We start from the raw sequence: 57,671 nt of genomic DNA, 5'->3' as shown, positions 1-57,671 counted from the left end.
CGGTCCCGAGGCCAGCTTCTTTCCCATCGAGTTCCGGGGCGAAACGCTGCTTGGGTTCATCGGCCATGGGCACGTGGGCTGGCGGATCAATGGCGACTGGCTGGTGTCGGCATGGCGCCTGAAGGGTGCCGCGCTGGAACCGGTGGCGTCGGTTTACGTGCAGGTGAAGCGCGGTCCGCTGCTGCTTGCGTCGCCCGTGGCGGGCACGTCGAGTTCGTCTCGCTGATTCTTAGGTGGCGAGGCGGCCGACTGCATCGACGGCCGCCTTGGCCTCCGGAGGGGCCCGGGTGTCGCTAGCACTATCGTTGGCGAACCGTCCAGCCAAGGGACGTTTTTCGTCTTCACCTTGGTGAAATCTGTGAGGCCCGTCACAAATTGCCGCTGCGCGTCAGGCCGGTCCGCGCCGCCGGAGCGGGCCAAGTCTCTGTAATACAGGCTTCACATTAGCTGGCATGGGCCTTGCTGATGGGTCATTGCTCTCACGGCACCTGTCATCCACGGCAGGGGGTCGCAGGGGAGGGCACCGACCTCAGCGACAGGACCGACACCTCTAATGAATAGAATTTTCCGCATCGTCTGGAACCGGGCGATCAGCCAGCTCGTCGTTACGTCCGAACTCGGCCGCCGTACTTCCGGCGGATGCGTAGCGAAGCACACGCCGCGCACCACCGTCCTGTCGCTGGCGGCCCTTGCCGCGGCGCTTTCGTTTGCGACACCGGCCTTCGCCGACGCCGGATACCTCTCGATGCCTGGCGGCGCGCTGCTGGACATCAACAACGGTACCGCTCCGAACAGCGCGTCGAACGTTGCGAATCAGTTCCAGAATTACACCGTCACCTTCACGCCTACCCAAACGGGCAACAACTACATCCTGTTCGCCTTCCGCCAGGATCCGGCTTACTGGACCTTCGGAAACGTCGGCCTGTATGCGGCCGGCGACACGAACACGAACCTGTTCACGAACCCCCTCTTCACGCAGGGCGGTCAGGTTCCCGACAAGGACGTTCAGGCCCCCGCGGGCTGGGGCGTCGTGTACCAGGCCGGCACCACGCCGGAAGCCGCCGGTACCTGGAATGCGCCGGGTTCGGGTGACCAGACCACGACCAATGTGAATACCGCTACCGCGGGCTCTTGGTACGACGGCGCCGTCGGCAGCTTCGACGGCATCTACCAGGGTGTGAGCCTGGTGGCAGGCACCGTCTACACCATAAGCTTCACTGCGCTTTCGAACGACGCCGCCAATACCGCCGGTTCGGCTGACGGCGGTGTAGAGATGGGCGTCTATGCCGGCCAGTGCATCTCGCTGCTCGGCCCTGTCGCAAATTGCGTACCCGACAACCCGGATTTCATCCAGTTGGCGACGCCCGGCGACGCCGCCAACGCCGGCGGCCCGTCCGTCGTGACGATCGACCCGGCCAATCCCACGACGACCACGGGCCTCGGTACGACCGACGGCGCCTTCGACGGCGGCACGCTCACGGTCGACCAGAACAACGTCCACATGGATCAGGACCTCACGCTTTCCGGCAACGGCGGCACGATTGACCAGAACGATCGCGATTCGACGTTCACGGGCGTGATTTCCGATGCCACCCCGGGCATTCCCGGCGACCTCAATATCGTCAACAGCACGGGCGGCGGTTCCGTGACGCTGACCGGCGAGAACACCTACACCGGCGGCACCACCATCGGTAACGGTGCGACGCTCGTGCTCGCGGGGGACGGCAGCATCGCGACGTCCAGCGGCGTGACCAACAACGGCACGCTCGACATCGGCCAGGCCAACGGCAACGAGAACATTGCCTCGCTCGGCGGCAACGGCACCGTGACGCTCGGCGCGAACGACCTCACCATCACGGACGGGCACGACACCTACACCGGTACCATCGCCGGCACCGGCGGCGTGAACGTCATCGGCGGCACGCAGGGCTTCACCGGCACGAACACCTACACCGGCGGCACCACCGTCGCTGACGCCACGGTGTCGATCGACAACGGCAACGCGCTGGGCACGGGCACCGTGTCGCTCGCCAACGGCACGCTCGATACCACGGAGTCGATGGTCCTGGCGAACGCCATCGACGTGCAGGGCACCGGCACCGTCGACACCGCCACCGGCACCACGCTGACGCACACCGGCGCGGTGACCGGCGAGGGCGACTTCGTCAAGGACGGCGCCGGTACCCTCGAAGAGAACGGCAACCTCTCGCAGGACGGCGCCACCGTCGTCAACGAAGGCACGCTGGTGCTCAACGGCAACAACACCTACACCGGCGGCACGGTCGTGCACGAAGGCGGCACCGTGCAGGTGTCGAGCGACGAGAACCTCGGCGTACCGGGCGGCAACCTCACGCTCGACGGCGGTACGCTGCACAGCACGGGCGATGTGGATTCCTCGCGCAACATCCTTGTCTCCCCGAACGCAGGCTATTTCGATATCGATGCGCAGACCACGTTCGCCACCACGGGCAGCGTGTCCGGCGACGGCAGTGTCGACAAGGTGGGCCTGGGCACGCTGCGCATCGATGGCGACGCCGACCAGAACGGCGGCTTCAATGTCGGGCAAGGCACGCTCATCCTGAATGGCAACAACCATTATCTTGGCGCTACCACCGTGGCCCAGGACGCCACGCTGCAAGTGAACGGCGCGGCGGCTCTCGGCTCCGCTCTGGGAGGACCGGTCGTACTCAGCCAGGGCACGTTGGCCACCACGGGCGACGTCGACACCGCCAAGCAGATCCTGATCTTCGGTAATGGCACGCTCGACATCGGTGCCGACACGACCATGGCCACGACGGGCATGATCGCGGGCAGTGGCACGCTCGTGAAATCGGGCGACGGTACGCTGGTGCTCTCGAATGCGCAGAACCTCCTTTCGGGCGACACGCAGATCGACGAAGGCACGCTGGAAATCGCGGACGACGCGAACCTCGGTGTCGGCACCAATGTCATCTTCAACGGCGGCTCCCTGCACACCACGGGCAACGTGGATTCGTCGCGCAACCTGCTACTGAATACGCAGGGTTCGATCGACACCGATGCGGGCACCGCCATGACCACCTCCGGCACCGTTTCCGGCGCAGGCGGCCTCGTGAAGGACGGCGACGGCGTGCTGGAGATCGATGGTGTGGCCTCGCACACGGGCGGCACCACCGTGAACGGCGGCACGCTCGTTCTCAAGGGCAGCAACACCTACACCGGCGGCACCGTCGTCAACGCCGACGGCACGCTGGAAGTGTCCAACGATGCGAACCTGGGCGACGCCTCGGGCAACCTCACCCTCAATGGCGGCACGTTGCACGCCACGGGCACGGTGGTGACGGCGCGCGAGCTGAGCCTCGACGGCGGCGGCACGCTGGCCATCGACGACGGCAAAGCGGTGGTCATCGACGGCACGGTTTCCGGCAACGGTGGTCTGGCGCAGTCGGGCGGTCAGCTGGTTCTCGGCAACGCGAACACATACACGGGCGGTACCACGGTCGAAAACGGCACGCTCACGATCTACCAGGATGCCGCGCTGGGCACGGGTGACCTGTCGCTCGACCACGGCACGCTGTACGCCGCGGGCAGCATGACCTCGTCGCGCGATATCGACGTCACCGGCACGGGTACCGTGATCACCGGCGGCGGCGACGTTTATGTCCACACCGGCAAAGTCACCGGCACCGGCGACTTCGTGGCCTATGGCCATGGACGTATCGAGCAGAGCGGCAACCTGACCCAGGATGGCGCCACGATTTCCGACGGCGGCACGCTCGTGCTCTCGGGCGACAACACCTATACCGGCGGCACTTTCGTCGGCCCGAACTCGGTGGTCGCCATATCGAACGACGGCAACCTCGGCGACGCGAGCGGCGGCGTGTTCCTCGACGGCGGCGAACTGCTGACCACAGGTAACGTGAATTCGGCGCGCGACATCGTCACCTCCGCCTACGGCGGCATGGTGGCCACCGGTGCCAATACCACCTTCGCCACCAGCGGCGACGTGTCGGGCAACGGCACGTTCTACACCGCCGGACAGGGCACCGTTCGCATCGACGGCACCGTGAACCAGGCCGGCGGCGTCCATGTCATGGGCGGCACGCTGGTGCTGAATGGCAACAATGGCTACGTGGGCCCGACGACCATCGACCTGGGTTCGACGTTGCAGGTGTCCAGCGACGACAACCTCGGTGCCGGCGGCGACGTCGTGTTCCAGGGCGGCACGCTGCATACCACCGACACGATCAACTCCGACCGCAACGTGATCCTGGACGGCGACGCGCACTTCGACGTCGACGCTGGCACGACCATGGCGACGGGCGGCACGGCCTCGGGTACGGGCGCGCTGGTGAAGAACGGTGACGGTCGCCTGGTGATTGGCGGCGTGGCTTCCCACACCGGCGGCACCGTGGTGAACGACGGCATCCTGGTCCTCACGGCCCACAACACGTATACCGGCGGCAACACGATCAGCGGCGGTACGCTGCAGGTGCAGACGGATGCCAACCTCGGTGATGCATCGAACGGCATCGACTTCGAGGGCGGTTCGCTGCATACCACCGGCAGCTTCACCACGGCGCGCAACCTGTCGCTCGACGGCAGCGGCACGATCGACACCAACGTCGGCACCACGCTCACCGCCACGGGTAACGTGTCGGGCGCGGCCGGACTCGTGAAGAACGGCAAGGGCACGCTCGACCTTTCGGGCGCCGTCTCGCACACGGGTGGCACCACCGTGAACGCCGGCACGCTGATCCTTGGTGGCAACAACACCTATAAGGGCGGCACCACGATCAACGGCGGCACGCTGCAGGTGTCTTCCGACGCCAACCTCGGTGACGCGTCCGGCAACATCGCCATCAACGGCGGCAACCTCACCGTCACCCAGACGATGAGCACCGATCGCGACATCCTGATCGGCAGCCATGGCGCGCAGATCACCACGTTGGACGGCGTTGTCCTGAACCAGCATGGCGACATCGGCGGCAACGGCGGGCTGGTGAAGCTCGGCGGCGGCACCCTGGTGGTGTACGGCAACAACACCTTCGCCGGCGGCACCCTGATCCAGGGCGGCGTCATCCGCATCAACTCCGGTTCCTCGCTGGGCACGGGCCAGATCCTTCTCCAGGGCGGCACGCTGCAGTCCGACACCACGCTCGGTACCGGCCAGGAAGTGATCATCAGCGGCGACTCCGGCGTGAACGTCGCGGCCGGTACCACCACCGTGCTTTCGGGCAACCTGATGGCGGGCGAGGGCAACGGTTGCTTCGTGAAGTCGGGCAAGGGCTACCTCAGCCTCACAGGCCAATCCAGCCTTGCGAGCGGTACCTGCGTGGAAGATGGCGTGCTTAGCGCGAACGGCGTTCTCGCCAGCAGCTTCGTGCAGGTGGACCAGGGCGCCATGCTGCGCGGTACCGGCGTCATCAGCGGTCCGGTCAATGTCGACGGCCGCCTGGCCGCCGGCAACTCGCCCGGCACGCTCACCGTGGCCGGCACGGTCACGATGCAGGCCGGCAGCTCGCTGCAGGTCGACATCGACGGCCTCGGCACGGGTAACGGCGCGGGCAACTACTCGCGCGTGCTGGTAGTGGGCGAAGGCAACCGCTTCATTGCCGACGGCACGCTGGTGCCGACGCTGCGCGGCATCACCGGCAACGCATCCAACACGTACACCCCGGCGCTGGGCAGCACGTATCGCATCGTGACGGCGGACGGTGGCGTGGAAGGCCGTTTCGCCTCGATCGAGCAGCCGACGGATGGCTTGCCTGCGAACGCGCGCTTCCTCGCGTTCTACGGCGCGAACGACGGTCACAGCATCGACCTGCGCGTAGCTCCCGTGTCGTATGCGGCGCTGCTTGGCTCCAGTGCGAAGCGCAATGGCCTCGCGGCCGCCGGCGCGCTCGACGGCGCGGTGCAGGCGATGGATGCCGACGCCGCCACGGCGACGCAGAACGACCTGCTGTATGCGGTGTCGTCGCTCGGTGCCGATCGCGTGGCATCGATGGTGGGCAACCTGTCCGGTGAAGTGCACGCCGACCAGGCGGCTGCCGCGCGCAATGCGGGCCTCGGCATGCAGCGCGACGTGAGCGACCATCTCGCCACCGACCGTTCGGCCGACATGGCGCACAACGTCTGGGCCAATGTCACCCGCGACGGCAACCGTTCCGTCGCCGACGGGCAGGGCAGCGGATTCGAGACCGGTACCGACCGCACCACGGGCGGCATCGACCTCTACGCCGAAGGCGGCACGGTGCTCGGCGTGGCGGCAACGCACCACGACACCAACGTAATCTCGCATGGCGGCTCGGGTTCCATCCGCGGCACGTCGGGCATGGTCTATGCGCAGCAGGCGCTCGGCAGCTTCGTGCTGGATGGTGTGGCGGCTTACGGCAATACCGACTGGACGACGCGTCGTCCGGACCCGATGGGCGGTTCGCAGCTGGAAACCCGCACCTCGGGCAAGGACAGCATGGCCAGCGCCACTTTGCGCATGCCGATGCAGACGGCCGGCGGTTCGCGTATCGAACCGTATGCCAGCGTCGTGTGGCAGAAGGTGGAACGTGACGCGGTGAACGAGCGCGCCTCCGTCGCCGCCCTCTCGGTGGACAAACTGTCGGAGAACGGCACCCGCGTGCTCGCCGGCGTGACCATGGGTTCGAAGGCGGCCGATCCGCTGGCGTCCACGCTCACCTGGCACGCGGGTATCGCGGTGGGTGCCGATACCGGCGACCTGCTCGATCCGACCGTGCACGACACGCTGGCGGGCCAGCGCTTCGACACCGCCGCTCCGGGCGTCGGCCGTGGCTTCGTCCAGGTGAACGCGAACGGCACGATGCGCCTCGGCAAGAGCACCTACCTCTACGGTGGCCTCACCGCCGAGGAAGGCAAGCGCCGCTCGGCGTACGGCGTCACCGCCGGTGTGCGCGTGGCCTTCTAAGGCCGCTCGCTTTTGCGAAAGCGAAGGGCCCGCTCGAAAGAGCGGGCCCTTCTTTTTGAAGGCTACTTGTAGGAACCGCCACGGCAGCCATGCGAGCTTTGTGTGGGAGCCGCTTCAGCGGCGATGGGTGCTCGCGACAAGATTGCCCGCTGCCGCGGGATCGCCGGCACAGCCGGCTCCCACAAGAATCGCAAGCGGTTCGCGGTTCAGGCCTTCTTGCGACGCAGTGCGTAGCCGATGCCGAGTATCGCGAACCACACCGGGCTGGCGATCAAGGCCTGGCGCGTATCGCTTTCCAACGCCAGAAGCACCAGCACGAACGCGAAGAACACGAGGCACGCCCAGCACATCGCCACGCCGCCGGGCATCTTGTAACCCGATACCGCGTGCAACTCGGGGCGCTTCTTCCGGTAGGCCATGTACGCCACCAGGATCAGCGACCACACGAACATGAAGAGGATGGCGGCCAGCGTCGTCACCAGCGTGAAGGCGGTGACGAGGTTGGGAATGACGTAGACGAGCATCGCGCCGCCGAGCAGGCACAGGCACGAGAAGAAGAGGCCACGCGAGGGCACCGCGGCCTTGGAGAGCTGGTGGAACGCCTTCGGCGCGTGGTCTTCCTCGGCCAGGCCGAACAGCATGCGGCTGGTGGAGAAGATGCCGCTGTTGGCCGACGAGGTGGCCGACGTGAGCACCACGAAGTTGATCAGGCTGGCGGCGGCCGGGATGCCTGCGAGCACGAACAGTTCCACGAAGGGGCTCTTGCCCGGCATCACCTGGCGCCATGGCGTCACCGACATGATCACCACGAGCGACAGCACGTAGAACAGGATGATGCGCACGGGGATCGAATTGATCGCCTTGGGCAGGTTGCGCTCCGGGTCGGCGGTTTCGGCGGCCGTGGTGCCCACCAGCTCGATGCCCACGAAGGCGAACACGGCGATCTGGAAGCCGGCGAAGAAGCCACCGATGCCCATGGGGAACATGCCGCCGTCGTTCCAGAGGTTCGACAGCGACGCTACGTGCCCGTCCGGCGAATGGAACGCCCAGGCCACCATGCCGAAGCCGGTGACGATGAGGGCGCAGATGGCCACGATCTTGATGAGGGCGAACCAGAATTCCATCTCGCCGAAGAGGCGCACCGTGGTGAGGTTCAGCGCCAGCAGCAGGAGTACGCACAGCAGCGCCGGTATCCATGGGGCGAGCCCGGGAAACCAGAACTGAGCATAGGAGGCGATGGCGATCACGTCGGCGATCGCCGTGATGATCCAGCAGAACCAGTATGTCCAGCCGCAGAAGAAACCGGCCCACGGACCCAGCAGGTCGGTGGAGAAATCGATGAACGACTTGTAGTTGAGGTTGGAGAGCAGCAGCTCGCCCATGGCCCGCATCACGAAGAACAGCATCACGCCGATGATGAGGTACACCAGCAGGATGGACGGCCCGGCGAGGCTGATGGTCTTGCCCGAACCCATGAAGAGGCCGGTTCCGATGGCGCCGCCGATGGCGATCAGTTGCAGGTGGCGGTTCGACAGGCTGCGCCTGAGGTGCTCGGGGGACTGCTCCTGCGGATGCGACATCGGAGTACTCGGTTCGGGACGGAAGCCGGAACCATACGGGGCGCGCGGGGTGGCGGCAAGGCACAAAAACACCGAATAGCTGGTATTCGGCCCCTAGGGACGAGCGGCGCTTCCCGGCTGGCACGACGGTTTCGCGAACACATGCTGTACCTGCCAGCCGGACCAGTCGGCGACCGTGCCGATGGTAAAGCAGGGGCCAAGTGCGTCGGGGGGAAGTTGCAGCAGGTCGCCGTCGACGATGTAGCGGTGATAGGGCGGGCCGATGTCGCCCGCGTCGATGCCTGCCACCGCATCGACCAGTGCGGGTCCGGGATCGCCGGTCGTGTTCATGTGCGCCAGGGCATCTGCCAGGGTTTTCGTGCCCCCTGTGGCGGCACGGATGCGCGCATCGAGGAACACGGCGAACAGCAAACCGCGGTTGGCGGGCAGTTCGCGCATGTCGCGCGAACTCGCGAAGGCCTCTTCGACCTGGGCTTGCGGCGCGCGGCGGAAAGGAGAGTTGCCGTAGCTCGTCGTCGCCTGGTCGACGATGCGGGCGAATGCGGCGGGCGGCAGGTAACCCTTCGAAAAAAGGTCGCTCACGATCCGGTAGTTGGCAAAACCCTCGTCGTACCAAGCCGTGGCGGGCTCGCCCTCCGTGGGCTCGGGCGACGCGGCCGCCACGACGACCCAGGGCAGCCATTCATCGTCCGGGACATGGCCCGTGAGGTAAGCCGTGCCGCCGGAGGGAGCGGTGGTCACCGCTCTTCCCGGTGAGGTGTCGTCGAAGTCGACGATGTTGAACGTGTAGTCGTGGCGGGTGTGGGGAGGCGTGGCTTCGGTAACGGCACGGGCCACCACATCCGCGATGCGCTCCACGTCGCGTGCGCCGGCGAGCGCGGCGATCGCGATGGTGGCAGCGCCCGCGCGGCGTTTCGCGGTTCGTGCACTGCGCGCAGCGAGGAACGTCCCGCCCCGGAGCCGCGCGACGGTTTGCGTCCCCTGGGCAAGCGAGGTCGAGACCACCCATCCGGGAGGAGCCGACCAGCGCACCTCGACGGCCCGACTATCCGGCCCCTCGGGAATGGCGAAGAGTACGCCGGTCGAAGCCACGACGGCATCGGGCCGCACGAGCACCGATTGCCATGTGTCCCATCCGAAGTTCCGTGACGGCGACGCCGGCTGGGTTTGCCACGAAAGCACGACTTCGCTTCCCGGCTGTCCGGACAGTCTCCAGCGCCCCGGTGTCGATGTGTCGAGCGATCCTTCCTCGGCGTGCACGCCGGTCGCTTCCCATGTCGGCACGGCGAACTCGATCGCACCGTCCCTGCCGACATGGGCCGTCGCCCGGACTTCGACGGTATCGAGCGCCGCGCCTTGCATGTGGAAAGCGAGGTCGTAGCGAACGGGCTCCGCGTCGCCGGCTCTTGCGAGGGTAGTGAAGAGCATCGCCGCCAGCGCCGCGAAGCGAATCGAAGTGTCTGCCATGGCCATTCCCTGTGGATGGCCGTGGGTAGCAATTCGCGGGCCATCCGGTTCGCCCGCGCCATACCGCGCACTGACGTGCTGCGGCGACCGTCCACGGACAGGGGGGCGGACACAGCGGACACTCGCGTGCCTATGTTCTGTTTGACAGGGGCTGAGGCGGCCTCAGGCTGCCGCGCGTTCCAGGGCGGCCAGCAACGTCCTGCGGTCGTATGGCTTGGGCAGGTAATCCATGTCTTTCGGCAGCCAGTGGTGCTGTTCGCGGGCTTCGCCGGAGGTCACCAGCACGCGCATGTCCTTATGTCGCAGGGCCAGTACGTCGCCCGTTACCTTGCCCGGCATGCGCACGTCGGTGAAGAGCACATCGGCTTTTCCGGTTTCCAGCCACTTCTCGGCCGCGTCGCCGTTGGGCATGGCATGAACTTCATGGCCTGCGCCTTCGAGGATCATGGAGGTGATCTCGCGAATGGCATCATCATCCTCGACGAGGAGTACGACGAGGGGACGTTCGGTGGCCATGGAATCCGCTCTGGGAGGGTTGATGGGCGACGCAGATACAGCGTATTGCGTGAAGGGATCGTCAACATCGACAGGTACCGCGGCACTATTCCATTGTGCCGACGGCCCCCTCATCATAACGATTTTCCGGGGATGCCCATGACTGCACTGACTCAGCGAACTATCGAAGTGATTCGCAAGAACGAGGCCAGCCTGCTCGCCAGTTGGACGGCCAGCCTCGACGCGTCCGGCGTGTCGCGCGATTCCCGCGTTTCCGCGGGCGAAATCGAAACGCAGACCCGTGAGTTCATCCGCCTGCTGGCGAACAACGCGCGCGCCGGCGATGCGTCCATCACCGGGAACGACTGGAGCGAAACACGCACGTTCCTCGAACGCCTGTCGCGCGGCCGCGCCCTCCAGGGCCTGGATTCGCAGAGCACCGCCAGCTTCATCTTTTCGCTCAAGCGTCCGCTGTTCGACCTGCTCCAGGCGGAATACGCCAGCGAGCCGGGGGAACTCGCGGCGCAGGTGTGGTCGGTGTCGGAACTGCTCGACGCGCTGGGCATGCACACCATCCGCACGTTCCAGAAATCGCGCGAGGAAGTCATCGCGCGCCAGCAGGAAGAACTGCTGGAACTGTCCACACCCGTGGTGAAGCTGTGGGACGGAGTGCTGGCGCTCCCGATGATCGGTACCCTCGATTCGCAGCGCACCCAGGTAGTCATGGAATCGCTGCTGCAGCGTATCGTCGACACGGGCGCCGAGATCGCCATCATCGACATCACCGGTGTGCCCACCGTGGACACCCTGGTGGCACAGCATCTGCTGAAGACAGTGACGGCCATCCGCCTCATGGGCGCGGACGCCATCATCAGCGGCGTGCGCCCGCAGATCGCCCAAACCATTGTCCACCTGGGCCTCGACCTGCAGGGCATCGTCACGAAGGCCAACCTCGCCGACGCGCTGGCGCTGGCGCTCAAACGCACCGGCTTCACGGTCAGTAAGGTCTGATGGCGCCATGGACCGCATCCCTATCCTGCGCATGGGCGAGTTCCTGCTCGTCACCATCCAGGTCGACATGCACGATCAGCTTGCGCTGACCCTGCAGGACGATCTCTCCGAACGCATCAGTCAGCACGGGTCCAAGGGCGTCCTCATCGACATCTCGGCGCTCGATATCGTCGATTCCTTCATCGGCCGCATGATCGGCACCATCTCCGGGCTGTCCAAGATCATGGACGCCGAGACCGTGCTGGTGGGCATGCAGCCGGCCGTGGCCATCACCCTGGTGGAACTCGGCCTGACCCTCCCCGGAGTGAGCACCGCGTTGAACGTCGAACGCGGCATGCGCCTGTTGCGCGAACGCGTGCACGCGCAATGAGCGCGGTCATGGACGGCACGCAAGCCATACGCATCGAACAGGACGTGGTGTTCGCCCGCCAGACGGCGCGCCGTCTGGCCATCGAATGCGGCCTGCGTCTGGTCGACCAGACCAAGTTGATCACGGCCGCGAGCGAGCTTGCCCGCAACGCCGTGATCTACGGTGGCGGCGGTCACATGGACTGGGAGATCGTGGAGGACGGTTTCCGCCGCGGGCTGCGCCTCGTCTTCCGCGACGAAGGCCCCGGCATCCCGGACGTGAAGCTGGCCATGACCGACGGTTGGACCTCGGGCAACGGCCTGGGCCTCGGTCTTACCGGTGCCAAGCGACTGGTGGACGAATTCTCGCTCGAGAGCGTCCCCGGTGCGGGTACCCGCGTCACCATCTGCAAATGGACCTGAGCTTCATCGGGTCCCCCAGCCGAATCGTCGCCGTCGAGGAGCCCACGCAGGTCGGGCAGGCGCGCCGGGTGGCACAGCACGCTGCCGCCGACGCGGGCTTCGACGACACCGACAGTGGCCGCGTCGCGCTGGTCGCCACCGAACTCGCCACGAACGTGCTGAAACACGCGACGTCGGGTGCGGTGCACGTGGCGTTGGTGCCGGGCATCGGAACGACGGGTGTCGAAGTGGTGGCCGTCGATCGCGGTCCCGGCTTCAACCTGGCCGAATGCCTCGCGGACGGCTTCTCCACGGGTGGCACGCGGGGCGAGGGCCTCGGTGCGGTGTCGCGCCAGGCGGATGTGATGGACATGTATGCCGATGCCCGCGGATCGGTTGTCATGGCACGCATCTACCCCAAGGGTTTCAGCCGGGCGGACCTTCGTTTCGGGGCCACGCAGCAGAGGATGGAGGGCGAGCCGGTCTCTGGCGACGCGTGGGCGATGGCGTTGCGCGACGGGCAACGCGCCTTCCTGGTCGTCGATGGCCTGGGTCACGGCCTGCCCGCGCATGAAGCGGCGCAGGCGGGCGCGACGGCGTTCGTCCAGCAGCCCTTCGACGAGCCGATCGGCCTCATGAACTCACTGCATGCGGCGATGACCGGCACGCGTGGCGGCGCGGTTGCCATCGCCCGGTATGACACGGCGGCGGGAAGCCTGCGCTACGCGGGCATCGGTAATATCTCGGGAAGCCTGGTCACGTTGGAGGACTCGCGCGGCCTCGCATCCCATCCCGGTATCGTGGGCGTGCAGGCGCGTCGCGCGCAGCCTTTCGATTTCCCAGGTGTACAGGGCAAACTGATGGTGATGTACAGCGACGGCCTGATCTCGCGGTGGAACTTGCGGAACTATCCCGGCCTGGCATCGCGTCACCCAGCGGTGGTCACGGCCTTGCTGCACCGCGACTTCAACCGGGGCCGCGACGACGTCACTATCCTGGCCGCGCATCTTGGAGCGGATCCATGAGCGAAAACAACGAATTGGAACGGTTGCAGGCGGAGAACGCCGGACTCCGGGCGGAACTGGAGGAAACCAACCAGGGCGTGCTCGCGCTTTACGCGGAACTCGACAAGCAGGCCGAACAGCTTCGCCAGGCCTCGGAGCTGAAGAGCCGGTTCCTTTCCTACATGAGCCATGAGTTCCGCACGCCGCTGGGCTCGATCCTCAGCATCGCCCGCCTGCTCACCGACGAGATGGACGGCACGCTCGGCGCGGAACAGCACAAGCAGGTCGCCTTCGTCGCAAGCGCCGCCCGCGAGCTCAGCGACATGGTGGACGACCTGCTGGACCTGGCGAAGGTCGAGGCGGGCCGCATCACCATCTCGCCCGCATGGTTCGAGTTGATGGACCTGTTCGCGGCATTGCGCGGCATGTTCCGCCCGATCATGGACGCGACCGAGGCCGACCTGATCTTCGAAGAGCCGGAGAACATGCCCCGGCTGTACACCGACGACAAGAAGCTTGCCCAGATACTGCGCAACTTCATTTCCAACGCGCTCAAGTTCACGCCGCGGGGCGAGATTCGCGTGTCCGCGCACCTGGAGGAGGGTGAGCGTGTCCGCTTCGCCGTGAGCGATACGGGCATCGGCATCCCGCTCGAGTTGCAGGATTCACTGTTCGAGGACTTCACCCAGGTCGATTCGCCGCTGCAGAAACGCCTGCGCGGCACCGGCCTTGGCTTGTCGTTGTGCCGCCAGTTCGCCCATTTGCTTGGGGGCGAGGTGGGCGTCACCAGCACGCCGGGCACGGGATCCGTCTTCCACGTGGTGTTGCCCCTGGAGCTGCCGATGGAGGCGAGCGATGCCACGGAATAGCCGTCTCCTGATCGTCGACGACAACGCCGCCACGCGCTATGCCATGCGGCGCACGGTGGAACGCCACGGATACGAAGCGGTGGAAGCGGGCACGGGAACCGACGGCCTTGTCGAACTCGCCCAGAAGGAATTCGCGGCGCTCATCCTCGACGTGAACCTGCCCGACATGAGCGGCTTCGACGTCGTGCGGCGCCTGCGCGAATCGCCGGAGACCATGCTGCTGCCGGTGGTGCATGTGTCCGCGGCGTCCATCGACACGGGCGACCTGATCACCGGCCTGGAGAACGGTGCCGACGCGTACCTGATCCATCCCGTGGATCCGGACGTGCTGCTCGCGACACTGCGCACGCTTATTCGCGTGCGCAATACGGAAGACGCACTGCGCGCGGCGGAAGCCCGTTTCCGCGAGATATTCACGAACATCGCGGCGCCCATCGCGGTGGTCGACGGTGAGCTGCGGATACTGGACAGCAACCAGGCGTTCGACCGCCTGCTGGAAGATGCAGGCTGCGAGGGCGCGCTCGTGCAATGTTTCGAGCCGGGTCAGGAGGGGGAACTCGAGCAGATGCGTTGCAACCTCGCCACGAAGCAGCGGTGGCGTGGCGTCCTGTGCATGCGCGCCCGCGCAGGCACGCGGGAAACGGAATGGCGCGTCACGCCGTACCGCGACGAAGCGGGCCTCGTCTTCGTGGAAGACGTCACCGAACAACGGCGGCGCGAGCGCGACCAGCTGCAGAAGATCGACAGCGCGCACAGCCAGCTGGCCATCGAGATCGCGGAGCGCGAACGCACCGAATCGCAACTGCTCCAGGCCCAGAAGATGGACGCCCTGGGCAAGCTCACCGGCGGCATCGCGCACGACTTCAACAACCTGCTCACCAGCATCATCACCGGCATCGACCTCATCAATCGCCAGCTCGAGACCGGGCATACGGCCAAGCTGCAGCGCTTCGCAGATGCCGCTCTCGGTTCCGCCCGCCGCGCCGCGTCGCTGACCCATCGCCTGCTCGCCTTCGCGCGCCAGCAGCCCCTTGATGCGAAGGCCACGGACGTGAACCAGAGTGTGCGTTCCCTCGACGACATGCTGCGCCGCACGCTCGGCGAGCGCATCGTGCTGGAACTCGACCTGGCAGAGACGCCGGTCGTGGCGGACGTCGATGCGAACCAACTGGAAAACGCGGTGATCAACCTCGTGATCAACGCGCGCGATGCCATGCCGGACGGCGGCATCATCCGCTTGAGGACGCGGCGGCTGCACGTCGAACGCGACCCGGCCCTGGCCGACGGCGATTACGTGAAGCTGACCGTGTCCGATAACGGCTCGGGCATCGACGGGCCGCTCCTCGAGAAAGTATTCGAGCCGTTCTTCACCACGAAACCGCTGGGGCAGGGGACCGGGCTGGGGCTTTCCATGATCTACGGCTTTGCCAAGCAGTCGGGCGGCGAAGCGCGCATTCGCAGTACGGTGGGGCGGGGCACCGATGTGTCCATCCTGCTGCCGGCCAGCGAACGCGAGGTCGAGACCGGCCTGCTGTCGCAAGGTCCGATAGCCGGCGGCCAGGGGGAACGTATCCTGCTGGTGGAGGACACCGACGCCTTGCGCCAACTGGCCGCCGAGGTGCTTACCGAGGCCGGGTACGTCTGCATAGCCACCGGCGACACGCAACAGGCGCTGCGCATCCTGCGTGGCGACGAGTCGGTGGACCTCCTGCTGACCGACATCGGCATGCCCGGCATGGATGGCCGCGAACTGGCCGACGCCGCGCGCGCATGGCGCCCCACGCTCCCCATACTCTTCATGACCGGCTATGCGGAGAACGCGATGGAACGGTCGCGTTTCCTCAGCCGGGGCACGGACATGATCGCCAAGCCGTTCGAGATCGACGTGCTGCTGGGGCGGGTGCGGGCCATGTTGGACTGAGGGCCGCCCTCAGAACCCTTCGAGCACGATCTTACCCTTCGCCTTGTGGCTCTCGACGAGTTGGTGCGCGCGGCGCAGGTTCGTGGCCGTGATGGCACCGAAATGCTCGCCCAGCGTCGTGCGGATCGTGCCCTCGTCGACGAGGCTGGCCACGCGGTCGAGGATCTCGTGCTGCCTGATCATGTCCGGCGTCTGGTAGGTAGAGCGCGTGAACATCGACTCCCAGTGCAGGGAGATCGACTTGCGCTTCAGCTTCGTCACATCGAGCGACTTCGGGTCGTCGATGAGGCCGAACTGCCCCTGCGGCTTCACGATCTCCACGATCTGGTCGAAGTAATCGTCGCTATGCGTGAGCCCGATGGCGTGGTCGACCTGCCCGATGCCGAGTGCTTCGAGTTGCGGGCCCAGCGGCTTGCCGTGGTCGATGACGTGGTGCGCACCCAGTTCGCCGATCCACTCGGCCGTTTCCTTGCGCGAGGCCGTACCCACGACGACCAGCTTCGTCAGCTTGCGGGCCAGCTGCACCAGGATGGAACCCACGCCACCGCCGGCACCGATCACGAGCAGCGTCTCGCCCTCGTTGCCGCCCTCGGCGATCTTCAGGCGGTCGAACAGCATCTCCCACGCCGTCAGCGTCGTGAGTGGGAGCGCAGCGGCGTGGGCATCGTCGAGCGTGCGCGGCTTGTGGCCCACGATGCGCTCGTCCACCAGCTGGAACTGCGCGTTGCTGCCCGCGCGGGTCAGGGAGCCGGCGTAGTACACCTCGTCGCCCTCCTTGAAGAGCGTGACCTCGCGGCCGACCGCCGCGACCGTGCCGACGGCGTCGAAGCCGAGCACGCGAGGCTCGGTGGTGGGCATGCCGTTCCGCACCTTGGTGTCCACGGGATTGACCGACACCGCCTTCACGGCGACGAGCAGGTCGCGGCCGCCCGGTTCCGGCTTGGGCAGGTCCATGTCGACGAGCGACTCGGGGCTGTCGATGGGCAGGCCGTTCTGGGTGTAGACGATGGCTTTCATTGGATGGGTCTCCGATGGCAATGCAGGCATCGTCCTCCGTTCGTCCGGGGCGCGAAACCGCCCGCCGGCGGGATCAGTTTCCGTGTTTCGTTGAAGATCGCACGACGTTGGGGCTTCGGGGACCGCCGCCGCGGCGGGGGTACCTGTCCAAAAAGCCGATATCTTCCGCGCCCGCTTACCCCTATGATCCGGCCCCACGAACGGCAGGCCTTCGCAGGGGAATGGGATGTCGCAGGTGAGATCGGGCGCGCTCGGCGATCATCGTTTCGTCGCCGAGATGGACGCCTTGCAGAAATTCGGCCGCCTGGAGAAGGCGGCCCAGCTAGGGGACGTGCGCGCACAGTTCCAGGTAGCGCACATGTACGCCGAGGGAGAGCATGTGGCGCAGGATCGTGTGCGCGCCGCGCAGTGGTTCCGTCGTGCGGCGGAGCAGGGCCACCTCGAGAGCCAGTGCCGCCTCGCCGCGCACCACGCGGAAGGGTTGGGCGTACCACGCGACCCGTTCGAAGCCGCCGGATGGTATCGCCGTGCCGCCGAGGCGGGGTCGGCCGAGGCGCAGTGCGCGCTGGGCACCCTGCACGCACGAGGCCAGGGCATGGCCGCGGACAGGAAGGAAGCCCTGCGCTGGTGGACGTTGGCCGCCGACCAGGGGCATGTGCAGGCCTGCGTGAACCTTGGCGTGTCGCATTACTTCGGACGCGGCGTGCCGCGCGATGCGGAACTCGCCTTTACCTACTACAGCCGCGCCGTCGAACGTGGGCAACCCGACGCGCCCGGTTACGCCGATGCGCTGTGCAGCCTTGCCCACATGTATTGCGACGGCATCGGTGTGCCGCGCGACACCGTGGCGGGAGAGCACCATTACCGCCGCGCGGCGGAACTCGGCAATGGCACGGCGCAGTTCGCCTTGGGCAAGCTGCACCTCGAAGCCAGCGCGCTGCCGGAAGACCGGGAGCAGGCTCGGTACTGGTTCGGCCTGGCGGCCGAGCAAGGGGACAGCGAGGCGCGCCGGCACCTGGCCGAGCTTTCCGCGCCGGCCGATGGCAGCGACACCCCACAGGACAAGCCGAGCCGTCTTGGGCCGCAGGACGCAGCCGGGCAGTTCCTCCTGGGCCAGCGCCTCGCCTCCGGCGATGGCCTGGCCCGCAACGACCGCGAGGCCGTGCGCTGGCTGGCGCTGGCTGCGGAGCGCGCCCACCCGTCGGCCCAGTACGCCCTGGCCCGGATGCTGGACGAGGGCCGCGGCCAGCCGCGCAACGTGTCCGAGGTAGTGCGCCTCCTGCGGCATGCGGCGAGCGCCGGCCATGCCGATGCGCAGTTCGAGCTGGGCCTGTTCCACGAGCGCGGCGAGGGCGTGCCGCGCAATGCCTCCATCGCCCGCGCATGGTTCCGCAAGGCGTCGGCACGCGGTCACCTGAAGGCACTGCGCAAGCTGGAGAAGCGCCGCTGGTGGCGAGTCTGGTAGAACGACTTTGTGGGAGCCGCTTCAGCGGCGATGGGTGCTCGCGGCACGCTTGCCCGCTGCCGCGGGATCGCCGGCAAAGCCGGCTCCCACAGAGATGCAAAGCCGGCCCCACAGAGATGCAAAGCCGGCCCCACAGTGATGCCGCGAATTCTTGCGGGCGTGACTTCCGGCGCTTCCGTTGCGCGGCGGCGACCGCGACCATCGGCGGATCGACCGCCGCCGGATGTCCGGCGGGGTGCGAACCCAAGGGTCTTCCAATGCGTACACCTCTCGTCAGTGCGATCGCCTTCGCGCTAGCCGGCCTCTCCGCAGTCACCGTCGCCGCACCTGCCGCCGACACCAGCCAGCTCGCCACCACCCAGTTGCCGCGCACTGTGCGTCCGACGCACTACGACGTGTCCGTGGTGCCCCACGCTGACAAGCTCGCCTTCGACGGCAAGGTGTCGATCGCCGTGGACGTGCTCGAACCTACCGCGTCCATCACCCTCAATGCCATCGACATGACCTTCGCCGATGTGTCCCTCGCTCCGGCGAAGGGCAAGGCGAAGTTCGCGGCACCGAAGGTCGACGTCGACGCGAAGGCGCAGACCACCACCTTCACGTTCGACCACGCGATTCCCGCGGGCTCGTACACGCTGTCGATGAAGTACACCGGCAAGATCGGCACGCAGGCGAACGGCCTCTTCGCCATCGACTACGACACGAAGGCCGACGGCAAGAAGCGCGCCCTGTACACGCAGTTCGAGAACTCCGACGCCCGCCGCTTCATTCCTTCCTGGGACGAGCCGGCCTACAAGGCCACGTTCACCCTGAAGGCCACGGTGCCCAGCAACGAGATGGCCGTGAGCAACATGCCGGCCGCCTCGAAGAAGGACCTCGGCAACGGTCTCACCGAGGTGACCTTCCAGCCTTCGCCGAAGATGTCCACCTACCTCCTGTTCTTCGGCCTGGGCGAGTTCGACCGCGCCACGACGAAGAGCGACGGCGTGGAAATCGGCGTGATCACGCAGAAGGGCCTCACCTCGCAGGCGCAGTTCACCCTCGACTCCGGCAAGGCCGTGCTGCAGGAGTACAACGCGTACTTCGGCGTGCCGTATCCGCTGCCGAAGCTCGACAACATCGCGTCCCCGGGCCAGAGCCAGTTCTTCTCCGCCATGGAGAACTGGGGCGCGATCTACACCTTCGAATACGCCCTGCTGCTCGATCCGTCGATCTCCACGCAGTCCGACAAGCAGGAAGTCTTCAACACCGCCGCGCACGAAATGGCGCACCAGTGGTTCGGCGACCTGGTGACCATGCGCTGGTGGGACGATCTGTGGCTCAACGAGGGCTTCGCTTCCTGGCTTGCCTCGCGTACCACCGAGCGCCTGCATCCGGAATGGCATACCAACCTGGAAGCCGTGCTGATCCGCGAAAGCGCGATGTCGCGCGACGCCGTCGCCACCACGCATCCGGTGGTGCAGCATGTGGAAACGGTGGAGCAGGCCAGCCAGGCTTTCGACTCGATCACGTACTCCAAGGGTGAGTCGGTGATCCGCATGCTCGAGGCCTACGTCGGTGCCGACACCTGGCAGAAGGGCGTGCAGGCGTACATCAAGGCGCACAAATACTCGAACACGGTGTCCGACGATCTGTGGAAGGAGATCGACGCGGCCGCCGGCAAGCCGGTGAGCACGGTTGCCCACGACTTCACGCTGCAGCCGGGCATTCCGCTCGTGCGCGTGGAATCGGTGTCGTGCGCCAACGGTTCGACCACACTGAAGCTCTCGCAGGGCGAGTTCACCCGCGACCGTCCGGACAAGAAGGCACTGGCTTGGCACGTGCCGGTGCTTGCGAAGACCCTGGGCGGCAAGCCGTCGTCCACGCTGCTCGACGGCTCGGGCACGCTCACCGTCGACGGCTGCGCGCCGGTGCTGGTGAACGCGGGCCAGACCGGTTACTACCGCACGCTCTACGCCCCGGCCCAGGTCAAGGCGCTGCAGGGTGCGTTCGCGAAGCTCGATCCGATCGACCAGCTCGGTCTCACCGCCGACGTGTGGGCGCTCGGCATGGCAGGCCTGCAGCCATCGTCGGATGTGCTCGACCTGATCAAGGTCGTGCCGCTGGATGCCTCGCCGCTGCTGTGGGAAGACGTGGCCGGCGACATGTCCGCGCTGGACGACTATTACCGGGGCGACGCGAAGCGCCAGGCAGCGCTGCGCAAGTACGCCATCTCCCGCCTCGAACCGAAGTTCGCCCAGGTGGGCTGGGAAGCGAAGCCGGGCGAGGAAGCGCCGGTGGCCATCCTGCGCGCGCACCTGATCGGCACGCTGGCGCACCTGGACGACGCGAAAGTCATCGCCGAGGCCCGCCACCGCTACGAGACGAACACGATGCCGCCGGAGCTGCGCAAGTCCATCCTTGCCGTGGTGGCGGCGCACGCGGATGCCGCGACCTGGGACAAGCTGCACGCGGAAGCCAAGGCGGAGAAGACCCCGCTGGTGAAGGACCGCCTGTATGCCCTGCTGGCCACGCCGGAAGACGAAGCCCTCGCCAAGCGTGCGCTCGAACTCGCCCTCACCGACGAGCCGGGCGCGACGAACAGCGCGGCGATGATCTCCGCCGCATCGCGCGCGCATCCGGAGCTGGCTTTCGACTTCGCCGTGGCGAACAAGGACAAGGTCGACCGTTTCGTCGATTCGACCTCCACCTCGCGTTACTACCCGAGGCTGGCAAGCGGATCGATGAACATCGCCATGATCGACAAGATCAAGGCGTTCGCCGACAAGTACATCGCCGCCACCTCGCGTCGCGACGCGGAAACCAGCATGGCCAACATCAAGTACCGCGTGATGGTACGCAATGAGCGTCTGCCGGCCGTGGACGCCTGGTTGAAGAAGAACGGATGATGATCGCGATGCCGGCGCCGGTGGACGTCCCCACGTCCACCGTGCGCATCGTGCACACCTATCCGCATGACCGCCGGGCCTTCACCGAAGGCCTGTACTACGAGGATGGTTATCTCTTCGAGAGTACCGGCGGTTATGTGGATGCCGGTCTGCGGAAGGTGCGCCTGGAAACGGGCGAGGTGGTGCAGCGGCGCGACGTGCCCCGCCAGGTCTTCGGCGAGGGCATCGTCGCCAGCGGATCGAAAATCCTCCAGCTTTCGTGGCGCGAGGGCGTAGGCTTCGTCTACGACCGCACGACTTTCGCGTTGCTGGGCGAGATTCATTATCCCGGCGAAGGCTGGGCGATGACGCGAAACGTCGCGCACATCTTCATGAGCGACGGCACGCCGCGCATTCGCATCCTCGATCCGCAGACCTTCGCGCAGACGGGCTCGATCGACGTGACCGTCGACGGCAAGCCGTTGGAGCAGATCAACGAACTGGAATGGGTGAAGGGCGAGATCTATGCCAACGTGTGGCAGACCTCGCGCATCGCCCGCATCGATCCGTCGAACGGCCACGTGGTCGGATGGATCGACCTGGGTAACCTGACCGCCATGCAGCACGTGGAAGACCCGGCCGACGACGTGCTCAACGGTATCGCGTACGACGCGGCGCACGACCGGCTGTTCGTGACAGGCAAGCGCTGGGATGCCGTATACCAGATCAAGCTCGAGCCCTGAGCGCCGGCATGCGAGGAATTGTGGGAGCCGCTTCAGCGGCGATCCCGCGGCAGCGGGCAAGCCTGTCGCGAGCTCCATCGCCGCTGAAGCGGCTCCCACACAAAGCGCGGGTCAGCCAGACGCCGAACAGGCGGCCAGCAACGCATCGCGGAAGCAGGCCGCATCCACCAGTCGCGCCGCGAGCGTGCCCTTGAACACGTCCCCCGCGCCACAGGTAGGCACGCGGTAGAGATCGGCCGCGTCGCCATGGCGGTCGCTGCCATGCGAGACGAGGCAGCTGCGATCGAGGGAGCCCGCCACTGTGCCGTCGTACAACCAGTCCGAACGTGCTGCCATGGTTGCAATTAGTTGAATGGCATAAGAAATGCGCGATCGTGTAAGGGAAATCCTACAGAGATGTCAGGTTGCGCCCTACGGGTGGCGGGGCGTATCGTCAAACGAGGGGTGCCGCTCATAGCGGCAAACATATCCAACCTACGTAGCACACCGCATTTCACAGAAGTAAGTCCATACGGGCTTCTATGCCCGCACCAGTCACTTGAGGAAGGGCATGGGCATCCGTTCACCGAAGAGGGCCGTTTCTGGGCGCATCAGTCTGGAGTTGGAAGGCATGGGACCCCACCCTGGCGGATCTTGGTCTAGGGCATGCCGCAGCATGACTCACATGGCGAGGCCGCTTTGGGCTGCCACGGCGACTTGCTTGTTCGTGATCTCAGCGGCAGCGGCATCGGAACGTTTGGCTTTGGACGAGAATTCGTCGCTTTGTGCGGACTTTGCAAACGTCGTGAAGGCTGCCAATCTGGCGAAGCTTCGACCTGACGAACTATGTGAGTTCCGGTTTGCGTCCTTTGCCAAGTCGGGCAACTTTGGCTTTTCATTTCCGACCTGGGTGTCACTCCAAGTGGCTGACGCAGGCGCCGAACAGCAACGGATGTATGCGGGAAACTATCTTGAGCGAGATAAGGAGAGGGCCTTGCTCCGACGGGACCTGCGAGAAAGCTTCGCGCGTAATGCAGCAAAGAAAGGCAATCTTAGGTTCTCGACCACGTCCATTCGCCTCGACGAAAAGTCGGCTTTTACCGTGGAAAAGGCCGACGTGGGTAAGTGCGTGAATTTTAGGAATGGTCAAGATGTCGGCCAACTGCTATATCCGTTTACTACTTTATATAAAGACGCCGAACGCACGCATCCTGTACCCATTCGGTCAATGCCTTATTCGGGGCAGCTTGCACTTTGGCGGCAAAAGACCTGGGTCCTATTGGATGTGAATCCATTTTGGATAAACGTCGGCGACGGCGATGAGCTAGTTGTGCATGCCAAGCAGCTAAGACATATGCCCGAGTCGTCTACCCCTAACGGAGAGTTCCACGAACAGGTCATGTCGTACTTCGTATGCGAAATCGTGATAACTCGCTAACCACGACCTGGAGCGGTGAACATGGATCTTGTAGAAATTACGTCGGGATCACTGCGCGATGTGCTCGAAAAATTTCTTAGCTTGGACGGCGTAGAGGGTGCGGTTTCCACTCCGTACGTGGATAGCAAGGGAATACCAACCGTAGGCATCGGCATCAATCTGTCCGTCCGCGGTTTCGGGGCAGAGTATATGGATATGCTATCTATCAGCGAAGCACATCAGGATGACGTCCAAGCTGCTCTGACCAAAACGTACGCGTCGACTGAACAGTTGACAGCAGCCCTCACTGCCGCAAACGGTGGCGAAACCCTTCGGTCGCTTAATGCCGGCGAAATTTCCTCCCTGTATAGCGATATCACAATTGGCGCGTCTCCGCTTCCCGATGGCGATCCGACAACCTATCTGTCACCCGACGGGAAGCCAAGCATCTATGCCAAATTCGCGACATATCTTGCGAGAAACCACCTCGATACTTCCATTCTCTCTTCCAGAGAAGGTGTTGCACTGCTCTCGTTATATTTTAATGCACCCGGAACTTTGGCTTCGAGCATTACCAATGCCCTCAAGCGAGGCAATGATGGGCGCGCTGACGCATGGTTTGAGATCAGATATGGCACCAATAAGGGAGCGCTGACTAGCGATCCGGCTAGCGGGCCAAATGGTGTGGCCAGTCGGCGTGACATGGAGAGCGCGATCTTCGGTCTTTATGACCCGGTCAGCGCCGGCGGTCCCGATCTCGCTGAGGCCATGAATATCTTCGCGAGCTTCTCAGAAACCCTGACCGACGCACAGCAGGCGACTCACTCGCATCGAGACTGGGCTTTCGAATATGAAAGTATCTATTCCTCGCGGGTGGCGGTTGGCGACGCCAAAATGGATGATCCATCGTTGGCGGGAACGCCGATCGAGGGGGTACCGGTAGAGTCTCTTGAGGACTCCCTTCGCCCCGCCGCGAATGCGTTAGTTCAGCATTACGTGCTGGATCGAAGTCTTAATCCATTCCTTGGCGAATCAGCTTTTTCTCTGTCCGACTTCTCTCCCTTGGATGTGCAAATTGCAGGGCTCGGGGGCGGCATGACGCTGACGGCGTCACATCGCGATGGATATTTTCTTGTTGACGCGAGCGGGCACGATTACAAGAACGTACTGCACGGTAACGCAAAGTACTATGACTCCCTGTTGGTTGCACAAGGGGGCAATGTCACCCTCGACGGCTCCGGGAGCGGTGATAACGTTCTAATTGGCGGTTCCGGAAATGATGTAATCAAGAGTGGTTCAGGCAATGACTACATCGTGGCGGGGACAGGGAGTGCGCAGATCACTCTGGGAGGCGGCGACGACACCGTTGTTCTCGGTGTCTCCGGGACGACGGTTGGCGTCGGTCGGGATACGGTAGACGCCACGCACAGTGCCGGACACGTTTCGTATTATGTGGGTGCAGGTTCGGATGTCACCATTCGCCTTGGCTCCACTTCGCCGGCGTCGATCAACATAGTGGATTCCGTCAGCGCTGGCTCGCTCGGCCAGACCGCACTTGCCATCACTGCCATGTGGATTAGTGATGGCGTTTGGTACGACTTCAGCAAGCACGCGATGATAAGCGAATCGCTTGTCTATAACCCCGCAACCGGGGCCTTAGAGAAATCGATCCGGCTAATTTATCAGTCAAAGCCAACGTTGGCACCCGCAATGCAGGCGGCGTCCGGTGTTGGAGAAAGCAGCATACTTTCATCAGTTCTGAACTTCTTTGTATCACCGGCAGCCGCGGATGATCTGTCGAAGAGTGAAGTGAAATCTCTTTTTGCCGGAACCACCTCTGGCGGTGGCACCACCACGGTTATCACATTGGAAAATGTGGGCGACAGCGGCGTCGACGGCGTGGTCTTAGGGGAGGCCCCGGCTACAAGTGGACCGAGCACTGGGCTCCAGGTCAATGCAAGCAATTCCTTTACGCCCGGCATCCTAGCCGCAACGGAATTCGACAATAGCGTCGGCGCCAGTGTGCTGATCGGTCCCGCTGTAGCTTTTAATGGAGTGTGGGCTGTTAATGGACTGGGTCGCGCCGCATCAATCTATGGCGGCATCGGCAAGGAGTTATTAGTCGCAGATAGCCGGGCGCTCGGACCAGGCGGCAATGAGGATTTGTCCCCGGTCTACATCCAGGCTGGTTCAGGCGCCCAGACTATTATCGGAGGCCAAGGCGACGATACGCTCATAGGCGGCGAAACAACCGTATCTTCCATCACCGTAGAATTTGAGGCAGGAAGTGGGCCGCTTGGTGCGACGACGCCTGGCAGCTACAGCATGACCGGAAAGTCTGGGTTCGATTGGATCACCGCAGGTGGCGGCGATGCCCTGATCAAGGCCGGCTCAGGTGACACTCTTATCGAGGGTGGGGCGGGGGCCGATACCATCATCGGTGGTTCAGGTAATGACACCATCTACGCAGGTCTTAGCAATTATGCTGAAGGCCTTGGCGACGCGGCGATTATCAATCTCTACGACGCTTACGGAGTGATTTCCGATACCTGGCTGACAGGCATCGGCGGCTCCGAACTTCCTGGCGGCTCTGAGCAGCAGCCCAAGGCAAACCTGATCATTGCGGGGTCGGGAAACACGCTGATCTTCGGGGGATTGGGCGATGACACAATCTATGGAGGTAGTGGCGACGACACGATCGTCGGCAATGCAGGAAACAAGACGATCTACGGCGGCACCGGGCATACCGTCATCTACGCTAACGAAAACTCGGCGCTCGAACGTGCCAATGGGGTCCCGTGGATGGATGCCGGCGCTGCATATTCGGATACCATCTATGGCGGCGGTGGGGACGGCACCATCTTTGGTTCGGGTGGCCATAACGAAATCCACGTCGGCGGCGGAGACATGGTCGTCAACATCGGCAATGGCGATAGCTACGTCGATGCGAGTACCGGAAACGTCACGGTGGTCGGGGGTAACGGTCATTCAGTTATCGACGCCGGTACAGGTAACGATCTGATCGAACTCGGTGACGGAAACACCTTCGTCTATGCAGGACTCGGTGAGACAACGATCCTCGGTGGCGCTGGAAACGACACCATCGAAGCGGGCGGCGGCAACACGACATTGATCGGTGGCTCGGGCCAGACGACTTATGTCATCGGATCCTCAACCGGAACCTCGACCATCCAGGCTCCTACCGGCGGCCTCAATGTGCAGCTGGTCGGTGGCCTGGATATCGACGCCCTGGTGGTGAGGCGCGTAAACGACGACCTTATCCTGACCGATCAGTACAGTGACACGAAATTGTCCATCAGGGGCTACTTTGGCTCCGCGGCAGGCACGGCGTTGACCTTCCAGGATGGGACGATATGGGGCGCAGCCGAAATCAGCCTTGCGTTGATGAAAGCCAGTAACGGCGGTAATGACACGCTTGTCGGTACGTCAGGCAACGATAGTATCGTTGCCGGCACCGGTACCACCTATATCGTCGGGTCGTCTGGAAACAATACTCTCGTAGGTGGAATGGGCGATGGCACGATCGAGGGTGGCAACGGCGCCGACACGATCGTAGCTGGTACCGGAACGACATATGTTGTCGGAGGCTCAGGTGCAGAGACGTTTATCTTTGAAGCAGACTCCGGTTCCGAGACCATCGTTGGTAGCACCAGCGGAGCGGGCGGCGACATCTTGCGTTTCGGAACAAGTATCTCTGCATCAGACCTTGTAGTGCACCACTCGGCCGGAAGCGACGACATCGTCATCTCCTTTGGCGGAGCGACCGATTCGACGCTCGCGCTGCTCGGGTTTATGTCCACGTCACCGAATCGCCATCAGATCTCATTATTTGAATTCGCAGACGGAACCGCATTTACCAGGGAGCAGATGCTTCAAAAGGCTGTTGCGATATATGGGACGACTGGAGCGGAGCGAATTAATGGGACAACTGGGTCTGACTATATTGACGGCCACGGCGGGGGGGATTCACTTTATGGTGGTTCGGGCAGCGATACGTTCTTCTATGAAAGCGGCTACGGACGATTGACGATCGGCGAGTCCATCTCCGGAAGCAATCCTGTTCTTCAGCTTGGTGCCGGGATTACGCTCGCTTCGCTGGACGCTTCCATCTCTGCCGGCGGCGACCTAGTCATAACCGACGGGGTAGCAGGGGAAGTCATCACTCTGACCGGTATGGGGTCTTCGAGCACCAGTGGTGTTTCGATCGTTCGACTCGCCGACGGCACAGAGCTTACTCGAAACGACTTGTTCCGCCTCCAGATGATCGGAACATCCGGTAGCGAGAATATTAAGGACACATCCGGCGACGACCTGATCGATGGCAAAGGTGGCGGCGACGTCATAAATGCCACAGGCGGTAATGACACATTCGTATATGGCCTAGGTTACGGAAGCTTGTCGATCTACAAAAGTTCCGCGCAAAATTCCGTGCTTCAACTAGGCTCGGGAATCTCGTTGAGCGATCTCAAGGTTGCAACGAATGGGACAGACATTACAGTTGCGGACGGACGTGCAGGTGACAGCGTCATCCTGAAGAATATGTGGGGTCAGGCCAGTGGTGTCGGATTGGTCAGGCTCGACGACGGCACCACCCTGACGCGTGATCAGATCATAGCGTTGGAAATGCAAGGAACCACAGGAGAGGACTCAATTCGCGGTACGTCCGGAGCAAACCTCTTGGACGGTAAGGGAGGCGGCGACTCCGTCGTCGGAGGGGGCGGGAACGATACGTTTGTCTTCAAGGTCGGATATGGTGAGCTCGATATTTCGAACACATTTTCGACCGGTCAATCGCCTGTCTTGAATTTTGGCGAGGGTATAGCGGCGTCCGATCTCGTCGTCAGGTACCTCAATTCGTCGGATCTTCAGATTATGGATGGGACTGCTGGCGACGTCGTGATCGTTAGAAGCATGTCGCCAAGTTCAGGATCACTCAAAGGTGTGTCTACTGTTAGCCTTGCCGACGGAACGACGCTTACGCGTGCGCAGCTCGTCCAAATGGCTACGGTGGGTACGACAGGAAACGACACCATCAAGGGAACGACGGGAGCCGAACTCTTCGACGGAAAGGGCGGAAACGACACACTTACGGGTTTGGGTGGCAATGACACGTTCCTATTCAATCCAGGGTACGGATCGCTCTACATCGATGAGTCCGGCACGGGGACGTTGAAACTCGGGGAGGGCATCGTTCGGTCGGATCTTCACGTGTCCGTGAATGGCGGCGATCTTTGGATCACTGACGGCAGAGCTGATGACGTCGTAATTCTTACGGGCATGTGGCAGTCGTCAAGTCGGGGAGTTTCCTCGGTAGGGCTGCGCGATGGCAGCGTCCTCACTCGAAACGATCTGCTCGAAATGGAGACCGTCGGTACCACCGGGGACGACCGCATCTATGGCCTCAATAGTGCCCGAGTGCTCGACGGGAAGGGCGGTAATGACACCATAAGCAGTTTCGGAGCCTCCGACACGATCGTCTTCAGTCAAGGGTACGGTCAGCTTTCTCTAAGTGCGAGTCATGGATCCACCACGCCTGTCTTGTCCCTTGGAACAGGAATTTCCAGATCGTCGTTACGAGTCAGGACTGACGATCGCGACCTGGTTATCACGGATGGCGAGGCAGGTGACCAAATTAGAATGGTCGACGCACTTCTAAGTTCCACTGCGGGTGTGGGCAAGGTGACGCTTGCAGACGGCACGACTTGGACGTCCGATGAGCTGATCCAGATCGCGTTGGCTGGTACGACGGGGGACGACATTATTTTTGGGACTTGGGGAGCTGACCTGCTCGATGGCAAAGGCGGGAGTGACCGAATCGTGGGGCACGGAGGTGCAGATACCATCGTCTATAACCAAGGTTATGGAAACCTGGAAATCGATGAGAATGGGCCTCATGCGATTCTCAAACTAGGTGCAGGGATTACGACATCGAACATACGATTGGCAACTTCGGACTCCAGCTTCGTCATTACGGACGGCGTAGTGGGGGACAAGATCATCATGCCGGGTGGCGGCAATTCCTTCATCGACCTTGTATTTGCCGACGGTACGGTTTGGGCCGCGCAGGATCTGGCGGCTAAGGCCTTTCATCTCGTAACTGGGAGCAGCGGATACAACAACCTCATCGGTACCGCCGGCAACGATTACATGGACGGAAAGGGTGGCAATGACTATGTATATGGCTTAGGTGGCGATGACACTGTCGTCATTAACCAAGGATACGGGAACACCTGGATTCACAATGCCACGGTTTCGAAAACTACTCTACTGGAGCTTGGTGAGGGCATTCGAGTTTCCGATCTGCATCCGTCGACCGATGGCTCCAATATCTATCTCGGAACCGGCGTAGCTGGTGAGCAAATCAAGATCGATACGCTCGACATAAACGGGAGTTCCGCGCTAAACCTAGTAAAAGTTGCCGATGGAACTACGCTGACCGTAGGCCAGATCTGGAAGTCGCTATGGATCTCGAGTGGTGCCATTGACGGAGTGGAGACCGGTGATTCTGACGCCAACGTCATCAACTGTGAATTCACGTCGACCAAGGTGGTAGGCGGGGGTGGAAACGACACGTTCGTGCACACCATCGGTAACAGAGACAAGGAGCTAGATAACGTCTACAGTGCCGGCGAGATACCGGTCCTGGAGATTGATCGCGGACTTGCGGCGAGCGATCTATCGTTCACCACCGACGGAACCGATATCTTCATGGACGACGGCCACGGAGACCTCTTCACTATCGATGGAATGTACGCTGATCAGCACCGGGGTGTCGCAAAGTTGGCGTTTGCTGATGGTTCGGTCCTGTCGGCCGACGATGTCAGGAATGCCGCTGCACAGGCCAATGCACTTATCCATGTCATGGCCGCCGATTCTGCCGGTGCCTCCGCGTCTGTGCCGGGGCACTGGATTTCGGACCAGGCACATATGCAATTTCTGGCACCGGTGCATGGTTGATGCCGCGAGCCAGATCGATGCGAAGAAAGGTTCTGTTTGTCCATCAAAATGCTCCCGGTCAATTTATCCATTTGATTCGGGAGCTCTGTGAGGATGCGCGCTATTCGGTCGCGGTCGTCGGAGAAGGCCGGCGTCTGGTCGCGAATGCTGGGAGGCTACCGAAAAATATCCTCGTGAACGGTTACGACATCGAGCAAGTCGACGATCGAGCTTTGCCGATTGAGTTGCGCTCAACCTTTGGTGCCATGCGGAGAGGGAGAGCCGCAGCACTCTGCTTCGACGCCTTGCGGAAGGATGGATATGTACCAGACTTGATATACGGTCACCCGGGCTGGGGTGAAATGCTCCACGCGCGAGATATTTTCCCGGCCAGCCGTATCGTAAATTACGCCGAGTTTTATTTTAACCCGACGGATCAGGACCTCGGTTTTGACACCGAATTTCAGAATGAACCGATAGATCCGCTGAGGGTACGTACAGACAATATGCCCCAGCTGGCCTCGCTGGTTTCGGCCGACACGTTCATTGCACCTACCCGTTGGCAGAAGTCACGCTACCCGGCTCATCTGCACAGTCGCATGCATGTGATTCACGACGGCATCCCCGACCATCTGGGTCCTGATGGTGCCGCAAACGTGATGTCGATGGGGGCAAGTTAGTCTTAGACCGTCGAACGCCCATTGTAACTTACGTCAGCAGGAACTTGGAGCCGTATAGAGGCTTTCATACCTTCATGCGGTCATTGCCGATGATTCTCTCGAGGGTGCCGGACGCGCAGGTCCTTGTCGTCGGTGGAGACGAGGTTTCATATAGTAGGCCGCTGTCAAACGGCGAGAGCTATCGTCAGCACATGCTGAAGGAGTTGCAGGGTCGTTTCGATTCCTCGAGAGTCCGCTTCCTCGGCCGAGTCCCTTACGCTCTTTACGTGAAAATACTGCAGATATCGCGGGCGCACGTCTACCTGACTTATCCATTTGTAGCTTCTTGGTCGCTGCTTGAGGCGATGGCCGTGGGAGCTAATATCATCGCGTCTCGTACCGCCCCGGTCGAGGAGATCATCGAGGATGGAAAGAACGGACATCTGGTGAATTTCTTCTCTCCATCGGAGATCGCTGACTCCGTGTGCGATGCGCTCGCTGATTACACTGGCAGGCTAGGGGCCGCCGCCGTCACGTCGATATCTGCGGCTTACAGGTTATCGGAGTGCCTGCCTAAGCAGATGGATATCCTGTTGGCGGGATGACAGATCCTGTCAAATTCTTTTGGTGGCAACTCTGTGCAACTTCTATTCATTCATCAGAACCTTCCCGGTCAGTACAAGCATCTGCTCGCTTACTACGGGGCGAGAAGAGACTGTGACGTTGTGGGGATCGGCGAATTACGCCGGCTGGCTGAAAATTTTCGGGGGCCTATTCCGGGTGTGCGCCTTCTTGGATATTCGCTCGATGGAATGAGCGGGTCCGAGGTAACTCCCATGCTTCGAGTCACCGAGGCGGCAGTTCGCAGGGGACGTGCCGTTCTAGATGTCCTGGTCAGACTGAAGCGAGCTGGATTCGTTCCCGATGTGGTCTATGCCCATCCGGGGTGGGGCGAGACGCTGTTCCTAAAGGATGTGTTTCCAAAGGCCAGACTTATTCATTTCTGCGAATTCTACTACAACACGGTAGGGCAGGATTTCAGTTTCGATCCCGAGTATCCGAATACAGCAGAAGACGTACTTAGACTCCGGGTACGAAACCTTCATCACCTAATGAGTCTCGAAAATGCCGATATCGGCGTTGCGCCGATGCACTGGCAAAGGTCGGTCTTTCCGGAGAGTTACAAGGCCAAGATTGACGTGGTTCATGACGGCGTCGACACCGACTTGCTGCGCCCCGATCCCGAGGCATTCATCGAGTTCCCGAACAAGGGAATAAGGCTAACTGCGAACGATGAGGTGGTCACCTACGTTAGTCGCAACTTGGAGCCGTATCGGGGATTTCACACGTTCACTCGGGCGCTTCCAGACCTTCTAGATGGAAGGCCTGATCTGCATGTCGTGATCGTGGGTGGCGACGGTGTCTCTTACGGACGCAGACCGGCTAAGGGCACATGGCGTGAAGTGATGCTCGCCGAAGTGGGTAGCCGCATCGATCTGAGTAGGGTGCATTTCGTAGGGAAGGTTCCCTATCCGACGTTTCTGAAGATTCTCCAGATATCCACGGCGCACATCTATTTAACCTATCCGTTCGTTCTCTCGTGGTCGATGCTTGAGGCGATGTCGGTTGGTTGCCTAGTCATTGGTTCTCGCACGCAACCAGTAGAGGAAGTGATTAATGATGGCGACAACGGGTTGCTCGTCGATTTTTTCTCTATAGAAGAGATTGTAGAAGCGGTCGATCGTGCTTGTGAGAATCGCGAGCAAATGGAAGTACTCCGTAAAAATGCACGGAATACCGTACTTCGGAAATACGATCTGAGATCGGTCTGCTTGCCAAGGCAGCGACAGCTAATCGAAGACGCCACCGCTACATCTTGACGGGTGAGTCAAGGGGCGAGGGAAGAGCAATGGTGAAGGGGGCAGAGTGACTGTCGATGTGGGCACGGTAGATATCAACGATAACCATCCGGGTGAAGAGACGACCCGTCCTCCGGAAGATGGAGCGATCGGGCGGGATCTTGTGCTGGAGGGGTTGGTTGTTCTGGCGCACTATCATGGAATTGCAGCCGATCCATTCCAGCTCAGGCATTCCCTTGGCTTGGCAAGCTTTCGCATTGACGAAGTTAGCCTCTTGCGAGCGGCGAAAGGGCTCGGTCTGAAGGCGAAGATTGTTGATGCGGCTCCTAAGCGTGTGGCACGCTCCGCTTTGCCGGCGATGGCGATGCGGAGGGATGGTGAAGCGTTCCTCATAGCCAGGATCGAAAGCGATGGAGCGACCCTCATTCACGATATTCGTGAAAGGCGACAGATGAAGTTGCCTGCTGAGGAGTTTGCCTCGCGATACGAGGGACGGCTTTTCCTAGTGGCATCACGTGCATCCGCAAGAAGCGAGCTTCAGAGATTCGACTTCACGTGGTTCGTGCCCTCGATTGTAAAGTACAGGAAGGTCCTTGCCGAAACTGTCCTCGTCTCAATTGTGCTTCAACTTCTCGGCCTTGGAAGTCCCCTGTTCTTTCAAGTGATCATGGACAAGGTCCTAACAAGCCATGCAATGTCAACGCTTAACGTAATAACGTTCGCTCTATCGTCGTTACCGTTTTCAGCGTGAGCCTGGCTTGGCTTCGGACGTTTGTGTTCTCGCATACAACCAGCAGAATCGACGTTGAACTTGGCGCCCAGCTGTTTCGGCATATGATGGCCTTGCCGGTTGCTTGGTTCGACGCGAGGAGAGTGGGCGATACAACGTCTAGAGTTCGAGAACTGGATAATGTGAGGAATTTCCTGACGGGGCAGACCCTGACATCCGTTCTTGATTTGTCGTTCACCTTCGTTTTCTTGTTTGTGATGGCGATTTATAGCGGATGGCTGACCCTGCTGGTCGCCGCATCGCTGCCTGCTTACGGGATATGGTCGGCAATGATTAGTCCTTTGCTTCGTAGGCGACTGAATGAGAAGTTCGCGAGGGGGGCAGATGCCCAGGCTTTCCTCATCGAGAGCATCTCGGGTATTGGCACGATCAAATCACTCGCCCTGGAACCAAGAGTTACGAGGACATGGGACAACCAGCTGGCGGCGAGCGTTTCCTCAGGATTTAAGGTCGCTAGGTTGGTTAATGTTGGCCAGCAGGGTGTGCAGTTCCTTCAGAAGGCAGTAAGTGTAGCGATCGTGTACTTTGGCGCGCGATTGGTGGTATCGGGCGAACTGAGCGTCGGCCAGCTTGTAGCTTTTAACATGCTGGCAGGGCAGGTCGCAGGGCCTATCGTCCGCATTGCGCAGCTATGGCAGGATTTCCAGCAGGTTGGAATCTCAGTGACGCGCCTGGGAGACGTTCTGAATGCGAAGGTGGAGTTGGTTCGAAGTCATGCATCGATGCCTCCGATCATCGGTGGCATATCGTTGGAGGGCATTTCGTTCCGCTACCGACCTGATGCCAAGCTTGCCATCGAAGACTTCGATTTGAGTATTAGACCCGGCGAGATCGTCGGCATTGTCGGACGATCTGGGTCCGGAAAAAGTACCTTGACGCGGCTGATCCAGAGACTCTATGTCCCGGAGAAGGGGCGAATACTTGTCGATGGCTTCGATTTATCGGTAACCGACCCTGCTTGGCTCAGGCGACAACTCGGCGTGGTGTTGCAGGAAAACTTTCTTTTCAACAGGACGATCAGGGAGAACATTGCTGTCTCAGACCCTGGCCTTCCAATGGACCGCGTTGTCCAGGCAGCGAAGCTGGCCGGAGCTCACGATTTCATCGTCGACTTTCCCGAGGGCTACGACACTTTGGTCAGTGAGAACGGCGCAAGTCTTTCCGGAGGGCAGCGTCAGCGCATAGCCATCGCCCGTGCCCTCATCACGAACCCCAGGATATTGATTTTCGATGAAGCAACGAGCGCATTGGATTACGAGTCGGAGCGAGTCATCACGGACAACATGAGGGCGATCTGCCGAGGTCGAACGGTTCTGATCATTGCCCATCGGCTTTCAACCGTGAGGCACGCTGACCGCATAGTCGTCCTAGAGAAGGGTAGGGTTGCTGAATCGGGTACGTCAGAGGAACTATTGTCGAATCCCCAAGGCGCTTTCTCGCGGCTTCACAGTCTTCAACAGGGCTAAAGGATGAGGCTTGAAGCACTCGCCATCGTAGATATTATCCGTAGGTATATTCTTGCATTTCGGATTTCTTGGACTCAGCGGGCTTCCATGGAGCCTCTGCGTAGAGATGCTGACGAATTAGCTTTTCAGCCCGCCGTCGTGGAACTCGTCGAGAGCCCGGTATCCCCCGCTCCGCAGGTGGCGTTGTATCTGATTTCGATATTGACAGTGGTTGCTATCGCCTGGGCTTACTTTGGTGATCTCGACATCGTGGCGACTGCGTCTGGCAAGGTCGTGCCGGGCGGGAGAACGAAGGTTATACAGTCTGTCGAGACCGCTATCGTGCGGGAGATTCTAGTCACGGATGGACAGCGTGTAACGACGGGTCAGGCACTGGTGGAGCTTGATGGTGTTGGAGTTGCATCAGACGCTGAGAAGGCTCGGCGGGCGCTGTTGGCACAAGAGCTCAATGCAGTTCGGGCTTCGGCTACCGCCGACGCGTTGGATGGTGATATTCCCCCACAATTTGCGGCTCCGGACGGGGTGTCGCAAAAGGAATTGATGGGCGCGCTTGATCTTGCCGCCAGCCAGTTCGAGGCGTTTCATCGCAAGGTTGCCGGTTTGCGTGCAACGGTCGCACAGAAAGAGGCCGAGCTTAGGACGACTCAGGAGGGCATAGCGCCGACCCGGGAATACGCTAGGATCGCAGTAGCTAGGGTAGCCGACTATCGCCGTTTGCTGGATAAGAACTACGTCTCGCGTCAGGATTACCTTACGAGGGAGCAAGAACGGATAAGTGCCCAACGCGATTTGCGGTCGCTTGAAGATAAGGCTCACGAGTTTGTTTCAGGGGCCGAGGTCGCGCGCCAAGCTTTGGTGACCGCGGTCAGCGATACTCGGGAGCAGCTGCTTGATGAGAGACGGCAAGCGCTTGAGCAGGTGAGCCAGCTACGTGCGGAGGTTGCGAGAGCTGCAGAGAGAGGTTCTGCCATGCACCTGGTGTCGCCTGTCGATGGCACGGTGCAGCAGCTAGCCGTTCATACCGCTGGCGGTGTGGTTAAGTCCGCCGACCCGATCATGTCCATAGTCCCAGAGAGCGATTCGCTCGAAGTAGAGGCAACGGTTCTTAACCAAGATATCGGTTTTGTCCGTCCAGGACAGCTTGTAGTCGTCAAGGTGCAGAGTTATCCATACACGCGATACGGGCATCTGAATGGACGTGTCTTGTCTGTGTCTCATGATGCGGTTTCCGATGAGAAACAAGGGCTGGTTTTTCCTGCGCGAATAAAACTAGATCAGTCAACCATGAACATCGATGGAGATAGCGTCGCGCTAAGCCCCGGTATGGCGGTAACTCTCGATATAAAGACTGGCAAGCGGACGGCACTCGAGTACCTATTGGATCCCTTGCGGGCAGAGGTCAGTGAAAGCTTTCATGAGCGTTAGGTAATGGCGGATCTACGCGAACATGTGGCAAACCTCGCGCATCGCCCGCATCGATCCGTCGAACGGCCACGTGGTCGGATGGATCGACCTGGGCAACCTGGCCGCCATGCAGCACGTGGAGGACCCGGCCGACGACGTGCTCAACGGCATCGCGTACGACGCGGCGCACGACCGGTTGTTCGTGACGGGCAAGCGCTGGGATGCCGTATACCAGATCAAGCTCGAGCCCTGAGCGCCGGCATGCGAGGAATTGTGGGAGCCGCTTCAGCGGCGATCCCGCGGCAGCGGGCAAGCCTGTCGCGAGCTCCATCGCCGCTGAAGCGGCTCCCACACAAAGCGCGGGTCAGCCAGACGCCGAACAGGCGGCCAGTAACGCGTCGCGGAAGCAGGCCGCATCCACCAGTCGCGCCGCGAGCGTGCCCTTGAACACATCGCCCGCGCCACAGGTGGGTACGCGGTAGAGATCGGCCGCGTCGCCGTGGCGGTCGCTGCCATGCGAGACGAGGCAGCTGCGATCGAGCGACACGACGACGGTGCCGGCGCATAACCGCCGGGCGAGCGCGTTGATTGTCGTATCGTCCATGCCGGTCACAGCCTGCGCGGTGATGTCGATGGAGAGGAAGCGGCCGCACACGCGCGCGAACTCGTGCACGTCGAGCAACAGCACGTCGGTGCTGGTGAATTCGCGCACGGAAAGATCCGGCGGCAGCGGGCCGGGGTCGAGCACACGGAGCAGGCGCTTCGTGCCCGCCAGTTCCAGTGTGGCCGCCACGGCGTCGATGTTCGCCTCGGTGGATGCGAGGAGCACCTTCGCGCTGTCGAACAAGTCGGACTGGGCAGCGATGAAGTCGGCATCCAGGTGCGCGTTGGCACCGGAAGAGAGCACCGAAAGCGTCTGCCCCTTCGCGTCCACCACGAGGGCCGTGCGGCCCGTGCGCACACCGGAAACGACCTGCCACCGCGCGGCGACGTTGGCCGGCAGACCGGAGGGGTCGATGGTGTCGTCGCCAATCGCGGCGACGAGCCCCGTCGCCACGCCCGCATGGGCGGCGGCCACCGCCTGATGGAAGGCCTTCCCACCCGGCATCCGTTCGAAATCGTCGGCGTAGGCGGGCTCGCCTGCCTTCGGAAGGCGCGGCGTGCGCCAACGCTCTTCCTCGCTATAGCCGCCGACGACCAGCAGGCGGACGCCGGCCATGCCTCAGAACTGCTCGAGCACGCCGGCGATGGTCGCCGTCATGAACGTGGCGATGGAACCGCCCAGCACGGCGCGCAGGCCGAGACGGGCAAGGTCGCCGCGACGGTTCGGCGCAAGGCCGCCGATGCCGCCGATCTGGATGGCGATGGACGAGAAGTTGGCGAAGCCGCACAAGGCGTACGTAGCGATGAGGCGGCTCTGCGGCAGCAGGTCGTCGAGGTGGCGGGCGAGGTCGGCATACGCCACGAACTCGTTGATCACCACCTTCTGGCCGATGAAGCTGCCCACGAGGGTGGCGTCCTGCCAGGGCACGCCGATGAGCCAGGCCACGGGGGCCAGGACCCAGCCGAAGATGGTCTCGAGGCTTAACGCCACCGGGTGACCTGTGCTGGCCGAAAGCCATGCATTGAGGCTGTGCTCGCCGCCGATCGTGCCGGCCCACTGCACCGGACCGTTGATGAGGGCGATGAGCGCGATGAAGGCCAGCAGCATCGCGCCGACGTTCATGGCCAGCTTCAGGCCGTCGCCCGCGCCGGTGGCGGCGGCGTCGATCACGTTGGCCGTGGTCTTCTCCACCTCGATCTTCACGGTGCCGCGGGTGAGCGGTTCCTGCGTTTCCGGTACGAGGATCTTGGCCAGCACCATCGTAGCCGGCGCGGCCATGACGCTCGCCGTGAGCAGGTGCTTCGCGTAGAACATGCGCTGCACCGGATCGTCGCCACCGAGCATGGCCACGTAGGCGGCCATCACCGAACCGGCGATATGCGCCATGCCGCCGATCATCACGGTCATGAGCTCGGCCTGGGTCATGCGCTCGATGTAGGGCTTGATGGTGAGCGGCGCCTCGGTCTGGCCGATGAACACGCTGGCGCACACGCTGGTGGTTTCGGCGCCCGACACGCGCATCACCTTGGTGATCACCCAGGCCATGCCCTTCACGATCTGCTGCATCACGCCGAGGTGGTAGAGCACCCCCGTGAGCGCGGCGAAGAAGACGATGGTGGGCAGCACCTTCACGGCGAAGATCACGCCGAACTTTTCGCTGTCGAGCAGGCTGCCGAAGATGAAGCGCGAGCCGACGTCCACGTAGTCGAGCAGACGCACGAAGCCGGTGGCGATGGCGTCGAACACATCGCGGCCCAGCGGCACCTTCAGCACGATGGCGGCAAAGACGATCTGCAGGGCCACGCCGGTGGCGACCAGCTTCCAGTCGACCACGCGCTTGTTGTTGGAGAAACAGAAGGCGATGGCGACAAGCACCACCAAACCGAACAGGCCAAAGAGAACGTGGCCCAGCAGACCCAGCATCGTGACTTACCCCTTGGAAGGTCGGGGGCAGCCCCGTGACCACTTTTAAAAACGCGAGGTTACGGGAGGAGTGCGCCGTGGGCAAGGCGCGTTGCGGAATAGGTGTTCCGGATTGGGCAGGGGCTGGCGACTTCCGCCGCCACGTCCCAGGTACTACGCTCGCCCAATGAACCTCTTCCTCACCATCGCCATCGTCCAGATCGTCGCGCTGGTCACGCCCGGCCCCGATTTCTTCTTCGTTTCCCAGCTCGCCGCCAGCCGCTCGCGGCGTGAGGCCTTCGCGGGGGTGGTCGGCATCGCCCTGGGCGTGGCGGTGTGGGCTGCCCTGGCGCTGCTGGGCCTGCATATCCTCCTGCATCGGCTGGCGTGGCTGGAGCGCGGCATCGCGGTCGCCGGCGGCGCCTACCTGTGCTGGATGGGTTTCCAGATGCTGCGCGCCTCCTGGAAGGCGAAGCCGGATGCCGCCGTGCCGGTGGTGGACGTACGGGGCTCGAGCCCGCGGCGCGCCCTCCTCAAGGGCCTTGCGACCAACCTCGCCAATCCCAAGGCGGCGGTGTACTTCGCCTCGATCTTTTCCGCCTTCGTGGGCGACGGCATGTCCGGCCCCGCGCGCTGGGGCCTGTGGGCGATGGTCACGGTGGAGACGTTGCTGTGGTTCTCGGTGGTGGCGGGCATCTTCGCGATGCCGGCCATGCGGCGCGGCTACGTGCGCGCCAGCCGCTGGATCGACGGCGGGGCGGGCGCGGTGTTCGCCCTGTTCGGGCTCCACCTCATCTTTGGCCGCCGCACCGCCTAGGGAAGCTGGCCTTTTTCCAGGTTGCGCGTGACCTGGGCCAGGCTGTCGGCGAGCAGCGCCGGCTGGTCCACGCCTTCCAGCGCCGTTCGCGCCAGGTCCGCCAGCAAGGCGCGCACACGTTCGGCCATGCGCTTGCCGGCCGGCGTAAGCACGATGTCGACCAGGCGGCGATCGTCCTCATTGCGCTCGCGCAGCATGAGGCCGCGCTCGATGCCGGCATCCACGGCATGGGTGACGGTACTGGCGTTGACGCCGCAGGCGGTCGCCAGCTCGGTGGAGATCATGCTGCCGCGCAGGGCGAGCAGGAGCAGCATGTCGCTCTGCAACGCCGTGAGCCCGAATTCGCGCTGGGCGCGGCGCCCGACGGCATCGCGCAGGCGGGATCCGGCCAGCATGAGGTCGCGCCCCAGTCCGAGGGTGGAAGCTGTGTTCTCGTCGTTGGCCATGCTCAGTCCGCCGCGCGTCGCCAGGCTCCCGGCGGCATGCCGACGGTACGGGTAAAGACGCGCGTAAAGTGGCTTTGTTCGGCAAATCCGCAAGCCAGGGCGATATCGGCCAGCGAGAGGGTGGTGTCGCGAAGGAGTTCGCGCGCGCGCTCGATGCGCCGGTCCAGCAGCCAGCGGTGCGGTGGCTTGCCCATGCTGCGCCGGAAGGCGCGGGAAAAATGGTTGACCGAGAGGCCACAGGCCTCGGCCACGGCGGACACAGGGAAGGACTGGTCGAGCCGCTCGTCCATGAAGGCGATGGCCCGGCGCTCCTGCCAGGTGGCAAGTCCGCCACGTGGCGTGGCGCCATCGTCGCGCGATGCCGGGTTTCCGAGCAGGGCACGGAGGGCCAGGGCGACGTGGGCGAGCAACGGGGTATTCGGCGAGTCGGCGCGGAGGCTGTCGAACAGCACCTGGGCCAGCGTCCGTACGGCGGGCGGGTGGCCCGTACCCAATTCGCCTTCGGCCTGGCGGCGGAACAGGATGGCCCCCGCCCCCTCGGCATCGGCCGCGCAGGCGGCCCGGTAGACAAGGAGCAAGTCGTCGCCCGCCCCGTCGAGGGCGATCTCGGTCAGCTGCGCCCGTCCCCGCAGGTCTTCCACGAGGGTGGTGCTTCCCCGGCGGTCACCGCGGTCGATGGCGGCGGAGCGCTGGGCGAGGTCGACGATGACCGTGGGCAAGTCGGCCAGGCGGATGCTGCAAACGGGTTCGGCGCGATACATGGGGCCGATCCTTTCGAGGTATCGGAGGAGGATTGAAGCATTGCGCATGCAAGGATCGGCACCTACCCCCATAAGAGGTATCCGGGCGGTCCGTTGTCAGATCCCGTCAACCTCTTCCCTTTCCAGCACGTAGCCCAGGCCGCCCTCGCGGAACCAACGGTAGCCGTAGGGCTCCAGCATGACCTGGTGGCGGCCCCGCTCGTCGGGGTGGCTGTGGTCTTCCGACAACACGTTGGTGAGCTGGGCGGGGCCGGCGAAGTCGGCCTCGATGGGCGCATCGGACAGGTTGTGCAGGAACAGCACGGCATTGCCCCGCCATGTGTAGCGCAGCATCAGCACAGCGTTGTCGTCGAGGGGCAGCACCTCGAAGTCGCCCCAGGACACCTCGGGGATCTCCTTCCGCATGCGGATGACCCGCTCCATCCAGTTCAGGAGCGAGCCCGGGTCGCGGCGCTGCTGGGCCACGTTGACGTGCGCGAAGCCAAACGGGCCGTCGGAGATCACCGTTTTTCCCCCGCGGCGTACCCGGGTGAACCCGCCGTAGGGCTCGGTCGACCATTGCATCGGCGTGCGTGCGCACTCCCGCTCGGGCAGGGACAGGTCGTCACCCATGCCGATCTCGTCGCCGTAACGCAACACGGGTGTGCCGGGCAACGTGAAGAGGAGGCTGTACGCGAGTTCGAGGCGCCGGCGGTCGTTGCGCAACATCGGAGCGAGGCGTCGCCGGATGCCGCGATCGTAGAGCTGCATCTCCTTGTCCGGACCGAATTCCGCGAACACCCGCTCACGCTGCGTGGGGGTGAGGCGGCCAAGGTCGAGTTCGTCGTGGTTGCGCAGGAACTGCGCCCACTGCGCCGTGGCCGGACGGGGCCGGGTCTTCCGGAGTGCACCCGCGAGCGACCGTGCGTCGCCGGACGCCAGCGCGTGGAAGAGGTGCTGGTTCACCTGGAAGTTGAACATCATCTGCAGGCGGTCGCCGTCCGACCCGAAATACTCCATGTCGTCGCGCGGCAGCACGTTCGCCTCGGCGAGGATCACGGCGTCGCCCTGGCGCCATTGCAGCAGTTCGCGGAAACCGCGCAGCATGTCGAACTGTTCCTTCGGCTTCGTGACGTCGGCGCCCTTGGTCGCGATGACGAACGGCACCGCATCCATGCGGAAACCGGAAACACCGAGCTGGGTCCAGAAACCCATGATCTTCAGGATTTCCGCCTGCACATACGGATTGGAGGTATTGAGATCCGGCTGGAACTGGTAGAAACGATGGAAGTACCACGCCTTCGCGGTCTTCTCGTACGACCAGGTGCTCTTCTGTACCCCGGGGAAGACCAGGCCTTCGTCCGCGTTTGCGGGCCGCGTCTTCGACCAGACGTACCAGTCGCGGTACTTCGAGGACGGATCGCGACACGCTTCACGGAACCAGGGGTGGCGGTCCGAGGTATGGTTCACCACCAGGTCGATCATCACGCGCATGCCCCGCTGCTTGGCGGCATGGGTGAATTCCACGAAGTCGCCCAGGGTGCCGTAGCGCGGGTCGACGTTGTAATAGTCGGCAATGTCGTAGCCGCCGTCCTTGCCGGGCGAGGTCTGGAACGGCATGAGCCACAGGGCCGTGACGCCGAGGCCCTGCAGGTAGTCCAGCCGCCGGCCCAGCCCCTGGAAATCGCCGACGCCGTCGCCGTTGGAGTCCTGGAAGGTTCCGACGGAGAGGCAGTAGACGATCGCGTTCTTGTACCAGAGGTCGTTGATCATGACGAAGGCCTGGCGCTGTCGAAGCATCGAAGGCTAAGCGAAAGGTTGTGAAGGCATTTCGTACACGCCCTGCCAGCGAGGCTCTGTGTGGGAGCCGCTTCAGCGGCGATGGGTGCTGGCGGCAATGGAGGATTTGTGTCGGAAGGTTCGTGGTGGCGCGACGGCGTCGTGTATCAGGTGTACCCCCGCTCGTTCGCCGATGCGAACGGCGACGGCATCGGCGATCTGGCCGGCATCCGTTCGAAGCTTGGCTACCTGGCCGACCTCGGCGTGAGCGCACTCTGGATCTCGCCCATCTATCCGTCGCCGATGGCGGACTTCGGGTATGACGTCAGCGACTATCGCGGCATCGATCCGCTGTTCGGCGACATCGCCGGCATGGACGCGTTGATCGCCGATGCGCACGCGCTCGGGCTGAAGGTGATCCTCGACTTCGTGCCCAACCACAGTTCCGACGAGCACCCGTGGTTCCGCGAGAGCCGCCGGTCGCGGGACAGTGTCTTCCGCGACTGGTACATCTGGCGTGACCCGGCACCGGACGGCGGTCCGCCCAACAACTGGCTGTCTAACTTCGGCGGCAGCGCCTGGACCTTCGATCCGGCCACCGCGCAGTATTACCTGCACCTCTTCCTCGACAGGCAGCCGGACCTCAACTGGCGCAACCCGGTACTGCGCGAGGCCATGTACGAGTCGATGCGATTCTGGATGCGCCGCGGCGTGGACGGCTTTCGCGTGGACGTGATCTACCACGTGATGAAGGACGCGGCGTTCCGCGACAACCCGCCCAATCCCACCTTCCGGGAAGGCATCGACGCCGACGCGCACCGGTTCCTCCCGGTGCACACCGCCGACCTGCCCGAGACCCAGGGCATCGTGGCCGCGATGCGCGAGGTCGTGGACGAGTTTCCCGATCGCGTGCTGATCGGCGAGATCTACCTGCCGCTGGAACGCATCGTCGCCTACTACGGCGAGAACCTGACCGGGGCGCACCTGCCTTTCAACTTCCTGCTGATCGGCACGGATTGGGACGCGCCGACCATTGCCGGCCTGATCCGCCGCTATGAAGCCGCATTGCCCCCGGGCGGATGGCCGAACTGGGTGCTGGGAAACCACGACAAGCCGCGTATCGCCTCACGGGTCGGGGCCGCCCAGGCACGTGTGGCCGCGGTGCTGTTGCTCACCCTGCGCGGTACGCCCACCCTGTATTACGGGGACGAGATCGGCATGCACGACGTGCCCATTCCGTTCGCCGAAGTGCGCGATCCGTTCGAACTCAACGAGCCGCACAAGGGGCTCGGCCGCGATCCCCAGCGCACGCCGATGCGCTGGTTTTCGCGGGAAGGCGCGGGGTTTACGCGCGGTACGCCATGGCTGCGCATCGGCGAGGACGTCGACACATGCAATGTGGCGACACAGTCCGACGACCCCGGCTCGATGCTGTCGCTGTACAAGGCACTGTTGCGGTTGCGCCGCGAGATGCCATCGCTGAGCCGCGGCGATATCCGTGTGCTGGAAGCGAGCGACGCCGTGCTGGCCTACGAGCGCTCGCACGAGGGCGAACGTGCCGTGGTGGTGCTGAATTTCACCGACGAACCGGCGCCACTGCCGGTCCCGGAGCCGGTGGGAAGCCTGCTGGTCTCGACCCATGCAGGTGCCGCGGAAGGCCCTTTGCGCGCCTCGGAAGCGAGGGTCTACAAACTGGCCTAGACGCCGGTCCTACAGCCAGTCCGGCGCCAGCCAATGGATCGCCGCGATCGCGAGGATGAGCACGATCGCCACGATGACGATGTGGCGAAGATAGGCACCACCGGTGGCGCCGCCGTCGTAGCTGGCGTCGTCGTAATCGTGCGAGGCATCGCGCGGGTGGCGCACGAAGGGAAGGCGCAGGCGTTTTCGGCGTTTGGGCGACATGGGTCGATGCTGGTCCGTGTGGCGTGTGCGCAAGGCAAAGGCGTCGGGGTCCTGGCGTCAGGCGGTTCAGGCGCCAACGCGGGACGTGTTCTTCAGTTCCTCGAGGATTTCAGGGCCGCGCACGTCGATGTGGTCCAGGTTGTTCACGTAGAAGCGCACGAAGGGTTTGTCGGCATCCTTGGGCATCCACGGCTTCGCCCAGACGAATGCCACGCAGTAGCCGTCCGCTTCCGCGATGAGCTTGTCGAGGCGGGCGCGCAGCAGCTTGCGAACCGGATATGCCTCGATGTCCTTGGCGGTGATCGTGACGGTCGGCCGCAGCTCGGCATCGTCGTGTCGGAAGGGGCGCGAGAAGCGGAGGTAGTAACCGCCTTCCCGGGTGGCCCGGAGCGAGGCCGTGCCCCACCACACCGCCCGCGTGCCGAGCAGGTCGGCCACCTTCTGCCGGTAGACATTGCGGAACAGCGCTTCGTAGGTGACGGTTTCGCCGCCGATCTCGACGGTGGCCTCGGCCAGGTCCTTGTCCCGGCGATGCTCCAGGAACTTCTGCACCAGCGAAGAAAGCCGATAGTAGTGGCTGGCACGCGGCGACACTCCGGCCGCGGGCGCGGTGGGCACGCGACGTGCCGGTTTCGCCGCCGCCGGTGTGGCGGCAGGTGTGGCGCTGCTGCGGAAATGGCCGGCCGGACGCTCGGCCTCGAAGACGTCCGGTCGCTTTTCCGACTTCGTTTCGCTGCGGCCGTGGGCGACCTCGCAGGTGGCGGCGTGGTCTTCCAGCCGGTACGAACGGAAATAGGGGCGTATCCGCAGGTTCTGCTCGGGCTTGTCGAGGCACGCGCAGATCAGCGGTGCCGAGCAGCCGGTGCCGACGCACGCGAAGTGGGCGTCGCGCGGGAGCAGGTCGGCCCAGTAGAGCTCGTAGGCACGTTCTGCGGTAAGCCGCTCGTCGCGGTCGGGGAGGGTGGCTTCTTCGATCGACACGTGTGGGCCCGGCGCTTCCGTTCCGGCGACTTTACCGTGGCCGTCAGAATGCCGCGAATGCCCGCGCGGGTTCCAGGCCGAGATCGCGGGCCGCGCGACGAAGAAAACCAAGAACCTCGTCGTGCCGGCCGCAGGCCACGAGCGACTCGGCGGTCTGCTGGCCCAGCGCGGCGATGGGATCGTTGCGGTACCAGGCCATGCGGGCGGCTTCGTCCGGCTCGACCCGGGCCGCTTCGTGGAGGACCAGCGCGGCCCAGGGATGAAGAACGTCGATGCGGGCGGTGGGGCGGATATGTACGACGCTGGCAAACATGCGAGTACCTCGGTGCGTTGGCGATGCTGCGTCTAGACGCGGTCTACATGTCCGCGACGGTAACGTTCCCTCCTGCCACGACCCTTTCCCTGAGGAGCGCGTTCCATGGCCAAGATCCTCGTTCTCTACTACTCGGCTTACGGCCACATCGAAAAGATGGCGGAAGCCGTGGCGGAAGGTGCCCGGGAAACGGGCGCCACCGTCGATATCAAGCGCGTACCCGAGCTGGTTTCGGAAGACGTGGCGCGACAATCGAACTTCAAGCTCGACCAGGCCGCGCCCGTGGCGAAGGTCGACGATCTGCCCGGCTACGATGCCATCATCATCGGCACCGGGACGCGTTACGGACGGATGACGTCGCAGATGGCCAACTTCCTCGACCAGACCGGCCCGCTATGGATGCGCGGTGCGCTCAACGGCAAGGTGGGCGGCGCCTTCGCCTCCACGGGCACCCAGCACGGCGGGCAGGAAACGACGTTGTTTTCGATCATCACGAACCTCCTCCACCTGGGGCTCATCCCGGTAGGGCTGCCCTATTCCTTCCAGGGCCAGATGAAGCTCGACGAAGTGACCGGCGGCAGTCCTTATGGCGCGACGACGATCGCGGCGTCGGACGGTTCGCGGCAGCCCAGCGAGAACGAACTCGCCGGCGCGCGCTTCCAGGGCAGGCACATCGCGGAAATCGCCACCAAACTGTTCGGTTAGGCCTCCTGCCACCGGGACCGCCGCCACTGGCTGGGGCTCTGGCCCACGAGGCGGCGGAAGAGGTTGCACAGGTGCGCCTGGTCGGAGAGACCGCAGGCCAGTGCGATCTGGCTAAGGGGTTCGCGGGTCTGGAGCATCAGCGTCTGCGCCCGTTCCACGCGCCGGCGCATGATGTAGGCGTGCGGCGGATCGCCGAAGCTGTCCTTGAAGGCGCGGCAGAAGTAACTGCTCGACAGGCCCGCAATGGCGGCCAGCTGGTCGATGGTGATCGAGTACCCCAGGTTCTCGTCGACATGCGCGGCCACGCGCCGCGCCTGCCACGGTGCCAGTCCCGCTCCCACGCGGCGACGGGGTGGCGCAGGCGTGCGGGCGACGGCGGGCTCGCGTTCCAGCAGGGCGGCCACGCGGGCCACGCAGGCACGCGTGGTGGCGATATCGGTTTCGGCCGCGGTCAGGGCCTGTTCCAGCAGTCGGGTGACGTTGGATTCTTCTTCCCCGGCAGGAAGGACGAATGGCGGCAGGCCATGCCCGGCGTTCGGGACGTTCAGTTCGATGCGCATCTGCGTCTGCTCCACGGCGGCGGCTATGGGCGGGACTGCCCATGGTGGAGAGCCTATGCGTGAGGCGACGCGGGCTGAATTCTACATTCGGTCGGGACGCTCCATACCAAAGGGTTAGTCGCGATCGTGTGGACTTCTTGCAGCGTTCGCCCCGTAACGGTCAAAAACCATCACCGCTGTGCAAGACGGGCGCCATGGACAGCCGGGACACTCCGCGCCGTATCCTTGCAAGACATTCCATCCGGCGCCCTCGATGACCCGATTCCGGCCCCTGCAGAGCCAGGCCTATGCGCCCGCCACGCGCCCGCGGGGGCTCGTGGCCGCGCTGCTGATGGGGGCGGGTGCGGTGCTGGCCACGGGCGTGTTCGTCGTGGACACCTTTACCCCGTTGCAGAGCGCGGTGGCGGTGGTCTATGTCGTAGTCGTGCTGCTCGTGGCCGCCAGCGGAAGCCGCCGGGCGATCGTCGGCGCCACCGTGGGCTGCATGGGCCTCACGGCGGTGGCGTACGCGCGCGGCCACGGTGTGCCGGCCATGGATGCCTCGTTCCTGCGTTGCGCGGTAAGCCTGGGCGCCATCGCCACCACCGGGGTGCTGGCGCTGCGCAATCGGGAACGCATGATCACCATTGCGGGACAGGCACGGCTGATCGAGCTCACCCACGACTCCATCTTCGTCCGCGACATGGACGACGTGATCGTGCTCTGGAACGGCGGCGCGGAGCAGCTCTACGGCTGGACGGCGCAGGAGGCCCTGGGTCGGCGGGCGAGCGACCTGCTCGGCACGGCATTCCCGGGCGACCACGCCGAGGCGCAGGCCGAACTCTTCGGTGTCGGGCGCTGGGAAGGCGAGGTGTTCCAGCGCCGCCGCGACGACCGCATCGTCATCGTGGAGGCGCGCTGCGCCTTGCTGCGGGACGAGTACGGCAAGCCCAGGGTCATCCTGGAAGCGGGCACCGACGTGACGGGGCGGCGAGCGGCGGCCGCCGCGCTGGCGGAAAGCGAGCGCCGCTATCGCAGCATGTTCGAGAATGCCCGCTTCTCGCTTTGGGAGCAGGATTACTCCCTGGTGATGGACCGGGTGCGGGCATTGCGGGAAGAGGGCATCACGGATTTCGCGGCCTATGTCGACGCGCATCCGGAGTTCGTCACCGAGGCGTTGGGGCTTACCCAGATCGTCGACGTCAACCAGGCCACGGTGCGTATGCTCGGTGCGTCGCGCCGCGAAGAACTGCTGGGGCCGCTGGCCCGCGTGCTGGCGCCGTCGCAGAGTATTTTCGCGCGTGTGCTCGCCACGCTGCAGAGCGGCGGGGTGACGGAAGGGGAGACGACGCTCACCAACCTTCGGGGCGAGCGCCTCACCGTGCTGTTCGCCTTGAACATGCCGCTGGGCCCCACGCGGTACGACCGCGTGCTGGTCAGCATCGTCGATATCACCGACCGCAAGCGCGCGGAACGCGCGCTCATCGCCGTGCAGGCCGAACTGGCCCAGGCGGCGCGGATCACCGCGCTGGGTGAAATGAGCGCGTCCATCGCCCATGAGGTGAACCAGCCGCTGGCCGCCATCGTGACCCATGGCGAAGCCAGCCTCCGCTGGCTGCGGCGGCCCGAACCCAATCTCGCCGAGGCATGCCAGGGTCTTGAACGCCTGGTGCGCGACGCGCGCCGCGCGAGTGAAGTGGTGCACCGCGTGCGCAGCCTTGCCAGCAAGGAACCCCGCCAGCATTTTCATTTCGACCTGAAAGCACTGATCGAGGAGTGCGCGCAACTGCTCGACGGTGAGCTGGCGCAGCATCGCATTTCGCTGTGCATCGACATCGACCGCGACGCGCCGCTGCCGCGCGGCGATCGCGTGCAGCTGCAACAGGTGATGCTGAACCTGATGACCAACGCGATCCGCGCCATGTCAGAAGTCGAAGACGCACGGCGCTTGCACATAAGCGCCCGCGCCGACCCGTCGGATGGGTTGCTGGTGGAAGTCGAGGACAACGGCACCGGCATTCCCGAGCACATCGCGCCGCATCTGTTCGACGCCTTCGTCACCACGCGCTGCGACGGCATGGGCATGGGTCTTGCCATCTGCCGCTCCACCATCGAATCGCATGGGGGACGGCTCTGGGCCACCAACCGCCCCGGTGGGGCAACGTTCCACTTCACCTTGCCCGTCGCCGTGACGGAACGGACCCCCGCATGACACGCCCCAGCCCCGCCAGCACGGAACCCATGCCCATCGTATGCGTGGTGGACGACGACGCCTCGGTACGCGAGGCCCTGGCCTCGTTGTTCCGCTCGGTGGGGCTGGAGGTGGCGACGTTCGCCACCGCGGCCGATTTCCTCGCGCGCGACAACGCGGACGCGCCGGGTTGCCTGGTGCTCGACGTGCGCCTTCCCGGTGTGAGCGGGCTGGACTTCCAGGCGCAGCTGGCGGCCATGAACAATCGCCTGCCGATCATCTTCATGACGGGGCACGGGGACATTCCGATGTCGGTGCGCGCGATGAAGGCGGGCGCGCTGGACTTCCTTTCGAAACCGTTCCGTGACCAGGACATGCTGGACGCGGTGGCCGCCGCCATCGAGCGGGATGCGGCCAACCGGCGCAACGCGGTGGCGCTGGATACCCTGCGCGCGGCCTACGCGTCACTTACGCCGCGCGAGCGCGAGGTGATGGCCCACGTCACGGCGGGCCTGATGAACAAACAGGTGGGCGCGCTGCTTGGCTTGTCGGAAATCACCGTGAAGATCCATCGGGGCAACGTCATGCGCAAGATGCGGGCGAAGTCGCTGGCGGAGCTGGTGAAACAGGCGGAAGCCCTGGCCGGGCGCGCCTGAAAGCCGGGCGCCGCCGGGACCGCACACTTCCGTATGATTCCCAATCACCCTGGCGTGGCGCACTGTAAGGGGCGGCAGAGTCAGGCAGGTGCCGGGCGAGGACGTAACATTGGCCGCTAACAGGATCGTGGCGATCGTGGACGACGACGAGGCTGTGCGAGCGGCGACAGTCAGTCTCGTCCGGTCGCTCGGGCACGACGTACGGAGCTTCGCCTCCGCCGAAGAGTTCCTGCTCCACGGCGGCGACGAGGGCATCGACTGCCTGGTGACCGACGTGCACATGCCGGGTATCGACGGCACGGACCTGCATCGCCTCCTGATCGCAAAGGGCCGCACGTATCCCGTGGTGTTTGTCACCGGATACCCGGACAAGGCCATGCGCGACAGCGTCATGGCCGCCGGTGCCTTCTGTTACCTCGGCAAGCCCTACAGCGGCGACGAACTGGTCGAATGCCTCGAGCGGGCGTTGCACCCACGTTAGCGAAGGCAACCGAACGATGGCCATGGCGGTTTGCTAGGCTGCGCCCCATGACCATCACGCTATTCCTCATCCTCCTGGCCACCGGCCTCATCCTGCTCGCCCGCCGCCGGCCGCGCGCAGGCTGGTGCTTCTCCCTCGTTGCGCTGGCATGGCTGTTCTTTGCCGGTTGCGGCCCCCTGACCGGCTTGTTGCTGGATCACCTGCAGGCCGGGTTCCCCCCCGATGTCGCACGGTGGGGCCAGCGCAACGCGATCATCCTGCTGGGGGCAGGCACGGTGCGGGGCGATTCGGGCTCCATCGAACCCAGCCTTTACGCCAACGGACGCATCCTCCGGGCAGCGCAGCTGTACCACGGGTGCAAGGCAAGTGGCGCCGACTGCAAGCTGGAGGTGAGCGGCGGCGACGCCATGCGGCTCAAGCAGTCCGAGGCGGATGTCTATGCGCTCTCGCTCGACCGGCTCGGTGTACCTCGCGCGGACTTGACCCTGGAGGGACGCAGCATGAACACGTTCCAGAATGCGCAGTTCAGCAGGCCGTTGCTGGCCGCGTATGGCGCCGACAAGGTGGTGCTCGTGTCATCGGCCGTGCACCTCAAGCGAGCGAGCCTGTACTTCGCCCATTTCGGCATCCGTGGCGATGCCGTGCGCGGCGACTATGTGCGCCCCCGCTATGACTGGCTGCCGACGTCGGAAAACCTTTCGTTCGCCGATTTCGCGATTCATGAATACATCGGCGTGGCGCGTTATCACTTCTATAATGCCATGGGTTGGAACGTGCCTCGTGTTCCTGAAGAAAGCGTGACCACGCAGACACATGCGTAACAATTCGCCGCTTATGCTGTGCCACCGTCCAGCACGGACATGACAACGAAGGAGTTGCCCGTGAAGTTTCGCTACATACTCGCCGCCTTGCTGGCCACCGCTTCCCTCGTGCCGGTCGCCGCCAGCGCGCAGCAGGCCGCCAACCCCGCCTCGCAGATTCCGGCATCGGACAAGAAGGCGATCCAGGATTACAACCTCAACGACGACGTGTTCAACCGCATCGTGAAGGTCTCGCAGGAGGCGAAGGCACAAGGCATCAAGCCCAAGAACGCGGATACCGATTTCTCGAAGGTGCATTCGCTCGACGATCTCGCCAACCAGGTGACCGGCGCTGACCCGCGCATCGCTCCGCTGCTTCAGAAATACGGATTCACGCCGCGCGAGTTCCTGCTGGCCAACCTGGCCGTGACCAACGCAGCCATGGCTTCGGAGGCGAAGTCGAATCCGCAGTTGGCCGCCTACGTCGACCAGTCGAAGGTGAACCAGAAGAACGTGGCGTTCTACGAGGCTCACAAAGGCCAGATCAACGCGCTGATGGCCGACGGCGACAACGACGACGGCCGCTGAGGTCACCGTTCCAGGTACGTTTCCAACGCGGCAACCGCTTCCTCGCAATCGGCACGTCCGAAGCCGATACGGAAGCGGTCCGCCGGCGTATCGGTGAGCGCCGAGCGATAGTTCGACGCCGGCAACAGCAACACCCCTGCTTGTTCGACGAGATCGGCCGCGAAGGCGTCCACGCCTTCGCGGCCCAGGTAACGCGGGTAGGCGATGCAGCCGCCATCCGGCCGATACCATGCGAAACGGTCGCTCCAGCGCGCAAAGAAGCGGTCCAGCACCGCCAGGTTGCGGTCGATGCGCTCGCGGTGCCGGCCCAGGATCGTTTCGCGCGCCTTGAGCGCGATCAATGCGAGCTGCTCCGACGGGGCCGCATTGCAGATCGAAAGGTAATGCTTGTAGCGTTCCATGCGTTGCAGCAGGTCGCGATCCGCGCAGGCGATCCAGCCGATGCGCAAGCCGGGCAAGCCGTAGGCCTTGGACATCACGTTGAGCGAGATGCCTCGTTCGTAGACGTCCGCCACGTTGGGCAGGTGCGCGGTGCCGGATGCGCCCAGCGGGCGGTAGACCTCGTCGCTGAAGAGCCAGATTCCGTGCTGCCGGCACAAGGCGACCAGCGCATCGAAGCGGTCGCGTTCGAGGATCTTTCCCGTGGGGTTGTGGGGGAAGTTGATCGATACCACGCGCGTGTTCGGCCGTAGCGCCGCCGCGACCTTGTCGATGTCGAGCGACCACCCGTCGTCCGGGTCGAGCGCGACACCGGTCACCTCGCAGATGGACAGCGGCACGGTCTCCGCCGCCTGATAGTTGGGGGTGACGACCACGGCATGGTCGCCGGGCTCGAGCAGTACCCGCATGGCGATGTAGATGCCTTCTTCCGCCCCCGCGAAGCAGAGCACGTCGCTCGCGTCGCGCTTTTCGTAGGTTTCGGCGACGGCCTCGCGCAGTGCGGGCGCGCCGTAGGTCTGCGTGTAGCCCAGGTGCAACGATTCGAAGGCTTCCCGGTCGGCCGGGGTGGCGAGCGCCAGCAAGTCCCCGAGGCTCATGCTCTGGGCATCGGACGCCGTCAGGTGATAACGCGCCGCGAATTCCCAGCGCGAGAAATAGGTTTCCAGACGGAAGTCGGGAAGAGAGGTCATGGTCTGGCCATTGGCGTGTGTACTATGTGCGCCATCTAAGCATTGCCGCCCCGAGCCTGTCGATGACATCCCCGCGCTCCACCCCCTGGTTACCGGCGCTGGCCGTCCTCGGCTCCGTGACCTCGCTTTGCATCGGCACCTCGTTCGCGAAGAAGCTCTTTCCGCTCGTGGGTGCCGAGGGAACGTCGGCCCTGCGTGTCGGCTTCTCCGCCCTCGTTCTGGTGCTGCTGTGGCGTCCGTGGCGTTGGCCGCTGAGCCGGAGGGATGCGGGCTCCGTGCTGCGCTATGGGCTCACGTTGGGCACGATGAACCTGCTGTTCTATCTCGCCTTGCGCACCATCCCGTTCGGTATTGCCGTGGCGATCGAGTTCAGTGGACCGCTGGCGGTGGCCATGTGGTCGTCGCGTCGCCCAGTGGACTTCGTTTGGCTGGCTTCGGCGGTAACGGGGCTGGCAATGATCCTGCCGCTGGGCCACGGCAGCACACTGGACCTCACAGGCGTGCTCTTCGCGCTGGGCGCGGCCGTCTGCTGGGCCTTGTACATCGTGTTCGGCAAGCGCGCAGGACACCTGCACGCGGGCCATTCGGTATCGCTGGGGCTCGTGGCGGCCAGCCTGGTGGTGGTGCCTTACGGCGTCGCGCACGCGGGTGCGGCGCTGCTCGATCCAGGCATCCTTGCCGCAGGCCTTGGCGTGGCCATCGTGTCCAGCGCCATTCCCATGTCGCTGGAAATGATGGCGATGAAGCGGCTGCCGAGTGAGACCTTCGGGATCATGGTGAGCCTGGAGCCTGCGGTGGCGTCGTTGCTGGCGATGCTGTTGCTCGGAGAACTGCTCACGCCGTTCCAGTGGCTGGCCATCGGCTTCATCGTGCTCGCGTCCATCGGCAGCACGGTGACCGCGCGACGCGCCCGGCCGGAGGCCGCGGAACTCGCCGGATAGGTTGCATTTCTTGCGCTCGATATCCGGAGCCTTGCGCCGGGACGGCGGCAAGACTCCGATACCTCGCTTTCGTTACCAGGTTTTCCTGACGCCGACGGTGCCGGCCACGCGACGATAGCGCTGCACGCCGAATCGCGTTTCGACGTCGCCCCAGAGTCTCCACCCGTCGTTGCGCACGACGCTGAGGCCAAGCTTCAGCGCATAGGCGTTACGCGGCACGCCGTTGGTGAACGACGAATCGTCGAACCGTGTGGCATCCAGCCGGCCAAGCCGCCGCAGCCAGCTGCCCGCGACATACGGCGATGCCACGTGCCCGCCGGGTGTTTGCCAGCGCGAGGCGGCACGCAGACCCAGCCGCGCGGTGCTGCCGCTGGCATGCTGGGGAGCGATGCGCGTTCCGTTGGCCTCGGTATGCGTGCCACCGCGTAAGCGGGTGGCCACGAGCTGCGCCTGCGGCTCGAGGTAGACGTCGGTGTCGCGATTGAGCGCCCTGCGCCAACGGTGTCCCGCTTCCACGCTGGTGGTGAGCGCGCCGCTGCCGTAGCGTTCGCCGGCCAGCGCCTGGCCTTCCACTCGCTGGTTGAAGTGCGCGTACTGGGTCCATCCGCGCAGATAGGTACCGCCGGCCGTGCGCAGGCCGCCGTAGATGCCAGCCGCGGCGCCCTTGACGCGGCCACGTGCCGAATAACGGCTGACCAGGGACGTGCCACGGGTGTCCGATTGGCCCATCGCAGCCATGATGCCGAGGTGGCTGTCGACGTCGCCACCGCCCTGCAGCAGGTCGCTGCCGATGGTGAGTTCGTTGGTGGACGTAGTGGTGGTCACCTGTGAGCCAACGTCGAATGCGGTGTGCCGACGCTCGAACCGCGCCCATGCGCTGCCGTGCGAGCGCTCCGACTCGTCGTCCCGGCCCGCCCCGGGGCCGCCCTGGAACATGTCGAGCGCGGCGGTCTGGTTGGCGCGGTAGGTGCCGATCTCCGGCCGGAGCACAGGCGGCGGTACGACCGGATCCACCTGATCGCCCGGCTCTTTCCCTTCCTCGGGTTCGAGGATGGGATCGGGCATCGACGAGCGCAGGTACCAGCCTCCGTCGTCGGGTTGGCTCATCGAACCCTGGTGCAGGAAATAGTCGTGCGCCCCCGCGACGGCGCGGCCGGACAATTCGAATACGCCCTCGGATCGTCCATCCACCTTGACCAGCGGAATGCCTTCAACGGTGTTCGCACCCGCCCCATCGATGGATTCGACGGCGATAAAGCTCCTGCCCGACGTGCTGCCCATGACGTGGATGCGGTCGGCCGGCGAATCGTCGTCGCCGAGCCTGCCACGCATGCGGAACAGTCCTTCGTCGCCGTCGTAGTCGCCGGCGATGGTGAGCGTGGCGAACGTGCCGGGTATAGCGGGTGCGAAAGCCACGATGCCGTGATCGCTACGAAGCGTGCCGACCTGGCTGTCGCCGGTGACTACCCATGTACCGCCGCTTTCCAATGTGAGATTGCGTACGATCGCCGATGCGCCGGCCCACGACGCATCGCTACGGATAAGGAGCGAAAGCCGGGTCTGGTCTATCGATGGCGGTGGCAGCACCTGCTTCGCCGTGGATGCGCGGCCGAGGCGGATGTCACCGCCCCCATGCGCCTTGTCCTCCAGTACGACGGTGAAGTCCTTACTGGAGTTTGGGTCCACCTGGGCGAAGACCCCATTGCCGCCCTGGAGGATCGCCCCGCCGCCGATGAGGATCGCGCCAGGATCGTTGAGGCCGAGGGCGGCGAACTGCGTGCTGTGCACTGTGCCGCCGGTGAACGTCAGGTTACCTGCGTTCTCGACAAGGATGCCGTATGCGTTTTCGCCAGTGGTGGAAACAGTCGCATTGCGGGCGCGTAGTGCTCCGCCGTTGGCGACCGACCCATGCGCGCTCCGGCCGGCGGTAGTCACCGACGTATCGAAGAGCGCCAGCCTGCCCCCGCCGGACGCCACCGCACCGTAGGAGAAGGCGCCATGGGTGATGACGCCTGTATCCCGCAGGTCGATCTGCGGACTCCTGCCCGGGTAATCGCCTCCCTTGCCGATGACACCATAGGACCCGTTGCCGTGCGTGACCACATCGACATCCTGCAATTCGACGGCAGCCCCGCGGTTGTACACGCCCTGGGCATTGAACCCCTGCGTTTCGATGAGGGACTGACGAACCACCACCCTGCCACCATCCTGGACGTTCAAGCCAATGGCATCGGCATGGCTCGTCATGAGCCTGCTCCGTTCTCCGATGGTGACCAGACCGCTGCCCCGGTCGGCATGGGCTGCGTGCGCTCCGCGGCCTTGCGTTGCCAGCGTCGTATCGGTGAGCGTGACGGAGGACTCCGCGCCCACGTGCAGGCTGTCACTACCGGTGCCCAGCGTCAGGATGTTCGCCCCCCTGGCCTCTATGGCACCGCCGCCACTGATCTGTAGCCCCTTGGCGGCGGTACCCGCCGTTCGGATGGCGACGCCGTCGTCGAGCGAAAACGCGCCACCATCCTCCGCGAGGATGCCGGTGGCCGCGTACCCGGTGGTTTCTATTCGGCCGCCGCGAAACTGGCCCCGCGTGTCCCGGCCCTTGAAGGATGCACCGATGGCACTGCCGCCCTCGGTGACGATGGTGACGTTCTCCATGGATGTACTGGCCCCGCCGTGCACGTACAGGCCACGGGCACTGCTTTCCGTCGTGTGCAACGTTCCGCTGGCGAGGGAGGCCTGGCTCGCGACGCCGGAGACCTCGGCGGCATGCGAATATCTGCCGGTGGTCGTTATGTCGATCCCGCTGCCTGTAGCCCGGCCACCATTGATCACCAGGAGACCGACCCGGGAATCGCCGGTGGTGTCGTACGAGCCGGAGGGAAGGGTTTTCTCCTCGCCGTCGACCTTGAGAGGGGGATCGGCCGCCGCAGCGGCGGGGGACAGCGTGGCCAGAACCAAAGCGGAGAGGTAGGGGCGGGATGTGGGGATGAGCGTCTTCAAAGCATGTCACTCCTTGTCAGGCTGCCGGTCGGGGATGCCGACAGCAACTTCCGGATGACAGGGTAGGGACTGGCCTCGGACGGGGGAACGCGATTATTCTGAAAAAGTCTGCGAACGCTTCTGCGCTGCGCCGCCGGACACCCACGCTTCATAATTGTGGTCGCACCCTAGACGGGCCCGTCTTCGCGGGAAAACGTCAAAGATGCAAGAATCCGCTATATATACATAACGAATGAGGAGCCCAGCATCATGAAGGTTATTTCGATTACCGCCCTGGCTTTTGCCGCCGCCGCCCTGCTTGCCGGTTGCAACAAGTCCGATGACAACGCCACGCCGGCTTCGCCGTCGGCGGCTTCCACCGCAGCTGCCGCGCCGGCTGCTGCGCCGGAAACCACCCCGCCCGCCGCCAGCACCGCCTCCACCACGCCGCCGGCCACGGACAGCACGGCAGCCAATCCTGCCTCGCCCTCGACCGCCAGCGGTCAGTAAGACCGGGTCCTGTCTCTTATACACATCT

43 protein-coding genes and 2 pseudogenes (1 of these 45 running past the window's edge) are annotated in these 57,671 nt (G+C 63.9%); 29 read left to right on the top strand and 16 right to left on the bottom strand.

All coding sequences use genetic code 11. From position 1 onward, the window contains the following. Positions 1-226 carry the end of a lysozyme inhibitor LprI family protein gene (locus ACPYOD_RS11285; RefSeq protein ID WP_481301834.1) on the top strand. It extends 1,112 nt beyond the left edge of the window, so the window shows 226 of its 1,338 coding nt (coding positions 1,113-1,338); its start codon lies off the left edge, out of view; its stop codon occupies positions 224-226. Positions 227-553: 327 nt separating this feature from the next. Beyond that, the gene (locus tag ACPYOD_RS11280; RefSeq protein WP_481301833.1) at positions 554-6,919 is read left to right on the top strand and encodes an autotransporter-associated beta strand repeat-containing protein; all 6,366 of its coding nucleotides are present in this window, start codon (positions 554-556) and stop codon (positions 6,917-6,919) included. A gap of 206 nt (positions 6,920-7,125) precedes the next feature. Here the strand turns inward: ACPYOD_RS11280 and cycA are convergent, their stop codons facing one another. The 3 genes from cycA to ACPYOD_RS11265 form a co-directional block, all read right to left on the bottom strand. After that, on the bottom strand, positions 7,126-8,499 hold the full coding sequence (gene cycA, locus ACPYOD_RS11275; protein WP_481301832.1) for a D-serine/D-alanine/glycine transporter: 1,374 nt from the start codon (positions 8,497-8,499) through the stop codon (positions 7,126-7,128). Positions 8,500-8,592: 93 nt separating this feature from the next. After that, positions 8,593-9,966, bottom strand: coding sequence for a hypothetical protein (locus tag ACPYOD_RS11270; RefSeq protein WP_481301831.1), 1,374 nt, complete (start codon positions 9,964-9,966; stop codon positions 8,593-8,595). 162 nt (positions 9,967-10,128) lie between these two features. Then, positions 10,129-10,482 (bottom strand): response regulator, encoded by a 354-nt coding sequence (locus ACPYOD_RS11265; protein WP_481301830.1) that lies wholly within the window; start codon positions 10,480-10,482, stop codon positions 10,129-10,131. A 138-nt stretch (positions 10,483-10,620) separates the two neighbouring features. Between ACPYOD_RS11265 and ACPYOD_RS11260 the strand changes: the two genes are divergently transcribed. The 6 genes from ACPYOD_RS11260 to ACPYOD_RS11235 are packed head-to-tail and all read left to right on the top strand — an operon-like array spanning position 10,621 to position 16,016. Beyond that, positions 10,621-11,472 (top strand): STAS domain-containing protein, encoded by an 852-nt coding sequence (locus ACPYOD_RS11260; RefSeq protein ID WP_481301829.1) that lies wholly within the window; start codon positions 10,621-10,623, stop codon positions 11,470-11,472. Positions 11,473-11,479: 7 nt separating this feature from the next. Further along, positions 11,480-11,842, top strand: a complete 363-nt coding sequence (locus tag ACPYOD_RS11255) for an STAS domain-containing protein (protein ID WP_481301828.1) — start codon at positions 11,480-11,482, stop codon at positions 11,840-11,842. Between the two features lie 8 nt (positions 11,843-11,850). Beyond that, on the top strand, positions 11,851-12,243 hold the full coding sequence (locus tag ACPYOD_RS11250; RefSeq protein WP_481301827.1) for an anti-sigma regulatory factor: 393 nt from the start codon (positions 11,851-11,853) through the stop codon (positions 12,241-12,243). Next, positions 12,234-13,247 carry an ATP-binding protein gene (locus tag ACPYOD_RS11245; protein WP_481301826.1) on the top strand — a complete coding sequence of 338 codons (1,014 nt, stop codon included), beginning with the start codon at positions 12,234-12,236 and terminating at the stop codon, positions 13,245-13,247. The genes ACPYOD_RS11250 and ACPYOD_RS11245 overlap by 10 nt, the downstream gene beginning before the upstream one ends. Then, entirely contained in the window at positions 13,244-14,095 is an 852-nt protein-coding gene (locus tag ACPYOD_RS11240) for a sensor histidine kinase (RefSeq protein WP_481301825.1), read from the top strand. Before ACPYOD_RS11245 ends, ACPYOD_RS11240 begins: the two co-directional genes overlap by 4 nt. Beyond that, the gene (locus ACPYOD_RS11235; protein ID WP_481301824.1) at positions 14,082-16,016 is read left to right on the top strand and encodes a response regulator; all 1,935 of its coding nucleotides are present in this window, start codon (positions 14,082-14,084) and stop codon (positions 16,014-16,016) included. The genes ACPYOD_RS11240 and ACPYOD_RS11235 overlap by 14 nt, the downstream gene beginning before the upstream one ends. A gap of 9 nt (positions 16,017-16,025) precedes the next feature. On the opposite strand, the gene ACPYOD_RS11230 is transcribed toward ACPYOD_RS11235, so the two are convergent. Then, positions 16,026-17,033, bottom strand: coding sequence for a zinc-binding alcohol dehydrogenase family protein (locus ACPYOD_RS11230; RefSeq protein ID WP_481301823.1), 1,008 nt, complete (start codon positions 17,031-17,033; stop codon positions 16,026-16,028). A 226-nt stretch (positions 17,034-17,259) separates the two neighbouring features. Here ACPYOD_RS11230 and ACPYOD_RS11225 point away from each other — a divergent pair, with 226 nt between their 5' ends. The 3 genes from ACPYOD_RS11225 to ACPYOD_RS11215 all read left to right on the top strand — a co-directional run bounded on the left by ACPYOD_RS11225 (position 17,260) and on the right by ACPYOD_RS11215 (position 22,108). Beyond that, entirely contained in the window at positions 17,260-18,498 is a 1,239-nt protein-coding gene (locus tag ACPYOD_RS11225) for a tetratricopeptide repeat protein (RefSeq protein ID WP_481301822.1), read from the top strand. 257 nt (positions 18,499-18,755) lie between these two features. Next, positions 18,756-21,386, top strand: coding sequence for a M1 family metallopeptidase (locus ACPYOD_RS11220; protein ID WP_481301821.1), 2,631 nt, complete (start codon positions 18,756-18,758; stop codon positions 21,384-21,386). Continuing rightward, positions 21,383-22,108, top strand: a complete 726-nt coding sequence (locus ACPYOD_RS11215) for a glutaminyl-peptide cyclotransferase (RefSeq protein WP_481301820.1) — start codon at positions 21,383-21,385, stop codon at positions 22,106-22,108. Before ACPYOD_RS11220 ends, ACPYOD_RS11215 begins: the two co-directional genes overlap by 4 nt. A 111-nt stretch (positions 22,109-22,219) precedes the next feature. On the opposite strand, the gene ACPYOD_RS11210 is transcribed toward ACPYOD_RS11215, so the two are convergent. Further along, on the bottom strand, positions 22,220-22,444 hold the full coding sequence (locus tag ACPYOD_RS11210) for a hypothetical protein (protein ID WP_481301819.1): 225 nt from the start codon (positions 22,442-22,444) through the stop codon (positions 22,220-22,222). A 364-nt stretch (positions 22,445-22,808) separates the two neighbouring features. Between ACPYOD_RS11210 and ACPYOD_RS11205 the strand changes: the two genes are divergently transcribed. From ACPYOD_RS11205 to ACPYOD_RS11170, 8 genes and pseudogenes are all read left to right on the top strand, one after another. Continuing rightward, on the top strand, positions 22,809-23,525 hold the full coding sequence (locus tag ACPYOD_RS11205; RefSeq protein WP_481301818.1) for a hypothetical protein: 717 nt from the start codon (positions 22,809-22,811) through the stop codon (positions 23,523-23,525). Between the two features lie 21 nt (positions 23,526-23,546). Continuing rightward, positions 23,547-30,482 carry a calcium-binding protein gene (locus tag ACPYOD_RS11200; RefSeq protein WP_481301817.1) on the top strand — a complete coding sequence of 2,312 codons (6,936 nt, stop codon included), beginning with the start codon at positions 23,547-23,549 and terminating at the stop codon, positions 30,480-30,482. Positions 30,483-30,499: 17 nt separating this feature from the next. After that, positions 30,500-31,141, top strand: coding sequence for a hypothetical protein (locus ACPYOD_RS11195; protein ID WP_481301816.1), 642 nt, complete (start codon positions 30,500-30,502; stop codon positions 31,139-31,141). Between the two features lie 17 nt (positions 31,142-31,158). Continuing rightward, positions 31,159-31,725: pseudogene (locus ACPYOD_RS11190) on the top strand (glycosyltransferase); the annotation flags it as partial. 33 nt (positions 31,726-31,758) lie between these two features. Next, positions 31,759-33,000: a glycosyltransferase family 4 protein gene (locus ACPYOD_RS11185; RefSeq protein ID WP_481301815.1), complete on the top strand. Its 1,242-nt coding sequence runs from the start codon at positions 31,759-31,761 to the stop codon at positions 32,998-33,000. Between the two features lie 127 nt (positions 33,001-33,127). Continuing rightward, positions 33,128-35,235, top strand: a pseudogene (locus ACPYOD_RS11180) (type I secretion system permease/ATPase). Between the two features lie 3 nt (positions 35,236-35,238). Further along, the gene (locus ACPYOD_RS11175; RefSeq protein WP_481301814.1) at positions 35,239-36,660 is read left to right on the top strand and encodes an HlyD family type I secretion periplasmic adaptor subunit; all 1,422 of its coding nucleotides are present in this window, start codon (positions 35,239-35,241) and stop codon (positions 36,658-36,660) included. Positions 36,661-36,682: 22 nt separating this feature from the next. Beyond that, positions 36,683-36,892, top strand: a complete 210-nt coding sequence (locus ACPYOD_RS11170; RefSeq protein WP_481301813.1) for a glutaminyl-peptide cyclotransferase — start codon at positions 36,683-36,685, stop codon at positions 36,890-36,892. A gap of 111 nt (positions 36,893-37,003) precedes the next feature. Here ACPYOD_RS11170 and ACPYOD_RS11165 read toward each other — a convergent pair whose 3' ends face one another. Next, positions 37,004-37,858, bottom strand: a complete 855-nt coding sequence (locus ACPYOD_RS11165) for a PfkB family carbohydrate kinase (RefSeq protein ID WP_481301812.1) — start codon at positions 37,856-37,858, stop codon at positions 37,004-37,006. Between the two features lie 3 nt (positions 37,859-37,861). Further along, positions 37,862-39,166 carry a NupC/NupG family nucleoside CNT transporter gene (locus tag ACPYOD_RS11160; protein ID WP_481301811.1) on the bottom strand — a complete coding sequence of 435 codons (1,305 nt, stop codon included), beginning with the start codon at positions 39,164-39,166 and terminating at the stop codon, positions 37,862-37,864. 166 nt (positions 39,167-39,332) lie between these two features. On the opposite strand from ACPYOD_RS11160, the gene ACPYOD_RS11155 reads away from it, so the two are divergent. After that, complete coding sequence (locus ACPYOD_RS11155; protein ID WP_481301810.1) at positions 39,333-39,962, top strand: homoserine/threonine efflux transporter; 630 nt, start codon at positions 39,333-39,335, stop codon at positions 39,960-39,962. Here ACPYOD_RS11155 and ACPYOD_RS11150 read toward each other — a convergent pair. From ACPYOD_RS11150 to ACPYOD_RS11140, 3 genes are all read right to left on the bottom strand, one after another. Beyond that, a complete protein-coding gene (locus ACPYOD_RS11150) occupies positions 39,959-40,408 on the bottom strand; it encodes a MarR family winged helix-turn-helix transcriptional regulator (protein ID WP_481301809.1) in 450 nt (149 codons plus the stop codon). The genes ACPYOD_RS11155 and ACPYOD_RS11150 overlap by 4 nt on opposite strands. A gap of 2 nt (positions 40,409-40,410) precedes the next feature. Further along, positions 40,411-41,169, bottom strand: a complete 759-nt coding sequence (locus tag ACPYOD_RS11145; RefSeq protein WP_481301808.1) for a helix-turn-helix domain-containing protein — start codon at positions 41,167-41,169, stop codon at positions 40,411-40,413. A gap of 96 nt (positions 41,170-41,265) precedes the next feature. After that, the gene (locus ACPYOD_RS11140) at positions 41,266-42,921 is read right to left on the bottom strand and encodes an alpha-amylase family protein (RefSeq protein WP_481301807.1); all 1,656 of its coding nucleotides are present in this window, start codon (positions 42,919-42,921) and stop codon (positions 41,266-41,268) included. Between the two features lie 135 nt (positions 42,922-43,056). Between ACPYOD_RS11140 and ACPYOD_RS11135 the strand changes: the two genes are divergently transcribed. After that, positions 43,057-44,628 carry an alpha-amylase family glycosyl hydrolase gene (locus ACPYOD_RS11135; RefSeq protein ID WP_481301806.1) on the top strand — a complete coding sequence of 524 codons (1,572 nt, stop codon included), beginning with the start codon at positions 43,057-43,059 and terminating at the stop codon, positions 44,626-44,628. A 9-nt stretch (positions 44,629-44,637) separates the two neighbouring features. On the opposite strand, the gene ACPYOD_RS11130 is transcribed toward ACPYOD_RS11135, so the two are convergent. The 3 genes from ACPYOD_RS11130 to ACPYOD_RS11120 form a co-directional block, all read right to left on the bottom strand. After that, entirely contained in the window at positions 44,638-44,832 is a 195-nt protein-coding gene (locus ACPYOD_RS11130; protein ID WP_481301805.1) for a hypothetical protein, read from the bottom strand. A gap of 66 nt (positions 44,833-44,898) precedes the next feature. Next, complete coding sequence (locus ACPYOD_RS11125) at positions 44,899-45,813, bottom strand: hypothetical protein (RefSeq protein ID WP_481301804.1); 915 nt, start codon at positions 45,811-45,813, stop codon at positions 44,899-44,901. Positions 45,814-45,856: 43 nt separating this feature from the next. Then, complete coding sequence (locus ACPYOD_RS11120; RefSeq protein WP_481301803.1) at positions 45,857-46,126, bottom strand: hypothetical protein; 270 nt, start codon at positions 46,124-46,126, stop codon at positions 45,857-45,859. Positions 46,127-46,231: 105 nt separating this feature from the next. On the opposite strand from ACPYOD_RS11120, the gene wrbA reads away from it, so the two are divergent. Further along, positions 46,232-46,831: an NAD(P)H:quinone oxidoreductase gene (wrbA, locus tag ACPYOD_RS11115; protein ID WP_481301802.1), complete on the top strand. Its 600-nt coding sequence runs from the start codon at positions 46,232-46,234 to the stop codon at positions 46,829-46,831. On the opposite strand, the gene ACPYOD_RS11110 is transcribed toward wrbA, so the two are convergent. Beyond that, positions 46,828-47,391: a helix-turn-helix domain-containing protein gene (locus ACPYOD_RS11110; RefSeq protein WP_481301801.1), complete on the bottom strand. Its 564-nt coding sequence runs from the start codon at positions 47,389-47,391 to the stop codon at positions 46,828-46,830. The two genes, wrbA and ACPYOD_RS11110, sit on opposite strands and share 4 nt — an antisense overlap. A gap of 253 nt (positions 47,392-47,644) precedes the next feature. Between ACPYOD_RS11110 and ACPYOD_RS11105 the strand changes: the two genes are divergently transcribed. From ACPYOD_RS11105 to ACPYOD_RS11085, 5 genes are all read left to right on the top strand, one after another. Next, complete coding sequence (locus tag ACPYOD_RS11105) at positions 47,645-49,582, top strand: PAS domain-containing sensor histidine kinase (RefSeq protein WP_481301800.1); 1,938 nt, start codon at positions 47,645-47,647, stop codon at positions 49,580-49,582. After that, entirely contained in the window at positions 49,579-50,217 is a 639-nt protein-coding gene (locus ACPYOD_RS11100) for a response regulator transcription factor (RefSeq protein WP_481301799.1), read from the top strand. The genes ACPYOD_RS11105 and ACPYOD_RS11100 overlap by 4 nt, the downstream gene beginning before the upstream one ends. A gap of 109 nt (positions 50,218-50,326) precedes the next feature. Then, the gene (locus ACPYOD_RS11095; protein ID WP_481301798.1) at positions 50,327-50,698 is read left to right on the top strand and encodes a response regulator transcription factor; all 372 of its coding nucleotides are present in this window, start codon (positions 50,327-50,329) and stop codon (positions 50,696-50,698) included. Positions 50,699-50,745: 47 nt separating this feature from the next. Then, positions 50,746-51,519, top strand: a complete 774-nt coding sequence (locus tag ACPYOD_RS11090; protein WP_481301797.1) for a YdcF family protein — start codon at positions 50,746-50,748, stop codon at positions 51,517-51,519. Positions 51,520-51,579: 60 nt separating this feature from the next. Beyond that, on the top strand, positions 51,580-52,086 hold the full coding sequence (locus ACPYOD_RS11085) for a hypothetical protein (RefSeq protein ID WP_481301796.1): 507 nt from the start codon (positions 51,580-51,582) through the stop codon (positions 52,084-52,086). Positions 52,087-52,088: 2 nt separating this feature from the next. On the opposite strand, the gene ACPYOD_RS11080 is transcribed toward ACPYOD_RS11085, so the two are convergent. Next, entirely contained in the window at positions 52,089-53,216 is a 1,128-nt protein-coding gene (locus ACPYOD_RS11080; protein ID WP_481301795.1) for an aminotransferase class I/II-fold pyridoxal phosphate-dependent enzyme, read from the bottom strand. Positions 53,217-53,278: 62 nt separating this feature from the next. On the opposite strand from ACPYOD_RS11080, the gene ACPYOD_RS11075 reads away from it, so the two are divergent. After that, on the top strand, positions 53,279-54,157 hold the full coding sequence (locus tag ACPYOD_RS11075) for an EamA family transporter (protein WP_481301794.1): 879 nt from the start codon (positions 53,279-53,281) through the stop codon (positions 54,155-54,157). A gap of 72 nt (positions 54,158-54,229) precedes the next feature. On the opposite strand, the gene ACPYOD_RS11070 is transcribed toward ACPYOD_RS11075, so the two are convergent. Continuing rightward, positions 54,230-57,154, bottom strand: a complete 2,925-nt coding sequence (locus ACPYOD_RS11070; protein ID WP_481301793.1) for an autotransporter family protein — start codon at positions 57,152-57,154, stop codon at positions 54,230-54,232. Positions 57,155-57,403: 249 nt separating this feature from the next. Here ACPYOD_RS11070 and ACPYOD_RS11065 point away from each other — a divergent pair, with 249 nt between their 5' ends. Continuing rightward, complete coding sequence (locus tag ACPYOD_RS11065; RefSeq protein ID WP_481301792.1) at positions 57,404-57,643, top strand: hypothetical protein; 240 nt, start codon at positions 57,404-57,406, stop codon at positions 57,641-57,643. Positions 57,644-57,671 lie beyond the last annotated feature (28 nt).

The organism is Luteibacter sp. HAY1-4A, from assembly GCF_056755355.1.
Note: the sequence above shows the minus strand (reverse complement) of the source record. Positions and strands in the feature narration are given on the sequence as shown.

Excerpts from the sequence above, each read along its gene's own strand:
- ACPYOD_RS11080 (WP_481301795.1), bottom strand. The coding sequence starts at position 53,216 with ATGACCTCTCTTCCCGACTTCCGTCTGGAAACCTATTTCTCGCGCTGG.
- ACPYOD_RS11215 (WP_481301820.1), top strand. The coding sequence starts at position 21,383 with ATGATGATCGCGATGCCGGCGCCGGTGGACGTCCCCACGTCCACCGTG.
- ACPYOD_RS11150 (WP_481301809.1), bottom strand. The coding sequence starts at position 40,408 with ATGGCCAACGACGAGAACACAGCTTCCACCCTCGGACTGGGGCGCGAC.
- ACPYOD_RS11075 (WP_481301794.1), top strand. The coding sequence starts at position 53,279 with ATGACATCCCCGCGCTCCACCCCCTGGTTACCGGCGCTGGCCGTCCTC.
- ACPYOD_RS11270 (WP_481301831.1), bottom strand. The coding sequence starts at position 9,966 with ATGGCAGACACTTCGATTCGCTTCGCGGCGCTGGCGGCGATGCTCTTC.
- ACPYOD_RS11255 (WP_481301828.1), top strand. The coding sequence starts at position 11,480 with ATGGACCGCATCCCTATCCTGCGCATGGGCGAGTTCCTGCTCGTCACC.
- ACPYOD_RS11165 (WP_481301812.1), bottom strand. The coding sequence starts at position 37,858 with ATGGCCGGCGTCCGCCTGCTGGTCGTCGGCGGCTATAGCGAGGAAGAG.
- ACPYOD_RS11200 (WP_481301817.1), top strand. The coding sequence starts at position 23,547 with ATGGATCTTGTAGAAATTACGTCGGGATCACTGCGCGATGTGCTCGAA.
- ACPYOD_RS11065 (WP_481301792.1), top strand. The coding sequence starts at position 57,404 with ATGAAGGTTATTTCGATTACCGCCCTGGCTTTTGCCGCCGCCGCCCTG.
- ACPYOD_RS11100 (WP_481301799.1), top strand. The coding sequence starts at position 49,579 with ATGACACGCCCCAGCCCCGCCAGCACGGAACCCATGCCCATCGTATGC.
- ACPYOD_RS11195 (WP_481301816.1), top strand. The coding sequence starts at position 30,500 with ATGCGAAGAAAGGTTCTGTTTGTCCATCAAAATGCTCCCGGTCAATTT.
- ACPYOD_RS11250 (WP_481301827.1), top strand. The coding sequence starts at position 11,851 with ATGGACGGCACGCAAGCCATACGCATCGAACAGGACGTGGTGTTCGCC.
- ACPYOD_RS11245 (WP_481301826.1), top strand. The coding sequence starts at position 12,234 with ATGGACCTGAGCTTCATCGGGTCCCCCAGCCGAATCGTCGCCGTCGAG.
- ACPYOD_RS11160 (WP_481301811.1), bottom strand. The coding sequence starts at position 39,166 with ATGCTGGGTCTGCTGGGCCACGTTCTCTTTGGCCTGTTCGGTTTGGTG.
- ACPYOD_RS11155 (WP_481301810.1), top strand. The coding sequence starts at position 39,333 with ATGAACCTCTTCCTCACCATCGCCATCGTCCAGATCGTCGCGCTGGTC.
- ACPYOD_RS11280 (WP_481301833.1), top strand. The coding sequence starts at position 554 with ATGAATAGAATTTTCCGCATCGTCTGGAACCGGGCGATCAGCCAGCTC.
- ACPYOD_RS11230 (WP_481301823.1), bottom strand. The coding sequence starts at position 17,033 with ATGAAAGCCATCGTCTACACCCAGAACGGCCTGCCCATCGACAGCCCC.
- ACPYOD_RS11235 (WP_481301824.1), top strand. The coding sequence starts at position 14,082 with ATGCCACGGAATAGCCGTCTCCTGATCGTCGACGACAACGCCGCCACG.
- ACPYOD_RS11220 (WP_481301821.1), top strand. The coding sequence starts at position 18,756 with ATGCGTACACCTCTCGTCAGTGCGATCGCCTTCGCGCTAGCCGGCCTC.
- ACPYOD_RS11120 (WP_481301803.1), bottom strand. The coding sequence starts at position 46,126 with ATGTTTGCCAGCGTCGTACATATCCGCCCCACCGCCCGCATCGACGTT.
- ACPYOD_RS11170 (WP_481301813.1), top strand. The coding sequence starts at position 36,683 with ATGTGGCAAACCTCGCGCATCGCCCGCATCGATCCGTCGAACGGCCAC.
- ACPYOD_RS11090 (WP_481301797.1), top strand. The coding sequence starts at position 50,746 with ATGACCATCACGCTATTCCTCATCCTCCTGGCCACCGGCCTCATCCTG.
- ACPYOD_RS11260 (WP_481301829.1), top strand. The coding sequence starts at position 10,621 with ATGACTGCACTGACTCAGCGAACTATCGAAGTGATTCGCAAGAACGAG.
- ACPYOD_RS11225 (WP_481301822.1), top strand. The coding sequence starts at position 17,260 with ATGTCGCAGGTGAGATCGGGCGCGCTCGGCGATCATCGTTTCGTCGCC.
- wrbA (WP_481301802.1), top strand. The coding sequence starts at position 46,232 with ATGGCCAAGATCCTCGTTCTCTACTACTCGGCTTACGGCCACATCGAA.
- ACPYOD_RS11240 (WP_481301825.1), top strand. The coding sequence starts at position 13,244 with ATGAGCGAAAACAACGAATTGGAACGGTTGCAGGCGGAGAACGCCGGA.
- ACPYOD_RS11210 (WP_481301819.1), bottom strand. The coding sequence starts at position 22,444 with ATGGCAGCACGTTCGGACTGGTTGTACGACGGCACAGTGGCGGGCTCC.
- ACPYOD_RS11130 (WP_481301805.1), bottom strand. The coding sequence starts at position 44,832 with ATGTCGCCCAAACGCCGAAAACGCCTGCGCCTTCCCTTCGTGCGCCAC.
- ACPYOD_RS11110 (WP_481301801.1), bottom strand. The coding sequence starts at position 47,391 with ATGCGCATCGAACTGAACGTCCCGAACGCCGGGCATGGCCTGCCGCCA.
- ACPYOD_RS11145 (WP_481301808.1), bottom strand. The coding sequence starts at position 41,169 with ATGTATCGCGCCGAACCCGTTTGCAGCATCCGCCTGGCCGACTTGCCC.
- ACPYOD_RS11105 (WP_481301800.1), top strand. The coding sequence starts at position 47,645 with ATGACCCGATTCCGGCCCCTGCAGAGCCAGGCCTATGCGCCCGCCACG.
- ACPYOD_RS11140 (WP_481301807.1), bottom strand. The coding sequence starts at position 42,921 with ATGATCAACGACCTCTGGTACAAGAACGCGATCGTCTACTGCCTCTCC.
- ACPYOD_RS11175 (WP_481301814.1), top strand. The coding sequence starts at position 35,239 with ATGAGGCTTGAAGCACTCGCCATCGTAGATATTATCCGTAGGTATATT.
- cycA (WP_481301832.1), bottom strand. The coding sequence starts at position 8,499 with ATGTCGCATCCGCAGGAGCAGTCCCCCGAGCACCTCAGGCGCAGCCTG.
- ACPYOD_RS11265 (WP_481301830.1), bottom strand. The coding sequence starts at position 10,482 with ATGGCCACCGAACGTCCCCTCGTCGTACTCCTCGTCGAGGATGATGAT.